The sequence below is a fragment of the Ulvibacterium sp. genome, assembly GCF_028285715.1.
Classification (GTDB): Bacteria; Bacteroidota; Bacteroidia; order Flavobacteriales; family Flavobacteriaceae; genus Ulvibacterium.
Genome location: NZ_JANQOO010000004.1, coordinates 1 through 57671 on the forward strand (window position 1 = coordinate 1; position 57671 = coordinate 57671).

50 protein-coding genes and 2 tRNA genes (1 of these 52 running past the window's edge) are annotated in these 57671 nt (G+C 41.6%); 36 read left to right on the top strand and 16 right to left on the bottom strand.

The annotated features are described in order from the left end of the window. Window positions 1–329: 329 nt before the first annotated feature. The 8 genes from Q0993_RS00935 to Q0993_RS00970 are packed head-to-tail and all read left to right on the top strand — an operon-like array spanning window position 330 to window position 7013. On the top strand, window positions 330–1019 hold the full coding sequence (locus Q0993_RS00935) for an RraA family protein (protein ID WP_299528909.1): 690 nt from the start codon (window positions 330–332) through the stop codon (window positions 1017–1019). Between the two features lie 20 nt (window positions 1020–1039). Further along, entirely contained in the window at window positions 1040–1780 is a 741-nt protein-coding gene (locus Q0993_RS00940) for an SDR family NAD(P)-dependent oxidoreductase (RefSeq protein ID WP_299528912.1), read from the top strand. Between the two features lie 47 nt (window positions 1781–1827). Continuing rightward, window positions 1828–2625 carry an SDR family NAD(P)-dependent oxidoreductase gene (locus Q0993_RS00945; protein WP_299528915.1) on the top strand — a complete coding sequence of 266 codons (798 nt, stop codon included), beginning with the start codon at window positions 1828–1830 and terminating at the stop codon, window positions 2623–2625. Between the two features lie 5 nt (window positions 2626–2630). Next, window positions 2631–3764 (top strand): mandelate racemase/muconate lactonizing enzyme family protein, encoded by a 1134-nt coding sequence (locus Q0993_RS00950; RefSeq protein ID WP_299528918.1) that lies wholly within the window; start codon window positions 2631–2633, stop codon window positions 3762–3764. Then, window positions 3761–4639: a RidA family protein gene (locus Q0993_RS00955; protein WP_299528921.1), complete on the top strand. Its 879-nt coding sequence runs from the start codon at window positions 3761–3763 to the stop codon at window positions 4637–4639. The genes Q0993_RS00950 and Q0993_RS00955 overlap by 4 nt, the downstream gene beginning before the upstream one ends. Before the next feature lie 4 nt (window positions 4640–4643). Continuing rightward, complete coding sequence (locus Q0993_RS00960; RefSeq protein WP_299528924.1) at window positions 4644–5402, top strand: creatininase family protein; 759 nt, start codon at window positions 4644–4646, stop codon at window positions 5400–5402. Then, window positions 5399–6874: a sodium:solute symporter gene (locus Q0993_RS00965; RefSeq protein WP_299528926.1), complete on the top strand. Its 1476-nt coding sequence runs from the start codon at window positions 5399–5401 to the stop codon at window positions 6872–6874. Before Q0993_RS00960 ends, Q0993_RS00965 begins: the two co-directional genes overlap by 4 nt. 1 nt (window position 6875) lies before the next feature. After that, on the top strand, window positions 6876–7013 hold the full coding sequence (locus Q0993_RS00970; RefSeq protein ID WP_299528928.1) for a hypothetical protein: 138 nt from the start codon (window positions 6876–6878) through the stop codon (window positions 7011–7013). A gap of 60 nt (window positions 7014–7073) precedes the next feature. Here Q0993_RS00970 and Q0993_RS00975 read toward each other — a convergent pair whose 3' ends face one another. The 3 genes from Q0993_RS00975 to Q0993_RS00985 form a co-directional block, all read right to left on the bottom strand. Beyond that, a complete protein-coding gene (locus tag Q0993_RS00975; RefSeq protein ID WP_299528930.1) occupies window positions 7074–8540 on the bottom strand; it encodes a glutamate synthase subunit beta in 1467 nt (488 codons plus the stop codon). Window positions 8541–8548: 8 nt separating this feature from the next. Beyond that, window positions 8549–13057, bottom strand: coding sequence for a glutamate synthase large subunit (gltB, locus tag Q0993_RS00980; protein ID WP_299528932.1), 4509 nt, complete (start codon window positions 13055–13057; stop codon window positions 8549–8551). 415 nt (window positions 13058–13472) lie between these two features. Beyond that, complete coding sequence (locus Q0993_RS00985; RefSeq protein ID WP_299528934.1) at window positions 13473–14615, bottom strand: acyl-CoA dehydrogenase family protein; 1143 nt, start codon at window positions 14613–14615, stop codon at window positions 13473–13475. A 280-nt stretch (window positions 14616–14895) separates the two neighbouring features. Here Q0993_RS00985 and Q0993_RS00990 point away from each other — a divergent pair, with 280 nt between their 5' ends. The 10 genes from Q0993_RS00990 (at window position 14896) to Q0993_RS01035 (ending at window position 25012) form a co-directional block, all read left to right on the top strand. After that, the gene (locus Q0993_RS00990) at window positions 14896–16128 is read left to right on the top strand and encodes a Glu/Leu/Phe/Val dehydrogenase dimerization domain-containing protein (protein WP_299528936.1); all 1233 of its coding nucleotides are present in this window, start codon (window positions 14896–14898) and stop codon (window positions 16126–16128) included. Between the two features lie 16 nt (window positions 16129–16144). Next, window positions 16145–17482, top strand: coding sequence for a sodium:proton antiporter NhaD (gene nhaD / locus Q0993_RS00995; RefSeq protein WP_299528938.1), 1338 nt, complete (start codon window positions 16145–16147; stop codon window positions 17480–17482). 52 nt (window positions 17483–17534) lie between these two features. After that, on the top strand, window positions 17535–18227 hold the full coding sequence (locus Q0993_RS01000; protein WP_120713660.1) for a MotA/TolQ/ExbB proton channel family protein: 693 nt from the start codon (window positions 17535–17537) through the stop codon (window positions 18225–18227). 9 nt (window positions 18228–18236) lie between these two features. Further along, complete coding sequence (locus Q0993_RS01005) at window positions 18237–18623, top strand: biopolymer transporter ExbD (RefSeq protein WP_120713659.1); 387 nt, start codon at window positions 18237–18239, stop codon at window positions 18621–18623. After that, the gene (locus Q0993_RS01010) at window positions 18623–19525 is read left to right on the top strand and encodes an energy transducer TonB (protein WP_299528940.1); all 903 of its coding nucleotides are present in this window, start codon (window positions 18623–18625) and stop codon (window positions 19523–19525) included. The genes Q0993_RS01005 and Q0993_RS01010 overlap by 1 nt, the downstream gene beginning before the upstream one ends. Continuing rightward, window positions 19526–20737: a folylpolyglutamate synthase/dihydrofolate synthase family protein gene (locus Q0993_RS01015; RefSeq protein ID WP_299528941.1), complete on the top strand. Its 1212-nt coding sequence runs from the start codon at window positions 19526–19528 to the stop codon at window positions 20735–20737. Between the two features lie 200 nt (window positions 20738–20937). Further along, window positions 20938–22485 (top strand): hypothetical protein, encoded by a 1548-nt coding sequence (locus Q0993_RS01020; protein WP_299528942.1) that lies wholly within the window; start codon window positions 20938–20940, stop codon window positions 22483–22485. 2 nt (window positions 22486–22487) lie between these two features. Then, window positions 22488–23966 (top strand): alpha/beta hydrolase, encoded by a 1479-nt coding sequence (locus tag Q0993_RS01025; protein ID WP_299528943.1) that lies wholly within the window; start codon window positions 22488–22490, stop codon window positions 23964–23966. A 19-nt stretch (window positions 23967–23985) separates the two neighbouring features. Next, on the top strand, window positions 23986–24756 hold the full coding sequence (locus Q0993_RS01030) for a CPBP family intramembrane glutamic endopeptidase (RefSeq protein ID WP_299528944.1): 771 nt from the start codon (window positions 23986–23988) through the stop codon (window positions 24754–24756). Between the two features lie 181 nt (window positions 24757–24937). Beyond that, a tRNA-Val gene (locus Q0993_RS01035) sits at window positions 24938–25012 on the top strand. A 345-nt stretch (window positions 25013–25357) separates the two neighbouring features. Here the strand turns inward: Q0993_RS01035 and Q0993_RS01040 are convergent. Both Q0993_RS01040 and Q0993_RS01045 read right to left on the bottom strand, forming a co-directional pair. Beyond that, complete coding sequence (locus tag Q0993_RS01040; protein ID WP_299528945.1) at window positions 25358–25480, bottom strand: hypothetical protein; 123 nt, start codon at window positions 25478–25480, stop codon at window positions 25358–25360. A gap of 15 nt (window positions 25481–25495) precedes the next feature. Beyond that, on the bottom strand, window positions 25496–25735 hold the full coding sequence (locus tag Q0993_RS01045; protein ID WP_299528946.1) for a hypothetical protein: 240 nt from the start codon (window positions 25733–25735) through the stop codon (window positions 25496–25498). A 206-nt stretch (window positions 25736–25941) separates the two neighbouring features. On the opposite strand from Q0993_RS01045, the gene Q0993_RS01050 reads away from it, so the two are divergent. The 3 genes from Q0993_RS01050 (at window position 25942) to Q0993_RS01060 (ending at window position 28550) form a co-directional block, all read left to right on the top strand. Next, window positions 25942–26223 (top strand): helix-turn-helix domain-containing protein, encoded by a 282-nt coding sequence (locus tag Q0993_RS01050; protein WP_299528948.1) that lies wholly within the window; start codon window positions 25942–25944, stop codon window positions 26221–26223. Between the two features lie 370 nt (window positions 26224–26593). Further along, on the top strand, window positions 26594–27595 hold the full coding sequence (locus Q0993_RS01055; protein WP_299528950.1) for a hypothetical protein: 1002 nt from the start codon (window positions 26594–26596) through the stop codon (window positions 27593–27595). 139 nt (window positions 27596–27734) lie between these two features. Then, on the top strand, window positions 27735–28550 hold the full coding sequence (locus Q0993_RS01060) for a hypothetical protein (protein ID WP_299528952.1): 816 nt from the start codon (window positions 27735–27737) through the stop codon (window positions 28548–28550). 194 nt (window positions 28551–28744) lie between these two features. Here the strand turns inward: Q0993_RS01060 and Q0993_RS01065 are convergent, their stop codons facing one another. After that, window positions 28745–29056 carry a hypothetical protein gene (locus Q0993_RS01065; protein ID WP_299528954.1) on the bottom strand — a complete coding sequence of 104 codons (312 nt, stop codon included), beginning with the start codon at window positions 29054–29056 and terminating at the stop codon, window positions 28745–28747. Window positions 29057–29312: 256 nt separating this feature from the next. On the opposite strand from Q0993_RS01065, the gene Q0993_RS01070 reads away from it, so the two are divergent. Together Q0993_RS01070 and Q0993_RS01075 are read left to right on the top strand one after the other, a co-directional pair. Continuing rightward, window positions 29313–30797 carry a hypothetical protein gene (locus Q0993_RS01070; RefSeq protein ID WP_299528956.1) on the top strand — a complete coding sequence of 495 codons (1485 nt, stop codon included), beginning with the start codon at window positions 29313–29315 and terminating at the stop codon, window positions 30795–30797. 2 nt (window positions 30798–30799) lie between these two features. Next, window positions 30800–35659, top strand: a complete 4860-nt coding sequence (locus Q0993_RS01075) for an LPD38 domain-containing protein (RefSeq protein WP_299528958.1) — start codon at window positions 30800–30802, stop codon at window positions 35657–35659. Between the two features lie 51 nt (window positions 35660–35710). Here the strand turns inward: Q0993_RS01075 and Q0993_RS01080 are convergent, their stop codons facing one another. From Q0993_RS01080 to Q0993_RS01095, 4 genes are all read right to left on the bottom strand, one after another. Beyond that, window positions 35711–36616 carry a hypothetical protein gene (locus Q0993_RS01080; RefSeq protein ID WP_299528960.1) on the bottom strand — a complete coding sequence of 302 codons (906 nt, stop codon included), beginning with the start codon at window positions 36614–36616 and terminating at the stop codon, window positions 35711–35713. Between the two features lie 234 nt (window positions 36617–36850). Then, window positions 36851–38293, bottom strand: a complete 1443-nt coding sequence (locus Q0993_RS01085; protein WP_299528962.1) for a hypothetical protein — start codon at window positions 38291–38293, stop codon at window positions 36851–36853. A 393-nt stretch (window positions 38294–38686) separates the two neighbouring features. After that, on the bottom strand, window positions 38687–38917 hold the full coding sequence (locus Q0993_RS01090; RefSeq protein WP_299528964.1) for a helix-turn-helix transcriptional regulator: 231 nt from the start codon (window positions 38915–38917) through the stop codon (window positions 38687–38689). A 56-nt stretch (window positions 38918–38973) separates the two neighbouring features. Beyond that, on the bottom strand, window positions 38974–39207 hold the full coding sequence (locus tag Q0993_RS01095; protein ID WP_299528966.1) for a hypothetical protein: 234 nt from the start codon (window positions 39205–39207) through the stop codon (window positions 38974–38976). Window positions 39208–39261: 54 nt separating this feature from the next. On the opposite strand from Q0993_RS01095, the gene Q0993_RS01100 reads away from it, so the two are divergent. The 9 genes from Q0993_RS01100 (at window position 39262) to Q0993_RS01140 (ending at window position 47421) form a co-directional block, all read left to right on the top strand. Further along, a complete protein-coding gene (locus Q0993_RS01100) occupies window positions 39262–39900 on the top strand; it encodes a hypothetical protein (protein ID WP_299528968.1) in 639 nt (212 codons plus the stop codon). A gap of 269 nt (window positions 39901–40169) precedes the next feature. Further along, window positions 40170–40436, top strand: a complete 267-nt coding sequence (locus tag Q0993_RS01105) for a hypothetical protein (RefSeq protein ID WP_299528970.1) — start codon at window positions 40170–40172, stop codon at window positions 40434–40436. Window positions 40437–40638: 202 nt separating this feature from the next. Continuing rightward, the gene (locus Q0993_RS01110; RefSeq protein WP_299528972.1) at window positions 40639–41811 is read left to right on the top strand and encodes a hypothetical protein; all 1173 of its coding nucleotides are present in this window, start codon (window positions 40639–40641) and stop codon (window positions 41809–41811) included. Between the two features lie 99 nt (window positions 41812–41910). Next, complete coding sequence (locus tag Q0993_RS01115) at window positions 41911–42822, top strand: hypothetical protein (protein ID WP_299528974.1); 912 nt, start codon at window positions 41911–41913, stop codon at window positions 42820–42822. Next, window positions 42819–43349, top strand: a complete 531-nt coding sequence (locus tag Q0993_RS01120; protein WP_299528976.1) for an SLATT domain-containing protein — start codon at window positions 42819–42821, stop codon at window positions 43347–43349. Before Q0993_RS01115 ends, Q0993_RS01120 begins: the two co-directional genes overlap by 4 nt. A gap of 242 nt (window positions 43350–43591) precedes the next feature. Further along, complete coding sequence (locus tag Q0993_RS01125) at window positions 43592–44518, top strand: hypothetical protein (protein ID WP_299528978.1); 927 nt, start codon at window positions 43592–43594, stop codon at window positions 44516–44518. Window positions 44519–44744: 226 nt separating this feature from the next. Further along, on the top strand, window positions 44745–45662 hold the full coding sequence (locus Q0993_RS01130; protein ID WP_299528980.1) for a hypothetical protein: 918 nt from the start codon (window positions 44745–44747) through the stop codon (window positions 45660–45662). Between the two features lie 133 nt (window positions 45663–45795). Further along, complete coding sequence (locus Q0993_RS01135) at window positions 45796–46029, top strand: Imm27 family immunity protein (RefSeq protein ID WP_299528982.1); 234 nt, start codon at window positions 45796–45798, stop codon at window positions 46027–46029. 348 nt (window positions 46030–46377) lie between these two features. Further along, complete coding sequence (locus Q0993_RS01140) at window positions 46378–47421, top strand: hypothetical protein (RefSeq protein WP_299528984.1); 1044 nt, start codon at window positions 46378–46380, stop codon at window positions 47419–47421. 255 nt (window positions 47422–47676) lie between these two features. Here the strand turns inward: Q0993_RS01140 and Q0993_RS01145 are convergent, their stop codons facing one another. The 6 genes from Q0993_RS01145 to Q0993_RS01170 form a co-directional block, all read right to left on the bottom strand. Continuing rightward, window positions 47677–49149, bottom strand: coding sequence for a hypothetical protein (locus tag Q0993_RS01145; protein WP_299528986.1), 1473 nt, complete (start codon window positions 49147–49149; stop codon window positions 47677–47679). Continuing rightward, window positions 49137–50084, bottom strand: a complete 948-nt coding sequence (locus tag Q0993_RS01150) for a BT4734/BF3469 family protein (protein WP_299528988.1) — start codon at window positions 50082–50084, stop codon at window positions 49137–49139. The genes Q0993_RS01145 and Q0993_RS01150 overlap by 13 nt, the downstream gene beginning before the upstream one ends. 67 nt (window positions 50085–50151) lie before the next feature. Then, window positions 50152–50580, bottom strand: a complete 429-nt coding sequence (locus Q0993_RS01155; RefSeq protein ID WP_299528990.1) for a hypothetical protein — start codon at window positions 50578–50580, stop codon at window positions 50152–50154. Further along, entirely contained in the window at window positions 50577–50918 is a 342-nt protein-coding gene (locus Q0993_RS01160) for a helix-turn-helix domain-containing protein (protein ID WP_299528992.1), read from the bottom strand. Before Q0993_RS01160 ends, Q0993_RS01155 begins: the two co-directional genes overlap by 4 nt. A gap of 45 nt (window positions 50919–50963) precedes the next feature. Continuing rightward, a complete protein-coding gene (locus Q0993_RS01165; RefSeq protein WP_299528994.1) occupies window positions 50964–52007 on the bottom strand; it encodes a hypothetical protein in 1044 nt (347 codons plus the stop codon). A 16-nt stretch (window positions 52008–52023) separates the two neighbouring features. Further along, window positions 52024–53283, bottom strand: a complete 1260-nt coding sequence (locus Q0993_RS01170) for a site-specific integrase (RefSeq protein WP_299528996.1) — start codon at window positions 53281–53283, stop codon at window positions 52024–52026. A 131-nt stretch (window positions 53284–53414) separates the two neighbouring features. Here Q0993_RS01170 and Q0993_RS01175 point away from each other — a divergent pair. The 4 genes from Q0993_RS01175 to Q0993_RS01190 form a co-directional block, all read left to right on the top strand. Beyond that, a tRNA-Val gene (locus tag Q0993_RS01175) sits at window positions 53415–53484 on the top strand. A 473-nt stretch (window positions 53485–53957) separates the two neighbouring features. Beyond that, entirely contained in the window at window positions 53958–55331 is a 1374-nt protein-coding gene (locus tag Q0993_RS01180) for a DUF1080 domain-containing protein (RefSeq protein WP_299528998.1), read from the top strand. A gap of 19 nt (window positions 55332–55350) precedes the next feature. Then, entirely contained in the window at window positions 55351–56709 is a 1359-nt protein-coding gene (locus tag Q0993_RS01185; protein WP_299529000.1) for a Gfo/Idh/MocA family oxidoreductase, read from the top strand. Continuing rightward, window positions 56709–57671 carry the 5' portion of a PmoA family protein gene (locus Q0993_RS01190; protein ID WP_299529002.1) on the top strand. 129 nt of this gene lie beyond the right edge of the window, so the window shows 963 of its 1092 coding nt (coding positions 1–963); it begins with the start codon at window positions 56709–56711; its stop codon lies off the right edge, out of view. Before Q0993_RS01185 ends, Q0993_RS01190 begins: the two co-directional genes overlap by 1 nt.

Consider the following 57671-nt stretch of genomic DNA (forward strand, 5'->3'; position numbering starts at 1 on the left):
TCCATTCCGAACAGGGAAGTTAAGCCCGCCAGCGCCGATGGTACTGCCCCAAAAGGGCGGGAGAGTAGGGAGCCGCCTTCCTCGGGCGCCCCCTCCGCAACATGCGGAGGGGACGCCCTTTTTTATTTTAAAGACTTTACAGAACACTTTCGTTAATCGTATAACGTAGGCCGCTTATATAAATTCCAAACAACACGGATTATCCCAAATCTATTTTTTGGTCGATTCCTATCGACTTTGATAGTATTTTCATTAGAAAGCTCATATCTTATCCCATACTTTTGTTCATAGTCACTATATATTGAAGTGTCGGAGATAAAAAATGACTTATGATATGGCAAGATGATGATGAATTATTCCAACTGATAAAGTCAGAATTGTTTTCTGCCGTGGTTGGAGATGTCATGGATAAATTGGGGTATTTTCATCAATTTCTTTCCCCCAAAATAGTACCATTACAAGATAACATGGTCGTTGTAGGTAGGGCCATGCCCGTTCTCGAAGCGGATAGTTTTGGAGAAATCTCCCCAAGCCAAAAGAATCCAATAATGTCCAAACCTTTCGGTTTAATGCTTGAGGCTCTGGACGACTTGCAAAAAAATGAAGTCTATATCTGCACGGGATCTTCGCCCGAGTATGCCCTTTGGGGGGAATTAATGAGTGCAAGAGCCCTGCAATGTGGCGCGGTCGGTGCTGTGGTTGATGGCTATTCCAGGGATACCTCCGGAATTCTGGAATTAGGTTTCCCTACCTTTTCCTATGGACGATACGCACAAGATCAAGGACCCAGGGGCAAGGTCATAGATTATAGGGTGCCCATTGAAATGAACGGAGTATGGATAAATCCGGGTGATATCATATTTGGTGATAGGGATGGTGTATGTGTAATTCCCCGAAAAATAGAAAAAGATGTTATGGAAGCTGCTTTGGAAAAAGCTCGCGGGGAAAAAGTGGTGCTTAAGGCAATACAAAATGGGATGTCCGCAACAGAGGCCTTTGCCAAATATGGAATTATGTAGGTTTAAAAATGGATATTCGGATGAATAGGTTTAAAGGTCAAGTAGCGATCATTGTAGGTGGAGCAAGAGGTATCGGGAAAGCTATTGCCCAACGACTATTTAAGGAAGGTGCCGAAGTTGACGTCCTTGATGTTTTGAATGCTGACTTTTCGGAATTGGAAAATAACCATAGGACCATTAAAACTACTCTAGTCGATATAACGGACGAAGTCACATTGAATGAAGCGGTCAAAAGTGTAATAGATACTCATGGCAGACTGGATATCTTGGTGAACACTGCCGGTATTGTGGGCCCTACTTCAACAAAGATCTCGGAGTATTCGTTAGCGGATTTTCAAAAAGTGATTGATATTAATCTTACCGGGGCCTTTATTGTCACCAAAGCCGTACTTCCCCAAATGAATAATCAAAAATATGGCAGAATCCTCCATCTTGCTTCCATAGGAGGTAAAGAAGGGAACCCGGGTATGGTGGGTTATGCATCCAGCAAATCGGGCCTTATGGGCCTTGTTAAGGGAGTAGGAAAGGAATATGCAGATAGCGGGATTACAGTTAATGGCATAGCACCGGCAGTAATTGCCACACCCATGAATGAAGATACAGCACCTGAGATGCTCAGCTATATGGCATCAAAAATTCCGATGGGAAGATTGGGAACTACTGATGAAGTAGCTTCATTGGCATGTTGGATTGTTTCGAAGGAAGCAAGTTTTAATACGGGATACGTCTTTGATTTATCCGGAGGTAGGGCAACCTACTAAGAGTTTAAGCGGAGTTATCCTATACCTATTAAGGTTTTGATTATATAATGAAAATAGACTTTACCGATAAAAATTACTTGGTGACCGGAGGAGCTGGCACGGGTGTTGGCGCTGGTATTTGTGAAGCTATTTCAGATTGTGGGGGAACCTTATTGCTCAATGACCTTGATTTGGCCAAGACAGAGGTCGCCACCAGAAAATATCCAAAGTCCCATGCAATAGTCGGGGATATTAGCGACACAAAGGATGTGAAACGGATTTTTAGGGAAATAAAGGAAAAATATGGACTGGTACACGGACTGGTCAACAATGCTGGTATCGGTTTACACAAGGACGCCCATTTGGTAGAAGAATCCGAATTCGACAATCTTTACAAGATAGATGTAAAGGGAGTTTGGTTAATGGCCCGGGCCTTTGTAAAACAATTGATGGAGGCCAATGAAGTGGGTCATATCGTTAACATATCCTCGGTTCATGCACGTGAAACCACCGCTAGGTATGCTATTTATGCTAGTGCAAAGGCCGCAGTAGAGGGGTTGACCAGGGGCATGTCCATTGAGTTAGGGGAGTTTGGAGTCCGCTGCAATGCCGTGGCACCGGGTTATGTAGATTCCGAACAAAGTAGGGATGCCGTTGCTTCTTGGACCGATGCACCCAAGGCGTGGATTGATGACCAAAAAAACGACTATCAAAGCCTCAGACATATGATAACCGCACGTGACTGTGGAAATGCGGTGGTCTTCTTATTATCCCATATGGCCAATTCGATTACTGGGCAAACGCTTACCGTAGATGCCGGTTTTACCAATTTATTGTATGCTAATAGTTTTATTCCCAAAACCTAATTCCTATGCGAATAACCCATATCAATCTATACGAAGTAAAAGTACCTGCGCATCCTGGAACCATTGCGAGCAAAGGTATTGATAAGCCTTTGCATAAACTTCCTGTAGGTGCTAAAGCCGGATGGAGCGTGCAGTTCGATGCAATATCCAAATTACTGGTACAGGTGGAGTTAAGCAATGGCGTAATAGGATGGGGTGAATTATATAGAGGTCATGATTGGAACATGGTCCATAATATCTGTGATATTCTCATTGGGACAAATATTACCGATCTGGTACTTCAGAAATTACCTTTTGTTTTCTGCAGGGAGTATGACGGATTTGAATGTGCCCTTTGGGATGCCTATGCGAGATTGAAGGATGTTAGGGTAGTAGACCTCTTGGGAGGTGCGATGAAGGATAGAGTAAAAATAGGGGCATGGTCTAGCCACCGGCATTTAGATGATATTGGCGAGTTAGCTTCCAATTTTGAAAAACAAGGTTATGATTGTCTAAAATTTAAAACAGACCTGGAGGATGATGTGGTAGGTTGGTGTAGAAAAATTAAAGAGGCGGCTCCAGGGATGAAGGTCATTCTTGACCCTAATGAACGTTGGGAACATGGGTATGAGGTCAGGAAACGTTTGGATGGTCTAAAGGAAGTTGGCAATGTACTTTGTATTGAAGATCCTATTCCAAGGTGGCAATTATCGGAGTTCTCAAAACTACGGGCATATAGTTCCATTCCAATTGTCTTACATGTGTCTTTGCCCTATATTTTACATGGACAAAGAATAAAGGACAGTATTCAGGCTATTCAACAACAAGCCGTGGATGGCTTTAATTTTAATTGCGGATTAGCCAACTTTCAACGGTTGGATCATATAGCCTCTGCAGCCGAACTTCCTTGTTGGCATGGGTCGGAAGTAGATTTGGGAATTATGGAGGCTATGTATGTGCATTCCGCCGCAGCGGCCCAATCCTGCATTTGGCCCAGCGATATATTCGGCCGATTGATTAGAGAACACGATTTGCTTAAGGTACCCTTAAAGATGGAACCTCCATTCGTGTATCTTCCTGAGGGTATAGGATTGGGGATAGAACCGGATATGGATGCCATTGCGGATTACCAAGTAAGTACAAAAGAATACAAGGCATGAAAACAAATCCTTTTCCCGCTAATGATTTGGATAGAAGATATTTATGGGAGATGTTGGTGAATCGGGATATCAAAGCTTTCGTATCCCAGGATTGGTCCATGGTACAGGACGATTTTATTGCAGAAGGGTTTATGGGCATTGATGCTGGAAAACAACACGATGTAGATAAATGGGGATTAAAATATCCTAGCTTGGAGGCTTATAAAACAGAATGGTTGTCCCAAGCAAAGGAATTTGCCAAAGTAGATTTGGTAGAAGACAAGGAGGATGCCTTCCATCGGGTGACTATCTTACAGGATATTGAAATACAAGGGACTTTTGCGCTTTTGCATAAAAAGTTCTTTGGGCCGATACAGAAGAAGGATGGTGGTCAAATAGAAACGGATTGGCAAACCCTATATCGCTGCAGGAAAGTTGGGGATGTATGGAAAATAGTAGGTTTTACAGGTTATATGCCTCTGATGCCAAAAGCTGTGGATACAACCGGGAATATTGGCAAATCCTTACCAAGGAACGCAGGTCAGCATAAAACTGCCGGACCCTATGCACCGGTATTGGAAGTGAATCCTGGAAAATTGGTCGTCATTTCGGGTCAAGCTGCTATTGATAAGGAAGGCAATGTAATTGGGGAGACCATTGAGGAACAGACCGCTTATACCTTGGACAACTGTGCTTTACAATTGGCTTCTGCCGGATGTGCTCTCCAAGATGTCTTCAAAGTCAATGTTTACATTAAGGATTTAAAGGAATGGTCTCGTTTTAACGCCGTGTACAAGAACTACTTTACCGAACCAAAACCGGTCCGTACCGCGGTGGAGTCAGGTTTGTTGATGACCTTGCGGGTGGAGGTAGAAATGTGGGCCGTAAAAAAATAATGTCATGATCTGGGACGAATTGACCACTTTGGATTTTAAAAAAATCGATAGGAACATTCCGGTTCTTCTTATTACTTCTGCAACCGAACAACATGGTCCGCATTTGCCGTTGGCCACGGACCGATTAATAGGGGAACATTTTGCCCTTTCGTTGCATGAAAAAATACCTGATGACATACTAATTTTACCTGTTATGTCCATTGGTTGTTCTGACCACCATATGGATTTTTTGGGATCTTTGACCTTAAGTCATGGAACCTTTATGAATCAGGTGGAGGATATGGTGAGATCTGTGATACACCATGGATTTACCAATATCGTACTTCTAAATAGTCATGGTGGCAACCAGGCAGTAAATCAGGTTTTGGTAGAAAAGTTGGGTAATGCCCATCCGTGTGTAAAAATTGTCATGGCCACCTGGTGGAAATTAGGAGGTTCGGAATTGGGATTGCTAAACGAAGGTGGAACCATGAGTACGGGTCACGCCGGTGAGTTCGAGACTTCACTGATGTTACTGATAGCTCCCCATTTAGTGCGGAAGGACGCCTATGAAAGGGGAAAACATTCCAAAACCTATCAATGGGCCGAAGGTGATATGCTACATTCTCCAAAAGTAGCCCTATATCGCTCTATTAAGGAAATGACTTCCAATGGGGTATATGGTGATCCTACCCACGCCTCCACCACCAAAGGGTCAAAAATCACGGAATTGATATTGGAAAACCTTCAAAGGATTGTCCTTGATTTAAAGGACGCGAAATGACCAACTTCGACTTTGGCATTGATGGGGGAATCGTTGTGTTGTACCTTGTAGGTACCATTACCGCGGGGCTTTGGGTACGTCGTTATGTAAGGAATGTAAATGATTTTTTGGTTGCAGGGAGAAGTGTGGACCTATATTTGGGAATTGCTTCACTGGCGGCAACAGAGTTTGGTATTGCTACCTGTATGGCCAATGCGGAGCTGGGCTTTAAATATGGCTTTGCAGGTTTTACCCCGGGAATTGCCTTGGCCTTGGCCATGTTCATTGTAGGTTATACCGGATTTTGCGTTAAGCCGTTGCGTGATAGACAAGTAATTACCCTACCCGAACTTTTTGAGGATAAATTCGGATCAAAAGTACGCTGGGCCAGTGGCGTTGTCATTGTTTTGGGAGGACTGCTCAATATGGGCGTCTTTTTGCGGCAGGCCGGGAACTTTTTAACGGTAGTATGCGGTTTTGATATGGCCTATCTGGAAATCGTAATGACCCTTATTCTTTTGGGGGTTGCCGCCTATACGATTCTGGGAGGTATGATTTCGGTTTTTATTACGGATTACATACAATTTGTGGTAATGAGCATTGGTCTTATCGCCGTGGTATTTTTGGTGGTCTACCAGTTCGGCTGGATGGATATGTTGTTCAGCTTGGACCGGATCAGGGGCCCAGTGGCCTACAATCCATTTGAGGACGACACTTATGGACTGGATCGTATCCTTCTTGATATCCTTTTGGCTTTCGCTTCGATCTTGACTTGGCAGACCATTATTTCCAGGGTACTATCGGCAAAGGACACCAAAACGGCCAAACATATCTTTATTGGTACATCACCCTTTATGTTGGTTCGTTTTGCTATTCCTGCCATATTGGGTATTGCGGCCCTTCATTATTTTGGTCCAGATAAATTTTCCGATAGTGAGGCGATTTTGGCCATGCCCACTATGTTCGCCCAACTTTTACCGGTAGGATTAATTGGAATTGTGGTAGCGGCCATGTTGGCTGCGGATATGTCCACAAATTCTTCCTATATGATCGCTTGGAGCTCGGTGATTTACAATGATATCATGAAACCGATTCACAAGGGATTGTGGTCAAATGCAAAAGGACTTCGTTGGAACCGTATTCTAATTGCCCTGATCGGGGTTTTTTTGCTGCTTTATGGATTGTGGTACCCCCTAAAAGGAGATCTCTGGGTATATCTTCAGGTCACCGGGACTATTTATCTTTCCAGCATGAGTGTCCTTTTGATCGCCGCTTGTTATTGGAAACCTGCCAACAATTGGGGGGCCATAGCCGCAATAACGATTGGTTGTGTTATTCCAATAAGCTATTTGATATTTCAGGAAATAGCCCTAACACAGCAATGGATATTGAAGGTAGGACCTTATAAATTTGGAGCCGTCACTTATTTTGCAGCCGCTCTTGCCATGGTCGTAGGTTCTATGATTAAACCATCAACCCAAAAAACAAATTGACATGGAACATTGGTTTTGGACGATACTCTGTTTTTTGGTACTGGCTTGGTACCTTGTGGTCACTATTGTCGTAGCCTTTCGCGGAGGAATCGACATCAAAAGGATGTTGGGCAAATGGAAACGGGAAATGGAAAAATAAAGCTACGCTATGGTCCTATGAAATTATAGGGCCAAGCTGTATTTAAATTAGTCTAAAATGTTATACCCTAGGCAAGTCCCCGTCACCTTTTAATGGCAATTCCGAACTTCCCATTAGATAGGCATCCACGTGATGTGCCGCCTGCCTGCCTTCGGAAATCGCCCAAACGATTAGGGATTGTCCCCTTCTTTGGTCACCTGCCACAAAGACTCCCGGAACATTGGTTTGGTAGTTCGTTTCCGATGCCTTGATATTGGTTCTTTGGTCGGCTTCCAATCCTAACTGTTCGGCAATGGTCATTTCAGATCCGGTAAACCCTAATGCCAAGAGTACCAATTCACATTCCCAATTTTTTTCCGTTCCCTCTACCTCCTTTAAAATGGGACGTTTTCCGGGTTGTTTTATCCATTCAACCTCCGAAGTGATTAAACCTTTTAGATTACCCTCCCCATCGCCAATAAATTCCTTGGTAGAAATGCTGAAAAACCGCTCAGCGCCTTCTTTATGAGAAGAGCTGGTACGTAATCGCATCGGCCAGAATGGCCAAGGCTGGCCCTCTGGCCTATCCGTTGTAGCCATGGGCATGATCTCGAAATTTGACACTGATTTTGCCCCCTGACGGAACGAAGTCCCTATACAATCCGATCCCGTATCGCCACCACCAATAACAATAACGTTCTTATCGGTAGCCAAAATTTCCTTATCAAATTGGTTGACCCCGTCCACCCTTCGGTTGTTCTGAGGCAAAAAATCCATGGCCTGCACCACACCTTTTAAATCGGCTCCTTTTATGGGTAGATTTCTACGGACCGTGGCACCACCACAAAGGACAATGGCATCAAAATCCTGCTTTAATTGAGTAGCTTCTATATCTTTTCCCACATGGACATTACATTGGAATTCTATGCCTTCCTCTTCCAATATTTTCAGTCTTCGATCTATGATATGCTTTTCCATTTTAAAATCAGGGATACCATACCGTAATAAACCCCCTGGTTTTTCATCGCGTTCAAATACCGTTACCCAATGTCCGGCCCGGTTCAATTGCTGTGCCGCGGCCAATCCCGCCGGTCCCGACCCTACAACTGCAATCTTTTTTTCGGTCCTGTTTTTTGGTGGTTTGGCTTCCACCCATCCTTTCTTAAAAGCGGTTTCAGCAATGTTCTTCTCTATATTTTCAATGGAAACGGGATCTTCATTGATGCCTAGAACACAGGCTTCCTCACAGGGTGCGGGGCATAGCCGACCTGTAAATTCGGGAAAGTTGTTGGTGGCATGTAAAATCCCGGCTGCCTTTTCCCATTTGCCTCTATAAACCGCATCATTAAAGTCAGGAATCAGATTGCCCAGTGGACATCCACTGTGACAAAAAGGAATACCACAGTCCATACAACGGGCCCCTTGGTCCTTAAGCTCCTTTTCCTTCATGGGAAGGGTAAATTCCTTAAAGTTTTTAACGCGCTCCTCTACAGGGGCATATTTCTCTACTTTTCTATCGAATTCCAAAAATCCTGTTATCTTTCCCATTTCTCCACTTATATGGTTTCCAACTTTTCTTTTTCCAATCGAATCAATGCTTGTCTATATTCCTCGGGGAATACCTTTATGAATTTGGGAAGGTTTTCCTCCCAATCCTCCAAAATACGCTGGGCCAATGGACTAAGGGTTGCATTATAATGATTCTCGATAAGTTCCCTAAGTTGTTTTATATCATTGTCCTCATCAACCTCCAATAGGTTTAGGGTTTCCGTATTGCATTTTTGCCTAAATGTCTTTTTCTCATCAAAAACATAGGCGATGCCACCACTCATTCCGGCGCCAAAATTCCTTCCCACCTCTCCCAGGATTACTGCTATGCCCCCGGTCATATATTCACAACCATGGTCTCCGATTCCCTCTACGACAGCTTTGGCACCGGAGTTTCTGACACAGAAACGCTCTCCAGCCTTTCCGTTTATATAAGCCTCGCCAGATGTGGCTCCATAGAGTGTCACATTACCGGTAATGACATTTTCTTCAGGTTGTAAGGTAGATTTGTACGGTACTTTAATGACCAATTTGGCACCGGATAATCCTTTGCCTAGATAATCATTGGTATTTCCGTTGACCACCATGGTCAATCCCTTTGTGGCAAAGGCCCCGAAACTCTGTCCCGCAGAGCCTGAAAAATTTAGCTTTAATGTATTTTCAGGGAGTCCTTCCGCACCGTATATTTTTGATATTTCATTGCTTATGATAGCCCCTACCGCCCGGTCCGTGTTATGTATGGGAAAATCCAAGGTCAACTTTTCCTTTCGGAACAAGGCCGGATGTGCCTGTGCGATGATGTCAAATTCAATGGATTTATCGACATCGTGCTGTTGTTTCTGGGTGTTGTAGAATTTAGTACCAGTGGGGACATCTACTTGATACAAAATTGGAGTTAGGTCAATCCCCGCCGCTTTGTAGTGTTCAATGGCTTTTTTTCGATCCAATTTTTGAACTTGGCCTACCATTTCATTTACGGTCCTAAAGCCCAACTGGGCCATGATTTCCCTAAGCTCCTGGGCAACAAAGTACATGTAATTGACTACATGCTCGGGTTTCCCCTCAAACTTTTTACGCAATTCCGGATTTTGGGTGGCTATACCCACAGGACAGGTATTTAAATGGCAAACACGCATCATAATACACCCCGAAGCCACCAGAGGTGCCGTTGCAAAACCGAATTCCTCGGCACCCAAAAGACAGGCTACCGCCACATCCCTACCGGTTTTTAATTGTCCGTCGCACTCAAGCACTACCCGGTTCCTAAGATCATTAAGGACCAAGGTTTGTTGCGCCTCGGCAATTCCCAGTTCCCATGGAAGCCCGGCATGTTTTAACGAAGTTAAAGGGGAGGCCCCTGTACCACCGTCGAACCCGGAAATAAGGATTACATCTGCTTTTGCCTTTGAGACGCCCGCTGCAACTGTTCCCACTCCGACTTCGGAGACCAATTTTACATTCACCCGTGCTTTTCGGTTGGCGGATTTTAAATCGAAAATCAATTGGGATAAATCCTCAATAGAATAGATATCGTGATGCGGGGGAGGTGAAATCAAGCCCACATATGGGGTAGAGTTCCTTGTCTTGGCTATAGCCGGATTTACTTTTGGGCCCGGAAGTTGCCCACCTTCCCCGGGCTTTGCCCCTTGGGCCATTTTGATCTGTATTTCCTGAGCGTTTGTAAGGTAATTGGAAGTTACCCCGAACCTCCCGGAGGCTACTTGTTTTATCGCACTATTACGCCAATCGCCCGTAGCATTTTTATAAAATCGTTCAGCGTCTTCCCCACCTTCGCCAGAATTGCTTTTCCCGCCAATACGGTTCATGGCTATGGCCAAATTTTCGTGGGCTTCTTTGCTTATGGAGCCGTAGGACATGGCCCCGGTCTTAAACCGCTTCACGATTTCGGTCCATGGTTCTACTTCCTCCAGTGGAATAGGGTCAAAATTTGAAAACTCAAATAAACCCCGGATTGTCATTAGATTTTTTGACTGTTCATTCACCATTTCGGAGAATTCCTTATAGGTATTCGACTCGTTGTTACGGACAGCCTTTTGAAGTTTGGCAATGGACAGGGGATTGAACATATGCTTTTCACCGTCCCTTCTCCAACGATATTCCCCTCCAATCTCCAAATCCAGGGTCGCCGCCAATTCCTTTTTTCCAAATGCCTTTTTATGCCGTTTTGCGATTTCCTTTTCAATCTCGTACAAACCAATGCCCTGAATTCGTGTAGGTGTATTGGGGAAGTATTTATCAACTACTTTGGTATTTATACCGATACATTCGAACAATTGTGAACCTCGGTACGAATTCAAGGTAGAGATACCTATTTTGTTCATTACTTTTAAGATTCCCTTACCAATCGCCTTGTTGTAATTCTCAATGGCCTCTTCGAAGGTGAATTCGGTAATATCGTTTTCTTCGATCTGTTCCCCAATAATTTCATTCACCAGATACGGGTTAATTGCACTTGCCCCAAATCCGAACAGGAGGCAGAAGTGATGTACTTCCCTTGGTTCGGCAGATTCAATGATGATACTGAGTTTTGAGCGTTTGCCCAACCTTTGGAGTCCACTATTTACATAAGAACACGCTATAAGGGCGGGAATCGGCGCATTTTCCGCACTAACGTATCTGTCGGAAAGAATTATAATGTTAGCCCCTTCATCGATGGCCCTTGAGGCTTGCTCCAAAATGGATTGCAGCGCATCCTCAAGACCGTTATGGCCTTTTTGGACTTCGTATAAAATAGGAATGGAAACCACCTTATAATCCGGACTGGAATCGTAATTCTTTATTTTGTCCAGGTCTTCCTTGGAAATAACCGGATTCTGGATTTTTAGTTTTCTACAGTGGTACTCCGTAATGTCGAAGATATTATGGTCCATGCCTAGCGTAAGGCTTATGTCCGTAATCAATTCTTCACGAATACCGTCCAGGGGAGGATTTGTCACCTGTGCAAACAGCTGCTTAAAATAATTGTAGAGCAATTGGGGGCGTTCCGAAAGCACTGCTATGGGGGTGTCCGAGCCCATGGAGCCTATAGGTTCCTTGGCGTTCTTCCCCATAGGCAGGATTATGGTATTGATGTCCTCCAACGTATATCCAAAGGCGGACTTTCGCTTCTCCAATGTCGCTTCCCCCAAGAATAGCGGGCAATCATTATAGGGGATATCCCTAAGGTGTACCAAATTGTTGTCCAACCATTTTTTATAGGGATGTCTTTGGGCAATTTCTTCCTTTATTTCCTCATCGTTCACTATTCTTCCCTCCTCCATGTTCACAAGGAACATTTTACCGGGCTCCAATCTTCCATGATATTCTATATTTTCCGGTTCCAATTCTACCACCCCGGTTTCCGAGGACATTACTACATATCCATCCTTGGTCACTGAATATCGCGATGGGCGTAATCCATTTCTATCCAAAACCGCTCCTATATAGTTCCCATCGGTAAAGGGTATGGAAGCAGGTCCGTCCCAAGGTTCCATAACACAGGAATTGTATTCATAAAAGGCACGTTTGGCTTCGGACATTTCCGGGTTTTTTTCCCAAGCTTCGGGAACCAACATCATCATAACCTCTGGTAACGATCTTCCGGTCATCAACAAGAGCTCAACCACCATATCCATTGTTGCCGAGTCCGATTTTCCTGGGAGGATTATGGGCAATATTTCTTTTATTTGTGGGCCGAACAAATCACTTTGGAGCAAGCCCTCCCTGGAACGCATCCTTGAGACATTGCCCCGTAACGTATTGATCTCACCATTATGACACATATATCGGAAAGGCTGTGCCAAATCCCAAGTGGGGAACGTATTGGTGGAAAACCTTTGATGGACCAAGGCCAATCGTGTGACCACTTTAGGGTTCATCAAATCTTTATAATATAGACTGATGTCCTTGGGCATCAACAGTCCCTTGAAAATGATGATTTTGGTAGAGAGACTGGGAATATAGAAGAATTTGCTTTCGGAGAGTTTAGATTCAATAATCGTATGTTCCGTGACCTTACGGGCTATGAAAAGTTTTATATTAAAATCGAAATAGGTCTGTTCGGAGTTTTCCTTTCCGACAAAAATCTGTTTTACAAAAGGTTCTGTTTCCGTGGCAATTCGCCCTGGTACCGACTTATTGACCGGAACATCGCGCCAACCCAACAAATTGAGTCCTTGTTTTTTAATATTTTCCTCAAGCACCGAAATACAGAAGTTCCGCTGGTTTTCCTTTTGTGGCAAAAAAACATTGCTCACAGCATACTCCCCCGGTTCGGGAAGATTAAAACTACAGATATCCTTAAAGAAATTATGGGGAATGTCGATTAGGATACCTGCGCCGTCACCTGTTTTTCCATCCGCGCTCACCGCACCTCTATGCTCTAATTTGTCCAATATCTCCAATGCCTTGTGAATAATATCATTGGATTTCTTCCCTTTAAGACTGCAGATGAAACCTGCACCACAGTTATCATGTTCAAATTCCGGTAGGTATAACCCTTGCTTCTTCAATTCCATTAGGTACAATTTAGTTTATTTGTGAAAGGCCTTCAATAATTTGGTGTGCCTTTCAGTAGATGTACTAGTGCAAAACAACGTGTTTCAAACATTATGGTATTTCTTCAAAAATAGCATTATTGATGAATTATTTATATTGAATCAAAAAAAAGACAATATAAAATTCAACAATTGGAATAAAATGCTTAAAAATATTCAAAAACGAATTTTTGGTCGGTTTAATTTATTAGAATGATAAATTTAAGAAATCAAAAAAGGCTTTGAAAAGATTTTATGGGGTAAGTCGCCCCATTTTTAAAATAAATAACAAATACCCCCTGTGTTTTTATAGGGGCAACACTTTTAATTGTTCAAAAAACAAAGTTCACCCCTTAAATCTTGAGGTACTGGATTTAGGTGCAGAGCAATAGGTATGTTAATCCCTTAAAATATCCCTTGAGATAACGATTTTTTGAATTTCGGAAGTGCCTTCATAAATCTGTGTAATCTTGGCATCGCGCATTAACCGTTCTACATGGTAGTCTTTTACAAAACCATTGCCTCCATGGATTTGAACGGCTTCAATGGTGGTTTCCATGGCCACTTGGGAGGCATAAAGTTTGGCCATTGCTCCGGAGAGAGCGTAATTATTTCCTTGATCTTTATCCCAAGCAGCCTTATATACCAAATGGCGGGCCGCTTCTATTTGTGTATGCATGTCCGCCAATTTAAAGGCTATGGCCTGATGATTGGATATCTCCGTGCCAAACGCTTTGCGTTCCTTCGAATACTTCAAGGCCAATTCATAGGCCCCGGCAGCAATACCTAGTGCCTGTGCCGCGATGCCGATTCTGCCTCCTGCCAGGGTTTTCATGGCAAATTTGAATCCAAAACCATCATCGCCGATCCGGTTTTCCTTAGGGACAATTACGTCATTAAAAATAAGGGAATGGGTGTCACTACCGCGAATACCCAACTTATTTTCCTTGGGGCCTATTTCAAAACCTTCCATCCCCTTTTCCACGATCAGCGCATTGATACCTTTATGCCCCTTTTCCTTGTTGGTCTGCGCGATTACCAGATAAACTTCTGCCGTATTGCCATTGGTAATCCAGTTTTTGGTACCGTTCAATACATAATAATCACCTTTGTCCAGGGCCGTGGTTCTTTGTGAGGTGGCATCACTGCCAGCTTCGGGTTCGGAAAGACAGAATGCCCCTATAATTTCACCTGTTGCCAAACGCTTTAGATATTTTTCCTTTTGAGCCTCGCTCCCAAAGGTTTCCAATCCCCAACAGACCAAAGAATTGTTTACAGAGACAACGACGGATGCCGACGAATCCACTTTTGAGAATTCTTCCATGGCAATGACATAGGATAGGGTATCCAGTCCACTACCACCATATTTGGGATCTACCATCATACCCATAAACCCCAGTTCCCCCATTTTTTTTATCTGTACAGCTGGGAATTTTTGCTCCTCGTCACGGTCTATTACGCCGGGAAGCAGCTCGTTTTGGGCAAAATCCCGGGAAGCCTGCCGTATCATTAATTGCTCTTCGGATAAGGTAAAATCCATAAAAAGTATCTTATTTTTCCAAAACAAAGATAAGGCTACATAACTAAATCCAGGGTAGCTTTACAAGCTATTTTCAGTATCGTTAAATTTGGTTGTAGGGAATGGCGAAACCTATTAAAAGCCATAGCAAATTTCTATATTTGTTACTGTCATCTTTCAAACTGATTTAAGCCTAATAGTATGAGACAACATTAGCTCCAGCCAAGGACAATTACGGAATAATGAAAAGTATTACATGTTAAATGTATTCTAAGTCACATACAATTTTAAATCGTTAACAATGAAAGAATTACTCCAGGAATATGAGAACAAAAGACCTGAAATTGTTTTCAATTGGAAAGACCCTGAGACTGAGGCAGAGGGTTGGACGGTAATAAATTCCCTTAGGGGAGGTGCTGCTGGTGGAGGGACCCGAATGCGAGAAGGCCTTGATATGAACGAAGTCCTTTCCTTGGCCAAGACCATGGAAGTGAAGTTTACCATTTCTGGTCCGCCGATAGGCGGCGCAAAGTCCGGCATAAATTTCAACCCGAACGATCCACGGAAAAAAGGAGTTTTGGAAAGATGGTACCACGCTGTATCGCCCTTGCTCAAAAGTTATTACGGTACGGGCGGGGACCTCAATGTAGATGAAACCCATGAAGTAGTCCCAATAACGGAGGATGTAGGTGTCTGGCACCCACAAGAAGGGGTTTTCAATGGACATTTTAGGCCTACTGAGGCGGATAAGATCAATAGGATCGGACAATTGCGGCTTGGGGTCATAAAACCTCTTGAAAGTGATAGATATTCTCCTGATATCTCTCGGAAATATACGGTTGCGGATATGATTACCGGTTTTGGGGTGGCTGAGGCCGTTCGTCACTATTATGATATTTTTGGCGGTAATGTGATGGGGAAAAGAGCCGTAGTACAAGGCTTTGGCAATGTGGGGGCGGCGGCGGCCTTTTACCTTTCCCAAATGGGTGCAAAAATTGTGGGCATACTGGATAGGACCGGCGGAATCATCAATGAAAAGGGGTTTACTTTTGATGAGATTAAACACTTTTTCTTGAATAAAAAGGGTAATAATCTTATGGCCCCGGCCAACCAGATGGTTCCTTTTGATGAGGTGAAGGAAAGTATATGGCAATTGCCTACCGAAATATTCGCCCCTTGTGCGGCGTCACGGTTAATTACCCAAAAACAGATAACAAAAATGATGGATACCGGTCTGGAGGTTATTTCCTGTGGTGCCAACGTGCCTTTTGCAGATAAAGAAATCTTTTTTGGCCCTATAATGGAATACACTGATGGAAGGGTAAGCCTTATTCCGGATTTTGTATCCAACTGCGGTATGGCCCGTGTTTTCGCCTACTTTATGGAGAAAAGAGTTGGAATGGATGATGAATTGATATTTAATGATACCTCCAATACCATTAGAAAGGCAATTTTGAATATCTTTAAGCAGAATCCTTCGAAAACCAATTTGAGTAAAACGGGATTTGAAATTGCATTGAAACAGCTAGTATAACTAAAACCGACCGAATATGGAGACCATAATTATTATTGTATTTCTTGTAGGCTATCTGGCCATAACCTTAGAACACAACCTTAAAATTGACAAGTTAATACCGGCTTTGGCTATGATGGCCATATTATGGGCCATTATTGCCTTGGCCCATATGCCCGTATTTGAGGTGAATGCCGAACTCAAGGAATTGGAACCCAGTCATCTGGATGAGATGTTGCTCCATCATCTTGGGAAAACGGCCGAAATACTAGTCTTCCTACTAGGGGCCATGACCATTGTTGAGATCATTGATTATTTTGATGGCTTTGCTACCATAAAGGGTTATATTAAGACCACCAGTAAACGAAAGCTTTTGTGGCTCTTTTCCATTTTAGCCTTTATCCTTTCCGCTATAATCGATAACCTTACTGCCACGATCGTCTTGGTTACTATTCTACAAAAAGTAATCAAAGATCGGGAGACACGACTTTGGTTCGCAGGTTTAATAATCATTAACGCCAATGCAGGTGGGGCATGGTCACCTATTGGCGACGTAACTACTACCATGTTGTGGATTGCCAACAAGGTCTCCGCTGCTCAATTGGTCATTCACGTGCTTTTACCTTCAATTATCTGTATGCTTATGCCAACTTTAATTGCGGGAAGATTCAAGGCTTTTCAGGGGAATATCGAAACGGATATCAATCAAATGGAAACATCAAAATCAAAATATGGTCCCACCATGTTGTATTTAGGGTTGGGTTCCATTGTTTTTGTTCCTTTTTTTAAGACGATTACCCATTTGCCCCCATACGTAGGTATGATGCTTTCCTTGGCCGTGGTCGCAACCTTTGCCGAGATTTATAGTAATGCCAAATTCAGCATCAGTTCGGCCACGGATGAAGGGCACCATGAGGCCGCCCATCACAGCCCTGTCCATAAGGCACTTTCCAAAATTGAACTACCCAGTATCCTATTCTTTTTGGGTATTTTATTGGCAGTGGCCGCCTTGGAATCCCTGGGTATGTTATTTCATTACGCCGAAAGTTTAAATGAAGCCATACCTAACACGGACATCGTTGTAATGTTATTGGGAGTGGGATCGGCAGTAATCGATAATGTACCTTTGGTCGCGGCCAGTATGGGTATGTTCTCCGAAGGGTTGGACAATCCACTTTGGCATTTCATCGCCTATTCCGCAGGAACAGGGGGCAGTATGCTGATCATAGGCTCCGCGGCAGGTGTAGTTGCCATGGGCATGGAGAAAATAGATTTCTTTTGGTATTTACGGAAAATAGCATGGTTGGCATTGGCTGGATTTTTAGCTGGGGCCGTCGCATTTATTTTATTGCGTGATTTTGTACTTCACGGATAATTTTATCGATAAAATGCCGTTATTATGGCAAATCTAAACACTTAAGGAATTTATGTTATTGTTTCTGAAACTTGCTCAGGATCCAGAAATGGGTGAAGTAGTGTCGGAGGAAAAGACACTTTCGGTCATGGACCTGATATTAAATGGGGGCACGGGGAGTGTCGTCATCATCTCCGTACTTTTTGTACTTCTCTTTGTGGCATGCTATATTTATTTTGAACGGCTGTTTGCTATAAAGGCGGCATCCAAAATCGACAAAAATTTCATGAACCAGATTCGGGACCACGTTACCAGCGGTAAATTGGAAGCGGCCAAAATTTTGTGTGCCCAAACCGATTCGCCGGTTGCCCGTCTTACCGAGAAAGGAGTTTCCCGAATTGGAAAACCTTTGGACGATATAAATACGGCCATTGAGAATGCAGGAACCTTGGAGGTATATAAGCTTGAGAAAAATGTAAGCATTTTGGCCACAGTGGCCGGTGCGGCTCCAATGATTGGTTTCTTGGGAACGGTCATTGGTATGATTTTGGCATTCCATGAAATGGCTAGCAGTGGTGGCCAGGCCGAGATGGGTTCCCTGGCCTCTGGAATCTACACGGCAATGACGACCACGGTGGCAGGACTTATTGTGGGTATTATCGCCTACATAGGATATAATCATTTGGTGAACAGAACGGATAAAGTGGTACATAAAATGGAGGCCAATGCTGTAGAATTTTTGGATCTGTTGAACGAACCGCTCTAATCAGGAATTATGAAATTGAAAGGAAGAAATAAGGTAAGCCCGGATTTTAGTATGTCCTCCATGACGGATATCGTTTTCCTCCTACTTATCTTTTTTATGCTTACTGCCAATTCGCCCAATGCCCTGGATTTACTTTTACCCAAGGCCAAGGGAAAATCAACGAATACCCAAAATGTTTCGGTAAGTATCGATAAAAACCTACAGTATTTCGTCAATAACGAAAGAATCAACGGAGAATATATTGAAATTGAATTAAAAAAGGCACTTGAAGGACAGGAGAAACCGACTATCATCCTTAGGGCGGAAGAAAGTGTAGCCATTCGGGAAGCGGTAAATGTTATGGACATTGCAAACCGAAATAACTATAAGGTAATCCTGGCCGTGCGACCCAATTAATGTCATTTCTAGATACGAGACACAAAAAGAAATCATTTACGCTTACTACGCTACTATTAAGCGTATTACTGCTTATATTGTTCTATATAGGCCTCACCTATATGGACCCTCCCATTGAAAATGGTATTTCCGTAAATTTTGGAACCATGGATTTTGGGATGGGCAATGAACAACCCAAGGAAAAAATCAGGTCGGAACCTGTAGATATTCCAGAACCACCCAATGAGCCGGAAGAAGTGCAGGAAACCACAGTACCCGAAGAGATTGAGGAAGAGGAAATAGTAGAAAAAGAACCGGTTGCCGAAAAAGTCCTTACCCAGGAGAATGAGGAATCCATCAAAATAAAAAAGGCACAAGAAGCAAAACGGAAGGCAGATGAAGCTGCCAAAAAGGCCAAGGCTGAAGCGGAACGGATAGCCCGCGAAAAACGCGAGGCAGAAGAAAGGGCCCAGAAAGAAAGAGAGGCCAAAAAGAAAAAATTGGATGAGCTTATCGGCGGCATCAACAAATCCGACGGTAATGCTTCTGGCTCTGAAGGAGATGACAATAGAGCCGGTGACAAAGGTTCGCCTGACGGGGACCCCTATGCTACAAGTTATTATGGTAGCCCGGGTTCGGGCAGTGGTACCGGAGGTTACGGGCTTAATGGAAGATCTCTGGTGAGCAAGGGTAAGGAAAAACAGAATTGCAACCAAGAGGGGAGGGTAGTCGTGAAGATCGTGGTGGATAGAAATGGTAATGTTGTGAGCGCCACTCCCGGTGTAAAAGGGACCACCAACAATGATCCCTGCCTTTTGGATCCCGCTAGAAAAACCGCTTTTAAACATAAATGGAACTTGGATTCGAAGGCTCCAAGCCAACAAATTGGCTTTGTGGTAGTCAACTTTAAATTGGGGGAATAGGTGACTTATGCGGAAACCCTCAATTGGATGTTCGCCCAACTTCCCATGTACCAGCAAAAAGGAAAGGTAGCTTTTAATGGAAAATTAGATAACATTAAGGCCCTTTCTGCACATCTAGACCATCCCGAAGAGAAGTTCAAAAGCATTCATGTTGCTGGAACCAATGGAAAGGGAAGTAGTAGCCACATGTTGGCATCTATTCTACAGGAAGCCGGATATACGGTTGGATTATACACATCTCCCCATCTCAAGGACTTTGGGGAAAGAATCAGAATTAATGGACAAACCATTGGTAAAAAATTTGTCATTGATTTTATAAGCGAAAACAGGTCTTTTTTGGAGGATGGCCACCTCTCGTTTTTTGAAATGTCCGTGGGCATGGCCTTCCAGTATTTTGCCCAGAATCAGGTAGACATTGCCGTAGTTGAGGTTGGCTTGGGAGGTCGGTTGGACTCTACAAACATTATAGTTCCCGAGATTTCCTTAATAACCAATATTGGCATGGACCATTCCGATATATTAGGAGATACCTTGCCAAAAATTGCCTTGGAAAAAGCCGGTATCATTAAGAATAAGGTTCCGGTCGTAATCAGTGAATACCAGCATGAAATTGCTGATTTGTTTAAAGCAGTAGCATTGGAGCGTAATGCAAAGATCGTATTCGCGGATCAAGAAATACACGAAGTATATGAAGTATCCCTCTTAGGGAACTATCAATCCAAAAATGCCAAAGGAGTCGTCGTCGTTTTAAAGGAACTTCAGGGTTTTGAGGTTGCCAAGGAGCATATTCAAAAAGGACTTGCGAATGTAGTGGAGAACACCGGATTAATGGGAAGATGGCAAGTACTACAACAAAATCCGATGGTGGTATGTGATACGGCCCATAATCGTGAGGGACTTTCTGTGGTGCTTGATCAGATGGCCGAACAGGAATATGATATGCTACATATAGTACTTGGCTTTGTAATAGAAAAGGATTTGGATGCCTTGCTTCCACTTTTCCCTGAAAATGCTAGGTATTATTTTGCTAGACCCAAAATTCCACGGGGACTGGATGCTTCCACCTTAAAGATTCGAGCTTCCCTATTTGGGCTACAAGGCGATACCCATGATTCCATCCAACAAGCATTTCAAAATGCCTTGTACCACGCGTCGAATACCGATTTTATCTTCATTGGGGGAAGTACCTTTACCGTGGCCGAGGTGGTCTAATGCTTAATTCCCCATCCCAAGAACCTCAAGCTAGAAATGACGGCTATCCCAGACTTGTCCCTGTGGTTATGTGTCGTCTAATTCTCCTGTCCTAAAATGTTCTGATTTGCAAATACGAACAATTCGGGGGTTTTGTCCAAGGTATTAAAACCTATAATTGTAACACGTTTTAAACTTTCATCAATCAAAAATCATGTTCTATGAAAACTTTTTTTCAATTGTGCTTAGGCGCACTTATTCTAATGCATTGCCTGGAGATCAAGGCCGAAAACAATAATTTAAAGATAACCAACCGAAATTCAAATAATCCAAAGGTTATGGTGGGCGACAAGCAAACCCAGTATAACATTCGAATGGACAAAGAAAATCCCGAGATAGCCCAAGTAAGTATTTCCCAATATCTGGAAGACGATATACTTTATATGGCTCCGGGTGCAAATCAGCTTCCCAGGAGATGGGCCACCTTTGTCCATAACCTTGAGGTAAGAGATGAAAATGGCCATGAAATTCCTGTACAAGAATTGGAAGATGCCCAATGGAAGGTGAACCATGAAATTGGTAAACAAGTAACCGTCACGTATGAAGTTGTTTTGGACCATGATGAACATCAATGGTCAGGCGGTCTGGACGGAGTGGCTTATAGAACGGATTGGGGGGTTTTCTATACAGGACGGGCCTTATTTCTTTTCAACGGGGCCAATGCCGAAGCAATAAATGTGACATTCGATATTCCGGATGATTGGAAGGTGACTACACCCTGGCAGGGAGTTCCCCATATAAAAAATTCGTTTTTGGCCATAAATCATTCAGATTTATCCCAATCCATGATTTTTGCTGGAACCCACGAGGAAATGTCGTTCAAAAGAGAAGGTTTTGAGCTCATTTTTGCTCTTGGCGGAAGTCAGGTGCTCTTAAAAAAGGACGAGTACGCCAGCCTTGCCCAAGGCGTATTGGACTACTACATCAGTTTGATGGGGGGGTTACCAAAACCACCCCCAAACAACCCATTCCAAAAAGCCATGGTTATTATCAATAACTCCAATATAACGGACGGGGAGGTAATCGGGAATAATATAAGTATTTTGATTGAAGAGGATGGGGGCCCAATGTCTCAAATGCTTTCGACCTTTATTTTTGCCCATGAGTTTTTCCATCTTTGGAACGGAAAATCTTTTGTGCCCGCAGCGGATGATACGGAGTGGTTCAAGGAAGGTTTTACCAACTATTATACGTTAAAGGCATTACATCATGTAGGCTTTTTGGATGACAATGCCTTTTTCGGGACGTTGAACAATTTGTTCTATCAACGTTATAATAACGATGACGGGCTCGGCAAGTTGTCCATGACCCAAGGAGAAGAAAAACACGCACATTGGGGATTGATATACGGAGGAGGGCTCTTCATAGGGATTTCCCAGGATATGTTGATTAGGAAGCACAGTGGCAATCAGAAAAGTGTGGATGACCTTTTGCGAGCACTTTACACCGAATTTGGAGGTACATCCCAGATGTATACTATTAAAGACATCCAAAGGATTCTCAACGATTTAAACGGTACCGACCAAACCAACTTCTTTAGGGACTACATTTTTGGAACGGAACGTATACCCATAGATGCATACTTAAAAATGGCTGGTCTAGATGCGAAAATTCAGGACGGAAATCTGACCATAGTTCAGAAAGGAGGACTAAGCTCCTTTGAGAAATCGATGGTTACAGGGATGTTGGGTTCAATAAAAGGCAAGTAATCTTGAAACCGCTTCTGGAAGTTAAAAAAAAGTATTTTTTTGGGGTCATAGTCTTGTTGAGCGCGATTTATGGTTTTGGACAATCTCCTTCCAGTTCCGTAGTAAAGATAAGTCCTCATACCATCAGGATTGATAATGGTACCCGGTATTCAGGTGAAATGGGTTATGTAAAAGTACCGGAATTCTATGCGGATGAACAAGCCCAATACATTGAAATTCCATTCTATAGAATTAAAACTACACATAAAAATCCACTACCGCCCCTATTTGTGCTACCGGGCGGACCTGGGGACAATCCATCCGTTTTGCAACAATTGGAAGATATCTTACCTATTTTAATTCCCTATAGTTTCCGTAGTGATGTGATTGTTGTGGAACAACGGGGCAACGGACTGTCTAAACCCAATTTGGTTTGTCCGGGGGCTTTTGAAATGCCGTTGAATAGACCTTTGGATATATCAAAATTTTCCAAAACGTATGTGGCTTACATAAAAAAGTGTAGTTCATACTGGCAAGAACAAAACCGAAATTTAAGAGGATATAACGTCCTGGAAATGGTACAGGACATCGAAATGGTACGCAAGGCGTTGTCCTATGAAAAAATAATGATTTTGGGGGGCAGTTTTGGAAGTCACCATGGATTGGCCTATTTGAAAGCACACCCAAATCGGGTGGATAGGGCCATATTTGATAGCCCGGAAGGGCTAAAGCACACTATAAAATTACCAAGTGAAGTAGACCGAATTTTAGAGCAACTCTCACAATTGGTGGCAAAAGATCCTGTTTTGTCCAAAAAGATACCTTCCTTCTTAAGCTTGGTAAAGGAAGTGCTACATGAGTTGGACAGAAATCCGGTTACGGAAACGGTAATTCATCCCATGACACAAGAAAAAGTGTCCATTGTTTTAGGGAAATATGATTTGCAGCTCATTACTGCGTTGGAATTGGGGAGAATGGGATATCGCGAACTACCCTTTCGTTATTTACAGATGAAAGAGAAAAACTTTTCCTGGGCGGCTAATTATGCGATCCATATCCGCGTGAACCAAAGGAAAAATTTAATGGCAGTACTAACAGATTGCGCGTCGGGAGCAACACTGGGTAGATGGAGGCAAGTAATTCGGGAAGGTAATGAGGCCATTTTAGGGGATGCACTTAATAACATAAATTTTATGGCCTGCCGTGAATTACCCCTTAGGGATATCATGGGAGAACCACAGTTTAACTGTGTTTCCGATGTTCCCATATTACTGATATCCGGGAGTCAGGATGCGAGAACTCCCCCTAAAAATGCACAAGAAATCATGTTAAACCATAGGAACATACGACTGTTGAACGTAGAATATGGTACACATGATCTATTCAGGGAAGTGTATGACCAACTCCGCCCGATAATGACCGGGTACTTTGCGGCGGAGCACCCTTTACAATATAAGGTCCCTAAGGAAATCTATGCGGACCTGGATTTTAGAATGGAATAGGGAGTAAAATGTTTGTGCCATGCTGAAAACTACGAGTTCAAAAGAAAAGAGGGAAATCATTGTATTCTCGGTTACCGTGATTATTATGAGTTCATTAGTATGCTATGTCTCTTATAAATCGAACAACCCAAACATCTCATTTTTATCGGTATTTGTACCATCAGCACTGGCGCTGGCGCTTACAGCAATTGCAAGCGGTGGAAAGGGCGTTTTTGAGTTGTTCGTTCAGCAGACCATTCGAAAGACCGCCCTGAAATGGTTTCTGGTTTCATTGATCGGAATTCCTATAGTTGCTTCATTGGCAATGCTTACTTCCCTGCAGTTTGACATTTCCAGGTTCCATTTAAGGACTACGCAATTACTGCCAGAGGTCATTGTGATAGTATTGATTGCAATTGGGGAGGAATACGGTTGGAGGGGGTACCTACTTCCCCGATTGATGAAAAATTTAAATGTTTTTCATTCAAGTTTACTACTAGGTTTCATTTGGGGGCTCTGGCATTTTCCTGCATATCTAATTGGAACGGGCGTTCCCCAAGAAATGGAGTTCCTTGTATTTTTGGTTTGGGTTATTTTGGGAACGCTCTTTATAAGCTGGATTTACTATTATACAAGAAATGTGCTGACCGCTATATTTGTCCATATTAGCGCGAATGCCGCTTTTAACTATTTGCCCATTTTACCCGAGTTTAGTGGAAGCATGGACGCGTTTTGGGGGTTAGTTCTTTATTTGACGATCCTAATACTTGTCGTCTACTATTTTGGCCGAAAGGATTTAATGAAGGCATAATATGTAACTAGTGAGATTAAGATGGATTTTGGTTTAGGTCGATGCAAATTCTAGGCTTTGGATTAGGGAATTTGTTCGGCCTTCTTTTTTCGTATTTTTTCTTTTGGCCGACAAAAAAACTATAGTATATTTGCACCCGCCTGAAAGCCATTGCATATAGTAGTCAACAGGCGATATTTTAGGGCTCTTAGCTCAGTTGGTTCAGAGCACCTGCCTTACAAGCAGGGGGTCACTGGTTCGAATCCAGTAGGGCCCACTTGATTTTCAAAGAGTTACATATTTTTAAGAATGTAACTCTTTTTTGTTTGCATAATATTTGCATAAAATCCCTTAATTAAACAGGTTTCCCTAGTTCGTTTAAAATCAAAGACCCGATACCTTATGTACCGGGCCTATGAGCCATTCCCTTGGCATGTTCACCTATCCCTTGGATAGCTTTACCGCATGCTGCTGATACTTGTCATAAAGGACCATCGACCTTTGCTTGAAGCTCCAATCCTTTTTAGCAATCTTTCTGAAAACCTTGAACAGTTTTTTGCTTCTTGATTGCTTTTCGTCTATCCCGAACATCTGGCCCAACGGTGCCGTGTCGCTAACGTATTCATCGCAAGGCCAACCAGCCCTGAACAGATGTTCGGTCAGCTGGAACTGTATTTATGGCCATTTCCAGTATTTTCTCTTTGTAAGTATCCCTTGTCTGATTTATCTTTTCGGTTCCGGTCATGATGATATATTTGAGTTAATAATTTGTCCTATTGAAATGTGATACCATTATCAAGGTTTCCAATAGACCGTCAAGGGCATCATAGTGGCGCATGACCCGCTCCCTTGACATTTGATCGTTCGAGCTTTCGCTCTTCAGATAGGTATTGAACATTTCCTTTAAAGATTCCTTTAGGCTTTCGGCGTTCGTCCTGTTAAGGAGCATGTCCAGTGTTTCCTGTGCGGTCGGCATCGGGTGTACGGTCGTTTTCTTCATAGTTCTCGATTTTAAATGTTTATGATTAATATTACGTTACTTACTAGGCAGTTATGATAAATATATCTGTCAGGTATTTAAATATATTACAAATATACTTGAAAAGTATTTTATTGAATCATTCAATCATGTTAAAATAAAGTTAAAATATATCTAATAGGTATAATATCTTAATATTTACTATCTTTGAAGTATATTCATGATGTATGTATAGGATTAAGGAATTGGCCAAGGAACGGCACATGACATTGAAGGACTTGGGGCATCATATTGATGTTGCCCCCAATACTTTGAGCCGGATTATCAGTGGGGAGAATACTACGATCGAGATGCTGCAAAAGATAGCAGGATTTTTGAACGTAGAGCTACGGGAACTCTTCGTCAGCAACGAGACAACAGGATTTATAGAGCATTTAGGAACAGTTCATAGGATTAAATCGCTTGCAGACCTGGAGCGATTGGTCGAGTCCATCAAGAATAATGGATAGCGATTTTCCTTTTAAGGGGCGGCAACTACAAAAAATGACTATCCGATTTTTGGTTCAGGCGCAAATAGTTAGACCGAATCGGTGTCGTTAAGCTGCGGGGAAAAAGTCAAAAATCTAAAACGATGAGGGCGTGAATCGTACCCCGTGGGTCTGGGGAATCCGTTTTCCTTTTGGGGCGTATCGTCCTAAATACTGTATAGGGTCCCGGACACCTGATTATATATCATGCCACAAAAATTACCCTAGACCCTTATTTGTCTGGGGTGGTAGAAACTTCCGTCGATAACCTCAAAGATCCCTTATCTTAGTTCTCTACACATAAAATATATATGTCATATAATCCATATTCTTAAGTTAGCGAATATCATAAATGGACGGGAAGAAGTCAACAAATAAATGGAAAACTGGACTGCTTAAGACAGGACTGCCCTTGGAATATGTGACTTCAAATATCCTAAATAATATAGGGCATGAAATCTTCGGCGAATATCCCTATATCAGACCCAATGAAAGTAGAGAGTTAAAAGAGTTTTCAGTTGATTTAAGGACTTGGAAATGTTTAGATGACAATGACAAATTAATAATACTTTCTATGCTAGTCGAGTGTAAATATCGACAACCAGGAACTTCTTGGATTTTCTCACCATATCCCAGTGATAGTTATCCAATAGGAATTCTAAACTCGACTGAGGACTTAGTTCCTGTAAGAATTGAGTCTAAATCTGTTTGGAAATTTGAAAGGTCAATTGGTTACTGCATAGGTGGAGTTGAATTGACGAATGATGGCGGTGGCAATACTAATGGAGCGAAACACGGTATCTTTCAACTCAGATTTGCTATGCCAGTATTTGTTCAAAATGACTATGAAAATGCACTTGAATCTAATTGGTCAGAAGGTAGATTTATTGACTTATCTTGTGGAGTTTTAGTTACTACGGCTGATATACGTGTTATCAAACCAAATTTGGATTTAAAGGATTTTAATCTTGCTTCTGACTTAGATGATGTTTCAGAATTAAAAGAAGCGATTATATTAAACGAAAAAGCCGGACCTCAATTACAGGAGTTTGCCGACTCACTAGCAGATGAATTAATTGAAAAACATCCTGAACTTGAACAAAGATTATCGGATATTGACAATGTTTTGATTGGCAAAGAATGGAAAAACAGAACTGCACCGGATATAGACACAATCAAAAGAAGTATAGGTTATAGCACGGAAAGAATATTAATTATTAATGAAAAACACTTAGGGAAAACGATTAAAAATTTGGAAAAGGCTATTATTAAAGATATCAAGAAAGAAAAGGTATATGGAAAGGTGATTGAAACGAATGATGGTTTTAAAATCACTAAGCTTTCCAATAAATAATTTATGTTCCCATTGGGTATAATTCACCTCTGTTCAGCCAACTTACTTAAAAAATACTACATTAGGATTATAGAAGAACAAACAGCTCGATTTCACCCCTGATGGGGTGAAATCATATCCGAGAGCTTTAGGCTTAAACATGAAAAAAGGAAAACCGAAATACAACCCCATTGATTTACTTGTTGAAAGGTTGGCGGAAAACTTTTCCAAAGTAAAGGACTTTGACAAACTACTGGAATCGGAAGAAGGGAATAGACTTTTCCACTGGATAATTACATCAATATCGGAAATGGAAAACTTTCAGACCTTGTTTCTCAATTACTATATTCCATCCGCCAACAAATCAATAGCTGACAGTTGGGCTCAAATCTCAAAATCCAGATACAAACATTTATTGAACATTTCAAAGGAAGACTTAAAAGAAAACCTTTACGAAACCATTCGGCTCGGATATGTTGGGCTTTTTCATAAATACGAGTCATATTTAAAAGCGTTGGTAAATGCTACAAACTCTATTCTACAAGAACTATATGAGGAAAACGATCTTTTAAGTATTGAGGATTATTGCAAAAAGAAATACAACTTAAATATTCTCAAGTCTCACGATAGATTTGCAATAACAAGTAGAGTCAACTACATATCAAATTGTGTTAAACATTGGGATGGATTTCCGGTAAAGGAACCTATTCATCCTGAATTTCTAAATTGTAATCGTAATGAAAAAATCAAAATCGAAAAGGAGATTTTCAAAGATGACATAGATAGTTTAAAGGCGCATTGTGAATTATTGATGTCCCAAATAATAACCGTCGGATTTAGACAATACCTTGATCTTGATTACGAAACAATCAAAAAAAGTTTGAAACCTGAATTAAAAGAAAGCGTCGAAACAAAACAAAAGTTGGAAGAACTGATTAAAAATTTTGATCTCATTCTATCAGACTTTGTAAAATGAATATTTTGCTTAACAAGTGCAACTGCGTATAGCTTAATGGAATCCAAAAAGAATGCGAACATATCGTATTTGTACAATATCATTTTTCCTTTCTATGGTAACTTACAACATATGAGTAGTTCGATTCCCGGTGTTTTTTTGGGTCAACCGCATTTAGAATTTTGATTCCTGGCTAATGATATGTATGGGCCGAATCACTTCCTTTTGATATTATAGCGAATCATGTATTGGTCAAGGTCCTCCTTCAGGAGGATATAATCACGCGAGCCCTTAGGCTTATTGGCCTTGAGTTTTTTTCCGGGCGTGTTGTTCTTATGGTTCCGGATGTGGATTCTTAGGGTGTTCTCGGATCTGCCGACATACCTTGATGCCGAACTGACATTGAATACCTCCTGTTTATCCAGCTTTTTTTTATTGGCGTATTCATCCATTTTTCGAACGATTAATTCAAGGAATTCATCATCGATCTCTATTATATCGCTGGCCTTTAATTTGATTATGCTCATTTTGGTATTATTTTAAGTCCACCAGGCAGGTCTTAAACATTGAAATGAGGGTAAGGTACCACGCTAATGTAATGATTTTTCTTCCCCATGTAATTACCGTTCTCTATATTGATTATCAATTTAATTGATTAATTTTACATATGTAATCAATTTTTCTTATCATGAATAATTTATCGCTTCCCCTCGCTCAACCAAAACACAACGTCAACCCTGACCTTTTTGGTCAATATGCATTTAACCTCAACGTAGTTTCGTGATGGCAAGGCAAGGAAAATATGCGGCCTATCAGCAACTTAGAGCGCCAGAGGATAACATTTCAAGGGACATCCAGTATTGGAACCAGGATAACCTGATACGCCAGGAGGAACAACGGCAACAGGAACAATTTCAGTTCCGACAGGATCAAGCGGCCCAGGACAGGAAACAAAAGCTTTACGATAAGTATGTAAAGCCTCTCAACAATTTCCAGACCGCTTCACAATCTTTGAACGAGGTAAAGGGCCGCTTGCTGCAAAGCGCAGTTGAGGAATATGTGCCGTTGATGGAAATCATAGAGAACCCAAAATCCAGTAGGGAAGATGTCCTTAAGGCCCAACTTCGATTGCAGAACATCAACAACCTTCCGGAGAACCTGAAGACGTTCACCGATTTTTATACAAATCAGCACAACTCTTACCTAAAAGGTGTTACGGAAGGGACCATATATAAGAACGAGGAATATGAAAAAGCCTTTGCAAAGGGATTCGAGAATATCCAGTTGGGTTTGGACGAACAGGGCCTTCCCGTCGTGGCCTTTGTAGATAGGGACGGTGACGGTTTGGCAGACGACCCCCAGGGAGCCCTATTGGACTTTCAGACGTTCGATCAGACCCAGAGGGCGATCCCTTCTTTTGATTTTCAAAGAAAGTTCGACTTCGAGGGTTACATCAGGGATGTTGCCGAAAATTTGGCCATGAAGGAGGAAAAAATTGAAAACGGGGTTGTAACGACCCATACCAAGGGAGCAAATCTGGAGGCGCTTGACCTGGTAACAGACCGACTCTTCAATCTCCCTGGGAGAACAGAGGCCGCATTAAGGGACTATAATCTGGAGGGCACGGATGAAAACATGTCGAAGATCAAGGATGATTTCAAGAAATCCGTCCTAGCACTTATCGATACCAAGATCACCAAGGAAATCGACCATACCGCCATAAACCAGGCCCGTGACGATGCCAGGGCGGCCAAAAAGGATGGGCTAAAAAGGCCACGGCTTTCAGAACCGGTGACGCCGACAAACGACATCTGGGACTTTGCGGCCACCAATATCGATCCCGATAAGGTCAACGCCATAGGAGTACAGGGGGTGACCCTGCCAACGGTAAGGGCACGCGACGGAAAGACATACAGTAATGCCAAGGTCAGGAGCTATACCTATAACGAAAATGGGGAAATGGTCCTTGATGTGGTCGTTGCCAAGACAAAGACGATCACTAAGACCGATTATGGCGAATTGGAGGAAAGGGCCGATTCAGGGGATGAGGAGGCCAAGAAAGAATTGTTACAGGCCCAGCTTCTCGGAACAGGAGGCGCAAAGGTCACGATACCCGGTACGAACGAACGTGTCTCGGTAATCGTATCACGGGAGGACGAGGCGTTCATCCATAGGGAATTGGGCCAGACAATCGAAGAGGGTCGAAGTAGGGCTTACAAAAATGAAGCGCCAAGGGAGACGAAAAAAAGAACGATAGAAGGATTCTAATCATGCAGCAACCTAAACCCCGGGGCAAATCAAGGCTTCTATACGATGCTGTGTCGGACAGCTATGATGTCGGTACCTTCGAGGAATTCAATTCCAAATTGCTTGATCCTAAAAAACGAAGGGCATTCTATAACGGTGTAAGCCAAGAATTTGAATTGGGTACGTATGAAGAGTTCGAGACCAAGCTTTTACCTTCATTAAAAAAAAAAAGCTCCGATTCTTCTCAACGTATCTTGGCAAATCAAGAATCGGTATCTCCCTCGCCTACGGAAAATATTTCTTCGGATACTTCAGAACCTGAGAGGACGGCACTGGAAAAAGGCCTGGACTTCGCAAAAGACCTTTTCAGTTTAAGGATGGCCCAGGGCAAGGACGCCCTTGAACATCTCAAAGCAGCGTCCATGGAAACATTGGCAAGCTTTTCCGGAATACCCAATTTCATCAACAAGATAAAGTTCAATACGACCCTTGGAACGGCAAAACTTTTGGGGATCGAAGGTGCCGAGGATTTTGAACAAAGGGTGAACGATTTGCCCGAGGTGGAGAGGGAAAAGCTCATCGGCCAATTGGAATCCGCAAACAATACGATATCGGGTGCCTTAGGACAGGTGTCGGCGGCCGAGCAGAACTATCTGACCGATGTATCGGAGGAAATCCGCGAAAAGACAATACAATACGAAGGGAACATCCTTGACGATATAAGGGAGGGCCGTGTGGAACAGGCAGCTGCCAGGGTAGCGAACGGGGCGGCAGGGAGTATCCCCTCCATTATAATGGCGGCGATGCCCGGGGGGATATTGGCAATAGGGGCCGGGGCCGCATCACAAAAGCAGGAACAATTAGATCGCGAAGGCGAGGATCTGGATACCAATAGCATACTGAACTCATTGGTAACGGGAACCGCGGAAGGTGTGTTCGAAAGTGTTACCGCAGGGCTTTTGAAACCATTGAAAGGGGTATTGAAGGGCAACAGGGAACTGGCCAATCAGTTTTCCGAAAGCTTCACGGGCAATATGCTCAAATCGGTGGGCCTGGAAGCCTCTAGTGAGGCAATGACCGAAATAACCCAGCAGTTATCGGACGACCTATTCTATGGAAGGGAAGATAGAGAAGAGGAAATAGATGCCCTGGCCAAGTTCAAAGGAGTGGAAAAAGGAAGCCCGGAGTATGATAAGATTGCTGAGAGCGTCCGCTCTACTGCTGCTAACCGCTTTTGGAAGAACGTTGCCGATGCCGCCTTGGTCGGGGGCATTACCGGTGGGGGCATTTCGACCGTTACCCTCGGGGCCGCACGGGTAATGGACAACGACTCCAAAAAACAGGTCAAGGAAATTGATAAGACCATTTTAGATATCGATGCAGACCTTCAGCAGGACATCCCTGAGAACATCAAGGAATCTCTAAGGGCCACAAAGGACAAGCTGGTCTCAAAGAAGGGCGATATGGAACTTTCGGCATACGAAAGGTTCAAGTCGTTACCCAAGGAGGAAAGATTGAAGCTGGGAGATCTGGAATCCAAATTGGAGGCAATCCGAAAGGAACATGACCAGATAAAGGAGAACCCCGACATATCGGAAGATTCAAGAAAGATGTTGTTGGCCGAAAGGGTAGAGGAGGCCAAAAAGCTTTTGGATAAGAAACTATCGATTGCGGAGAACCGGTCTGAAGTCCAACAGAAAATTTCAAGACCCGAGGTTGAAAATCCTCAGGCCGTAAAAGCAAATGAAAACAACGTTCAGCCCGAAAGCGAGGGAGCGGTCAAGGATGATGTCCCGGCAAAACAAAAAGGGCATCTTGCACAGCTGAGGTCAAAGGAATTGGAGGATGAACGGATAGCCTTTGCAAAACGGCCATCGAAATCCGGCCCGAAGAAGCTCAATGAGATAATCGCCAATGTGGGAAAGGACCTTAAGGCCACCCTGATATATGGCAAGACCCCGGGAAGAAGGGCCGCTGGATCATTTGATCCCTCCAATAGCCTTGTAAAGATCGGAAGGGCCGGTGACCTTGACACGGTCGCACACGAAATCGGCCACTTGATAGACGACCGATATGATATCGTAGGGAACTCAAAGGGAAAGGATATCCAGGCCCAATTGACCTCGCAATTGAAATGGTTCTCGGACAGGGGGGGCTCCAATCCGCCCTCGGACTTTAGCGCCGAAAGAAAGAAGGCCTATCTCCAAAGGGAGGGAATGGGCGAGTTCATACGGGCGTATATAGCCAATCCTGAAGTGGCCAACAAGGTCGCTCCCGAGCTCTTTTCACATTTCGAGAGGACAGTTGACCAAAGGACATTGGACATTCTGAAGCAATTTTCGGAGGACTACCTCGATTTTGCAAATGCCAGCTATGGCGACCAAATTCTTTCCAATGTGGACAATAGTCTGTTGTCCGAAAAAAAGGGGTTCAAGGAATGGCTGGACGGGTTTCGTAACGAGGACGGGAACCTGAGCATCAATTTCTTCGACCGGTTCCAGGCAAATTGGACCAATTCCATGGCCATTCCCAATAAAGTCTTCCGTTACGTAAACGATCTTAAGGGCAAAAGTGAAATCCGGCCCGAAGAGAATTTTGAGATGATGTCAAGGCTCTTCGCCGGAATAAACGGGAAGATCAACAGCATCCTTGCAAATGGCCTGGTAGATGGGAAAGGCAATATCATCAAGGATGATAAGGGCCTGACCATGAACGTTGAGTACCTGTTGGAAGCCTTGGACCATACGGATCAGAGTACGCTAAAAAAGGAGATGGACGAGGTAATTAAGTTCCTTATAGCCGAAAGAACAGTGGAATATGCCAAGAGGTTCGAAAGGTCCGACAATCTAACGGGCATCGGGGCGGGCATATTATCAGATCTTGAGATTTCCGAGGGCCATCTGAGGGATTTTGAGGAACTATCCGTTAAAGACCAAGAAAAATATACCCGAATCAAGGAATCCGCCAGGCGTTACAGGGCCTTTGCGGATGCCGGGCTGAGATACTCCCTGGACAAGGGGCGTATCTCGCAAAAGGACTATGAGCTCATAAAGTCCTCAAACCAATACTATGTTTCCCTGGCACGGATCGAAGAGATATCCCCGGGCGAAGAGCTTTTGCCGTTCCTTTCCGAAACCGGAAAGATAACCTCGGTCAGGGATGTCGTAAAAAAGGCGAAGGGCGGTTCCAGGGCCATCCAAAACCCATATCAGTCCCTTATACAGAACACGGTAAAGATCATCAAGGAGTCCGACCGGAACGAGGTAATGGCATCCTTCGTGGAGCCCCTGTCCAATAATAGGGACATTGGCGAAGGCCAACAGTTAGATTTTTCCAAGGTAGCCAGAATCGTTGCATCCGGTGAAAAGAACAGTATCAAGGTCTTCGTCAAGGGCGAACCTCAACGGTGGCAGTTCAGCCAGGAGATTTATGAGGCCCTTAAGGGGCTGGAGGGAATAGCGCACAACAGACTTTTTGATCTACTTGCCAAGCCCGCGGACCTTATAAGGTTCACGGTCACGAACTTTCCTGTGTTCGCGGCAAGGAATGCATTTAGGGATACCTTTTCAAGGCTTATAGTGTCGAGGTCCAATGGAACAATAAGGGACCTGCTGCACAATGAGCGGGACAAAAGGATGTTCGAACTGTTCGGGGGCAGCCAGGCCGGTTTTTATCTGACCAACAAGGAGGCCTACAAGGAAGTCATGAACCAGGCGGTGAAGAATCTCGCCGGCAAGGGCGGTGCGATCTTGGACCCAAGAAAATTATCCTATAACCGGTATCGGAACTTTCTACAGAAAAGCGAAAATCTCAATAGGGTAGCGGAGTACAGGTCCGCATATAGAAAGGCAAAAAGGGAGGGAATGGACGATTACAACGCGGGGCTTTACGCCGCTTATCAGGCAAGGGACCTGATGGACTTTGCCGTTGCCGGCAACTACATGCAGGTCATAAACAAGCTGGTGCCGTTCAGCAACGCCGGTGTCCAGTCCATCAAGCGGTCCGTAAAGGGATTAAAGGAGGATCCCGGAGGTTTTGCCCTGAAAATCGTCCTGTACACCGTTCTGCCCCAAATCGCATCCAGGGCCCTTGTTTCGGCCATGGGGGACGATGAGGAATATGAGGAACTGCCCGATTGGCAGCGCGACCTTTTCTGGAACTTTAAGACCCCCTTGACCGGCGACCTCTGGATCTCCCTCCCCAAACCCTTTGAACTTGGGCTTCCCTCATCCTTGTTGGACAGGGCCTATAGCAAGGTAAAGGGGAACGACGATGCATTTGACGGAGCATGGGTATCCGCATTCAAGGCCATGATGCCCTTTGACGAGGCGGCGATGCTGGGCTCCCTGAAGCCATTGGTCGAGGTCTCCACCAACTATGATATGTTCAGGGACCGTGAAATAGTTCCTTACTATGAGAAGAACAAGGACATTGCGTTTCGGAGCGGCACGAAATATGCCTCCCGAATCGGCCAAGGGTTGACCAAAGCCTTTGGCCTGTTAGGGCTACAGGTGGATCCCCGTGGCATAGACCACGTAATCAACGGGTATACCACATATTTCGGTAAATTCCTCCTGGCCATCGGGGATATCGGCCGTGAGGACTCCAGGAACCAGTTGGATTTCACCAAGACCGGATTTGCTAGGGGAATGCCCGTTGGCTCGGCAAAATCGGTAAGGAAGGCATTAAACCTGGCAAGGAGCATGGGCGTCGAAAACAGGAAGAACATAAAGGTATTGAAGGGAATGGTAAAAGCCTGGTACGAGCTCGAGGATCCCGAGAAGAAAAAAATCCTGTCCGAACAGATTTATGGATACTCAAGGCGCTTGATACCAGCCCTCAAACAGCTGAAAAAGAAAAAATTGGAAACTGCAAAAGATTAGATTTTGAAAATTTAAATTAGTCTTCTTTTTTAACCATCAACAATCTTAAAATCATTCGAAAGGTTGTTTTAATTCTATTGTCAAGTTGTTTATCCTTGGATTATTTTTATCCAATTCTTCCATTAGTTTCTCGGTAAATACGAAGATTAGGTTTTTACCATCGATTTTGAATCTTTCTTTTACAGTTTTTCTAAGGATTATAATGTTGTAAATCATGCATGTGCAAAGCCTCGTGATTACTAAATCCCGTTCAGGATTTAATGTGGAGGTTTGTATTTTTCTGGTTCTTTGCTTTTTATCGATAGTTTGGTAAGAAATAGATCCTTTTAGATCGACATGAACGGCATTATCAACATTACCAGGAGCCACCGCATTAAATTCCTTAAGAAATGGGAACAGTTTCAGACCGTGTTTGAAGGAATTAAGTTGTTCTCGATTTTGCGTTATTTCGCTCCCCAGATATTTAAGAGCGGTTTGAATCATTTTAACGCTAATTTGGATTTCTTTCTCTTCCGGCAGTTCAAAAAGATCTTTGTAAAAAAGGTGCCTTAATACAGAACAATGATATTCCTTATCTTCATTTTTCTTACTGTATTTAACACTCCATTTAAATGCATCAAACCTGCCTTTACTTCCATTGACAAATTTGTTTAAATCCCTATAGTATGGTTTCTTCTTGGAAAGGTTATTCAGTATATTATCATCTTGCAATCGCTGCTTATGGTCCGGCAAAAGACAAAACATCAACTCGAAAAGCGTATCTATTGTCCATAAACAGGTCATTCTTATTTCCATCATTATGGAATTCCTGAAATCCTCGATATTATAGTGATAAATCCCTTTCACAATTTTTGCAATTGCTTCCTCGTCTAGATTGAGAAGGTGCTCATTAGCATTTTGCTTATAGTCGAAATAATTCAGTTGGAACTGATTATAAAAGTCTTGTGAAGTAAACATTTTTTCAATTTAAATGATGGACTGACAACGCTAGACCGTGATAATAGATACTTAAAATAGTTGCTAAGGAATTGGCTTAAAAGGTAACTTCAAAACATTGGAAACTTAAAAATCTGTCGTTCCTGTTGAAACCCCCTGAGCTCGTGAGTATGTTTTTTCTTTTTTATATAGCGAAACCTTATATAAGCGAATCCGAATACCTGTATATATGTCAAGTTTTAAAAATAAACACCTTCATCTTCCCAAATTGTATTTGTACCTAAAGGCATCTATGAACTGAAAGATAAGATATCCGATCAAGATTCGGAACAGATTATCGACGACCAAAACCAGATTATAATACCCGGCACTGTCGCTGCGGCATTCCTCCAGTAGGTCGGTAAAAATGCTCGTTCTGTGCGTGGGGTTTATCAACTGAACGAAAACGCCCCATTTTTCAAGATATAGATCTCGGCATTCAGTTGGTGCAAATGCATAGAATAAAAGGAATTGGACGACAAGGGCCGTCAAAATCCAGAGCAATGGCCTTCCGACAGATAACCCGAATAAATTGGAATAGTAAGAAAGACCCAACGGCAGGTTTCTTTTTCTGTTCTTAAAATACCATATCTTCTCGTAGGACTTGAACAACTTTTCATTTGGCACATCCTGTTTGGTACTATAGTGCTGTTTTATTTTTATGATAATGTTCTTTTTTTCTTCTGGTCTATCGGCATGAGCTTCTATACCATAATAAGACCAATTGATCTGGTTCAAATGTATTTGTTCCAAATCGTTATCTTCAAATTGAATGGTCGAATGTGCCTTTCGAGGAGTATGGCCAAAAAACAAAAATCTACGATTGCTAGGCTTGGCCTCAAGATTAAGATAGTCCAGCGACAATCTTTCGATAGTGTTATCGATTATTTTCAATTTACCACTGGTTTCCAAGTTAAGTCTAGAAAGTCCAAAATTGACACTGCGATTGCCGTTGTAACTCAATTGCCCAATAGAAGATCTTGAAACTGAGGTATTATCAACAATAGTGTCCTCAACAGATAGATATTGGAATTCGGAGTTTTTAATAATCAATTTTTTGATCGAATTAATATTGACAAGACTGCATTTTTGGCATTTGCAACGTGAAATTTCGAAGGTTCCATAATTTGAACGATGGATACTGCTCAAGGGGCGTAATCTTGTCAATTCGATTTCCCCGAAATTCCCGGAAAGGAAAAATGCATCACAGCGCAGATCATCGATTCTAAGATATTTATACTCGCCATTTATCCCTATTGTACTAATACCATTGGATTTGGTTATTGATAAGCCAAAGACATCATTAAATTCAGATTTTACGTTTAATTTATTTTTAAATGTCTCCCTGCCGATTCCCTTGATATTGAACTGAATGTCACCTACCGAATCGGGCTTTATTAGAAGACTTGCGAGTAATGAGTTAGAAAAATGCAAGTTCAAAGACCCGGGGATATTACGGTCTACGATACTTTCCAAATCCAAAATCAATGTAATGGACGGACGGTTTTCGACCTTGGCAACTACGTAGGTGAACGTTAACCTAAGCCCTTTTTCCTCAATACTATGGGTGAACGAGGCCCTATCGATGTGCCTCAACGCCAATTTCTTTTTGTTGAGGTCACTACAAACGTCGGGTGTCAGTAAGTCCGTTAACTCCAAAACATTATTTTGGTCAGTGAAACATTAATTACATATCGAATATAGCGGTAAAAACCGAGATCTTGGAGATGCCTAGTTCAAAGAATAGGGTTTAAGATGTGGAATTGTCGTCAATCAGGTAATGCCAGTGCTCTTGTAAATTGTCAATCCCAAATCGTTTGGAAGACCTATTGCATCCCAAAGGGCTATTGCAAATGTGGAATTCTGAACCTACCTACCCAAAACATAATAATTTAGGGGTGGTCACATCATTGGTCATTGCCTTTGATTTATCCAAAGTTGTATCGGAAAACTGGAACATGGCGAGATTATAGAAGCCCGTTATCGCATAGTTTTATGAAAGTGACGAAATTGGGCAGGTGATGGAAACAAACGCTCTCTTACATGCGCCAATCAAGGTTTTGGGGAGTGTTTCAGGAATATCCCGAGGTTCAATACGTTCGATAGCTTGATCGCGGTGCTTAATAGGACATCCCCGGCCTTATGGTTCTCTATCTTGGAGATATTGGCACGTGTCACCCCGCTTTCCCTGCTCAAAAAACGTTGGCTGATACCATATTTGACCCTCGTATGTTTAAGGTAGGAGCCGAAATCCTCGAACTCCTCCAATTCCTGGTCGATCATTGGTAATTGAACTTTGTTTACAAAGATACCGATCAATTAAGGGCCCTCCAAAAATATCAGATTTCCAACCTGCCAACATATTTTTCCATACAATGCCCGTGGGCGAAAACGTTCTTGCTCTCTATCTTGCTGGTTTTGGGATTCAAGATTACCTCAACAAAGAATTTGTCAATGGCATATAATTGGTAATCGGCCTCCTTGGTCTTTTGGTTCGCAACGAAATGGCCTACCCTCCAAAGGGTATTCCATTGCACTTCTTCAGGTAATATGTTGTATTCGTAGATTCCCATTGAGTCGACTAAGTTTTCTAAATTTAGCAAAATCAACTTAACATATTAACAACGATGACTGAGGAAAAAATGGATATTGAACCCGATGAGGTCAAGTATCGCGAAATAAAACAGCTAGAAAAGTTTGGAGAAAGTCGGACCCGATGGTCTCAGGAAGCACTCAAGCAGATGACATATATAAACAGCCTCGTAATCACTTTAGCTGTCGGCTTCATTGCCTTTGCCTTTGAATATTTGAAAGAAAGGGATATCCAGGCAACAATGGAAATATTCAGTATAGACCTTAAATTGACTCTTTATTGTAGCTCTGTCCTCCTAATGTTATGGTCCGTTTTCTTAGGAATTCTTGGAGCACATAACAGAGCAATTTACTTTAGAAAAACTAGGGATATAAATATTATAAGACATAGGGTATATAGGTTTTGGAAAGCATTTCTCAAAGAAGGAAGTTTTGATGAAAAAAAATGGTACGAAAGATTAGGACTGCAGTTTAGGAGCACCCCGAAGATTAATTTCGATGATTGTTTAAATTATGGCAGAAATCAACAGTACAAGGATGACCTTGAAAGGGATTTCGATAAACTAAGGGAATATCGTTCGGATTTGGCGGACATGTCTTGGAGAAGATTGAATTGGCAGATATCTATTTTCTGTTTAGGGCTAACGGTATACTTTTTTGCTTTACTGATGTAAATTTCGAAAAAACATTGCTGGTCAAGTTAGGGATGATTGACCTCATTATCTATGCCAAGATTGTTTTCCTTTTAACTCTTTCCTTTTGTATTTTAAGTACGCTTTAGGTATGTTTCCAGTTGAATTTGCATATAGTAGCACATGAGGATTGGTTTGATGTAATTAATATAATGAACCATCAAATCAGAAAACTCTCTATCCAAATGAACGATTGTTTCCCTGGACATGTTAAAATCCAAATCCGTTCCACTTTTATTTGGATTATATCCATGAAATATACTCTCTACCTATCCAAACTCATAAAGATGCGAGGTATTCCCAATCTTACATTGGAGCAGTACCAGAGAACAATGAACGTGGTCTCTTTGGAGAACAGGATCATGGGGATTATAAAGGCAAGAAAAAAGATTGAAGGTGCCAAACATTCCGGTCAACTTGATTATCTGATATATCTGGAAGGGAGGAAGTTGGCCGATTTAACGGATAATATGCCGGAAAAGGATTTTTGGGAACGCCTTCTCAACTCCGAAGCATAATTGGGAGAGATTGTTCCATTTCAATCTAATCCTTTAAATAAAAATAGGAAAATACACCTGTATACCAAAGAACTATCTTTCGGTTTTGATATATTTTATATTTGAATAATCTGATCTTTTGTAAAAATAAATACTACAAAAAATATAATTTTAACAGGGATCGATTATTTTTAGTAAGTCAATAACCATCTAATCAATCAAAATGAAAGAAAGAAAATGGTCTATTTTATTTGGTATTGTACTCATGCTTTTTAGTTGTCAATCAAGTAAGACAACTGTTCAAAAGGTAGTAACAAAGGTTTCAGACCCATTTAAAGATTATACTGTCTTATCAATACCTAGGGAGAATCTTCCTTTAGGAGCAAATTGGATTCAAGGAATTGGACCATCGGAATCCGGAAAAGGAAACATTGATTTAACTAATAAAAAATCACTATCTACTTTTAACTTAAGTCAGGAGTTTAAAAACAAATTAGGTCTTGCGTTATTCAGTTTTATTGGCATTGATGAACAATACCAACGAAAGGTTAATCTTGAAATTCAAAAAATGAGTATTGTTAGGCCAAGTAGCATTACAGATTTAGGATTAATACCCGGGAAATCATTCCTATTCGAAGGAATAATAATAGAAGACTTTTCAATGAAATATGACAAGGGTTTGGGCATTGATTTAGAAGCAAAAATAGAAACGAAATTAGACAATATTGACGTAGAAGGGAATTTTGGGAATACTAAGAATATTTCGGTAAAAGGCGAAAACGTGTTTTTGGCCTATAGAGTATTAAAGGTATTGGATGTTAAAAATGAAAAAAAAGAAACGGTCAAATCTTCAACAAAAGATAACTCTTTTTACACGTGGAATTTCTCTAATTATAAACTAACATATAATAAAACTAATTTGAATAATTGTTTTCTCACTAAAATGAGAGATCGTAACCATACGTATTTGGTTTCCGAATCCGGGAGATATGGTTATGAAGGTGATGTTGCGGCAAATGATTATTTTGATTGCTTTGATACTTTCGGTTTCTATTTTGACATATCATCTGAAAATATTTACGCCAACAATGGTAATTTATTTGAATCTAAACTTTATTTAAACCTAGAAGATTTTAATGGTAGTATTAAAAGTAGAACAGGCGACACTTTAGAATTTGTTATAATAGATAAAAGGATTTTTTTGTATGAGAATCTACTCAATGATGAATTTATTCAGGACTTCATTATTATAGACAAGTTTAGCTTGGAACCTTATTTAAAAGACACTAGTAGAGGTAAGAATTTAATCGCAATTGGAAATGACAATCAAATAAGCATTTTTCGTAATAGAATAAGGCTTATAACCCTAGAATCGCCAAATGCTCCTGGTTATTGAAAACTAGAACCCAACAATGGCCATAAACCCTGGCTCTTTGCCAAAAAAGTAATTTAACCTATTCAAATAAGTTAGTTGTAACATAAGATTACTTCAAGAATGATGCATAATCAAATCAAATATAGTTTTGATAATTATTTAAATAGCCTAAATAAATGTTATTCTGAAGAAGTACAACATTTACTGCCAAATATAAATGATTTCCCTAATGCCATTATTAATGCATTTGAAAAGAAAGAATTTAGTACAATATTAGAATTTGGACGGAATCAATCCGATCAATTCATGACTTCTGTTTGCAATAGAATAGTGGGCATACATAATATCCAAATATCGAGAAGAAATAAAACTGAATTAGACGTAAACAAGACTTTTAAACTTATTTCAGCGTCAATTACTGGGATACCTTCGAATTCAACGATTTCCTCGGTTGGCTCGCAAGGGTTTCTTTCTATCCCTCTTTTTAAATTTGAAGAGGAAATAAGAAATCTCGAATTTATTAGATTTCATATATGGTCACCTAAACTTGAAAAATATATTGACCCTAGAACTAGAGATTTGTTCTCTATCCATTCTCATAGATTTCACGCACAAAGTTGGATTATTACTGGTGAATTAGTTAATCAAGATTACAAGGTTAACAGAAAATCAGAGAACGCTAATAGCGCATTATTCGAAATTATATATAATGAAACCTTAAACAATGTCAACCAACATCAATCAACAGCAAGAAATTCAGGGAAATATATTGAAGTTAAAGAGCTGAGAAAATCGATTTTCACAAAAAATGATACTTACGAAATACAACAAGGCGAATTTCACAAATCATCGCAAAAAAACGACCTTATGACGAGTGCAACATTTTTCTCATTTTATTTGAATAACGAACAATTGGGTCAGTCCGAAGTAACAGGGCCAATTGACATAACGGAATCAAAAATCAACAGAAAAATGTATATTGAACCTCGCGAGTTCTTGAGGGAAATAGAAGAATCAATTGATGCCGAATGACTGAACAACAAAAAAATATGCTTCTTGACTGGATGAGAAAAGTCCACCAACTAGAGTATGCACATAGATATGAAAGTCTTTTCTGGGGAAAAGTTCATTTCTGGGTTGGTCTTGGAGCGTTTGCTCTTTCATTGTTTATTGCGTTCTCCTTCAGATTTCCTTCAGTAGAATCAGAAGAGTATGACGAATTGTTTTGGATTCTTAAGCATTCAAATTTTGTTGCTGTAGCATCGACAGTGGTGGCCTTGTTAGCAGGCTATCAGACATTTACAAAGCCAAGCGAAAAATCAGAACTACATAAAATTACCGGAAGTAATTATGAAAAATTGAGGCACAATATAGAGATGGTTTTAACATCAGAATTCAATGAAATAGAGTTTAAAAAGGACCTCGAATCAATAAAACTTGAATGGGACAGTTTAGATGCAATTAATGTTGATCCGAAATTTTTTAAGCAAGGAAAAGACATGGCTAAATCTTTCAATAAATATCCAGAAGAATTAGGCTTTTTACCAGCTCAACAATAGTGAATACTACGTCGAACTATTTCTATAATCAACTATACCTTGACAATAATAGGCCCAGTAAGTTCCTTACATTAGTAAGAAGCCTATTTGCATTCTTTCTTCCTGTATGAAATCCCAATCCCGCTCTTTAGCACAAACAGATTATAAGTAAATTCTGATCTTTTACAATTTCTTCACTTACGATATATTAATAAATTAACAAGAATTTAATATTTTTAGTAGGTAACCAAAAACCAACTAGGATGAAAAATTTAATTATAACAAACTTCGGACTAATCTTCTTTATTAATCTCATATATGGACAAACCGAAAAAAGTACATATGTGCCTATAGATCCAATGCCTGTGAGGATAATTGTCGATAATTCTTATGATTATACCAATAAGGATATCCTTGAATTACTCCCTGATGAAACGACAAAGTTTGCTTCAAGGGAATTAAACACTGATATTGACGGAGGTTACATGAGTTTTGTTTCCGCATCAAGTAAAGACGATAAATACGAGGTCATTTTTGATTGGATAAAGTATAGTTCCGTAAATGCATTGGCAATTCACAATGGAAAGGCAGAGCTTATCTTACAACCCGAGGATCTTATGAAGACAACTACGGTCAAAAACATAAAAGGTGAAATCTTCCTTCAAAAAAGCGATTCCCTAATTAACTCGATTTCAGATAAGATTCCAACCAACAGCGATATAGTAAAAATTGTAATGGGCGTTGGAGTCAGAATGATCGCTAAATTTGTAACCAAGAAAAGAAATGTTAGCATTCCAGATATTTTAGGATTGGCAGTAGCAGCTTCTAATAACAAAATTGAAGGTAGCCTTGAAATAAACACTTTAGGGATAACTGGCGAATCAGTAACTTCATTAATCCCATTGCCCACAGAAATAAATAAGGGCTCCATTCAAAACCTGTTATCAAATGTCGCGGCAATTAGAGAAAAAATATATACAATGGAGAAAAACAAAGAGGATTTTCTCAAAGTGATGGTGACTCCCAGGATTATTGGCTTTCAAAACCTTTCTTCAACACCGTATACTCCAAATCAGATATCTTCTTATCTATATAAAAAAATCCCCTATATGTTAATAAAAGGGGAATCTACCGACGCATTAGGCAGTACTTTAATGGAGCTTCAAAAAAGGTTGGGTATACTTCAATAGCTAAACTGAAATCGACAAGCATCAGAATAAACTACGCCCAAAACTTTCATAGAAGCACATTCAGGCTGGCTCCTTTTAATATTATAGTTCAAACTTGCAAGAAAATAAACCTATTGGCCAAAGAAGGTGTTGTCATTTTGAACTAGGATCTCCTATATTGGTTAATCACATAAAGGTTGAGTAAAACATTATAATGCAACATTGTATATAATTAAAATTCACAAAAATGCAAGACGAAAAGAAAGACTCCCTTCTGGTAAGGATAAAGATTTTAGAAAAAAGTTTTGCTAAGGTCAAAAAGCTAACATATGTAGGAACAATTATTTCCATCATAGTAGGAGGAGGAGGATTGTTTGGAATACTTAGATACATGATTGAATATTCAGATCATACTACAAAAAATGCAATAGACATTCATTCAAAAGAAACATCTGAGCTTAGAACAACCTTTGAATTGCTAGAAAGAAATGGAAAAAAACAAGAAGCGGAAAAATACTTGATTATGCTTGAAAAAAAGCAAAATGATTATTTTAATATTAAGACGATTAATAAACCAATCAATTTAAAGCCAACAGAAAACACCAAACTTGATATCAACGAAACGGATAGGGATAAAATTCTTGAAAAGCTTCCTAATTATCAAGTAAAGATCTTCTTAGCTAAATTAGAAGAAAATGTAGATGAGAGCTATTCTGAAGAATTGTTAAATCTAAAAAAAAGCAAAACTTATGAAATGACAATTGACTATTCATTATATCGTATTGATGTTATTGATTCATTGGTACAAAATACAAGTAAGAAGGCTTATGTCAAGGTTGGTGTTGGTGTTAGAATTAGAAGTAGATTTATAGTTTTATCCGAAGAACTATCATCTACATCAATTAAAAGTTTACCTTCATTGGGGCTGCTGGCAGATGAGAAAAAATTAGCAGGAACAATACAATGCGATGTTATTGGAATAACAAATCCTAGAATATTCGAGTCACTGCCATTACCATCCGATATTAGTTCAAATTCCGTTATCCAATCAAGGTCATTTGCTGAGAATGTTATTCAATTAATGAACGATTCAAACACTATTCTTACTCCACATATAATTTCTTTGGAAGGCCCAAAGGATATGTTAAAATCATTGGAGTATTAACATAATACATTCGTATCATCCTACCTAGATTTATGCGTGCGGAGTGACACCTATTAAGGATAGTCCTGTAGGTTTCCAATGGGGCCGGCAAAGGTGCAAGGAATAATGTATCTTAGTTCCATATAATCATTAAATGAGCGGAAGAGAGATAATAGGTAGATGGAAGTTCGTAAATGGAAAGATAATAGCAGATTCGAATTGTAAAATCATTGAAAGCATGATTGAAAATGACCTGGTTAAAATCGGGACAAGTGAAGACGGTTGGACAATTAAGTACAAAGGAAGTGACGGAACTACTTGGGAACTGAGCTACCCTGAGAGTCATCTTCATGGTGGAGGCCCTCCAAAGCTCATTGAAATTGGCTAAATCCCTAAATCTGGAATTAGGTTTAGAAATTCAAAAACCATCGTACCAATCAAATCTTTAACAATTATTTATTCCCGCTGGTCGTCCTAAATATATTGAAATGTCGATTCCATACCAACAATAAAAACCCCAAAAAACCTATGGTTTTTATAGCCGATTCAATCACCAATTCCCCGGGTTAGTAATGGTTTTCGTTTACCGAATACAGTTAATCCAAAATCAACCCGGTTTAGTCGATTACACTTTCAGTATCCACGATTTTCAGTATCTTTTAGTAGTACTGAAAACTCCTCTTTTTTGATCGTGGCCCCCCTTCAACGAGGAACATTTAATCTTAAACGCTGCATCATGTCATTAAAAGTAACCACTTGGAACATCAAGAACAGTAATCGATTGATCGATAACAACCCGACCGCCCATGAACTCGACCGGAGAAGGAGGGTGGAGGAGACCATAAACGATATCGATCCTGATATCCTGGGTATCGTGGAGGGCCCGAAAGGGGAACAGGGCATAACGGATTTCTGTAGCACAGTCCTGAACGACCAATGGGTTCCGGTATTGCTCAAAGGCCCCAACGACAATATCGGGGATAGGGACGATGATTACGATATAAAAGGTACTCAATGGATGTGGTTCGTGGTAAAACCGGCGATCCTATCTAAATGCAGGATACAGGAGGCCCAGGTATGGTATGATTTCGTAGGCAAGAAAAATTGGAACGTCAACTATTGGGGGCAGATAAAACCAACTAGCCACAGCCATTATAGGCTGCCACAGGTAATGATCTACGACCTGGAAAACGGGGAGGAAATAGAGTTTATCGGGATACACCTTAAATCCAAGATAAACAACTCAACCATCACCAGGGACCAGGATGGCAACCTAACGGGAAAGTTCCTTGAAACGGCATTAAAGGCCCGTGTAAAGCTCGCCACCGAGGCCCGGAACATAAGACAGTACATAAACGCCAAGTTCGACCAATTGACCAATCCCGGCATAATGGTACTAGGGGACGGCAACGACGGGCCGGGGCAGCGTTATTTCGAATATCAATACCTGTTCTTCGACCTCATACAGAACCTACAAGGGGAAGTATTGGAGGCCGAAAGATATATGAACCATGCCCTTTTCGACTTCAAGAAGGATCTGCGATGGACCGCGAAGTTCCGGGACAAGATCCTGGACATTCCTGCAAGCCAGAACCCTTTATTGCTGGACCATATCTTCATCAGCCAACCCTTGGTGAACGGGAGCCTCTCATTACAGGTCAATGGTGGCAATGGCGAAGTGGAACATCAGGCTTTCCAAAGGGCCAATGCCGGATCTATCATCAAGACAAGGACGAGCGACCATATACCGGTTTCCTGTACCTTGGACGATAATCCTTGATAGATTTCTACCGGCCCGAATAAGAATTAAAATCCGACGGCCAACAAAATGTTTAGTGGTGAACGCTAGGTGAAGGATCAAATGCCCATTTCTATTGGCCTGTGAACAAAGTGAACGTTTTTTCCAAAATACTTTTTATTATAATGTTCTATACTATTTTTTCTCTCGCGCGTAATAACTTAAGAAAAAGGTTCACAACCTTCACAACCCAGTGTTTATCGAGATTTTATACTTCACAAACCTTTCACTTTGCCTTCACGAATCCTTCACTTTTGGCCTAAATTCATAAAATGACCGCGTATTCTCCTTGGAATGGACAACTTTTAGGCCATGAAACTGACTATATAGGTTTATCCACTCCTTAAGTTTTCTAAAGGATAGTGTTTTGAAGAATGGTTTGGGATTTCTATCCTTGATTCGTTGCAACAGTTCAGTTTTATAATGTCTTTCTCCAATTCTACCGAATCCATCCTCTTCCATAATATCCCAAAATTCCTCGGAAGTCTCATTTTTTAGCACTTTCAATTCGATATCACTGCTGCGGTACTCGATCAAACCTTGGTCCAAGTAGGTTTTCACACATATCATCATGAAATTATCGAAACGCTCCCATTCTCGTCCGTCCCATCCATGGAAGAATTCGTTTCCAAATTCGTCGATAGGTCTATGTTTTGGGCCATAATGGTTGTTCAGGAACATATCAAATCGTCTTCTGGCATAGCTCCCGCTTCTTCCTTTAATAGTGTAGTTGGTGGTCAAAACGAACTTGGGGCTTTCCTTATATGGAATCTCTTCGATGCCCTGATGCTTCCGTTCTACAATCAACGAATCGGTAAGTACACTGAACAAGGATTCGAACGGAAAGTTCCTTCCTACATCATCAATGGATATGACCTTGGTAGCACGGTTTACATTTTGATAGGCGAACCTGTTCTTCGCAAACTCCGAGTTTTTTCCATTATACGGTGCCACAGGGACCATTGCCTTGATGGCCTTGACACAAATGCCCTTCCCGGTTCCGCCTTCCGGATTTCCGGTATCGGCCAGGTTTTCGTCATTGATTATAAGAGCCTTTGGTTCACTAGGATCTTTATAACTGTGTATGGCATAACCTAGGGCGGTTACATTGGCCTTGAAATGTTCGCGCGTATTGGAGGTCCTGTCCATAAATAAATAGAACATTCCTTTGTTTACCTCTTTTTCATCGATAAAGGAAAACTCCCTTTCTTTTATGTCTACCTTCCAAATGAAGCCTTCTATCTCAGTATATTCCAAAAGTTCCATTACCTCACCCTGGGTAACCCTGACAACGCCGTTCCTATAGAAATAATTGGCTGCTTTCCTGGTATGTTTTACCGGTTCAAGTGCGCACTCCCTCAGTCCCAAAAGAATACCCTTATTCTTAATTAGGAGCGATTCCCCTACTCTCACAAACAACGATTCGAATCCATCGTGCACAAACGATCCAACATGGCCAATACAGTGCCGGTAAATTGAGTTTGGACAAGCAAAATCCGCGATGTTGTCCACAATTCTAATTACTTTGCCTTTATACCTGCAATAGCCCTCGGATTCTAGATACTGTCTTAGCTTAGCTGGGTCCACAACATCCTTTTTCTTTTCACCGTAACCCACCTCGACAATAAACTTTGGTCTGGCTATGGACTTAAGAACATCTATATGTTCTTCGGCTTTCTCTAAGGGGTCCATTTTCTTTACTGCTTCCATGACACAATGGATTTGATGTTGAATTGGGTTCTCATATAGGCAGATTTCACAAGAGAATTGATTTCTGCGGGACCAAAACCATCCCCTTGAAATTTTAAGGCCAGCGCCAAGGTGCTTGCCTCCGAGACCCCATGCTCACACAGCCTTCTTGCTAGAATGAATAGGTTGTTGTTCCGGCTGCCTTCATGGAAAGGATATCTCTTTTTCCAATAGGCATAGACCCGAGTCAAGGTGGTAGCTTCATCTATGGTGAGATTAACGAGATGATTTTGGTCTTCCTTGGGAGGACTAATAGCAATTTTGATTCGTTCAGAAAATACGTGGGACCTATAGTTTACATGAATGTCAGGGTCGTATGAATCAAAACATAGTCGACTGATGTCCTTGGTACTTTGGTCAGGGTTGAAATAGGCGAAATACTCAAGAAGGGCCCCGTAGTGCTCCTGGTACCTTTTATCGTTAATACAGGATGGAATCTTTATCAGGACCTTTAATCCAGTTCCGGAAGGAGAAAGAAAAACACAAAACACAAATGGGTCCGTTGTAAGAGTCGCTTTTGTCTGTTGAACATCTTTCACCCCATCAAAATCCAAGCAGGCGAGGAATGATGACTCGATGAGGTTGTCTTTTGACCTTTGCGAGAACAAGCCTGCCCAGGTATAGGCGCGAAGTTTCTTTTTTAGTCTATTGCGAACATCTTTGTCAGGGCTTCTCCTTACTTGTTGAATGATACCCTTTGACGGGTTACCGGTCTTTATTCCGGAAAGCGCTTTATGGATTGTGGTAATATCGCCCTTGGCGTCCATTGCGTTTGCATAAACGCAAATTTCCGTTTCCTTGATTTCTTTTTCTTGCTGTCTTTTCCTTTCCTGGAGATGCGGGAAAGATAAGTGGTGGGAATGGCCATTATCTGGCATTTTTTTACTAATTTTCATGTGTCAAAGAATCATAAAACCCGGTGTGCCATTCCCTAATTTTTCGCCGGGTTTTAGGTTTATTTAGTTATGTATTTTCGTTTGTTCTTTTTTGGTAAATCATTTTACAGCTGTTGGTTTTGCCATTTGATTTCTGTTGGCATATAGCCTTGAACAACTTCCAGGCTTCCTTGGTCCGGAACTCGGGCCAGTGGTACAGTGTTAATCTTCCCCCTAGCTTTACTAGAATAGTTCCATTTGCTCCTACCTCACCGTAGTACAAGTTTTCTTTGTTTGTTTGGTGAAGGATTGAAAGCTTCACAAAACCTCCTTTGTAAAACACTTCAAGGTCGAATTCAATGCTATTGGTAAAAATCAACCTTAGTTTTTCAGGCAGTTTGCAGCCCTCCCCTGATTGGATATAGTCAATTGTTCGGTTCCGTTCTAATTGTACATTGTAGGTTCCGACAAGTGGTTGAGGTATCATAGGTCTTTTTACTAGGACTTCGGGGCTCATTTCTTGGAAGTGTTGGAGGTAAGAATTGAATCCACCCTGTTACTAATTCTCTCATTGGAGTTTTTCTGACCTAATTTCAGCCAAGCTTCGAATTCTGATCGCAATACTATGATATGCTTGCCCCTTTTTCTATAGGGGAACTGACTGTCGGGATCCTGGCAGTAACGATAAAAAGTAGATTTTGCCCTACCCAATGGATCAAGTTCTACCACACGATCAAGGCCCATAGGCTCATCTTCCTCGCGATTTGACTTACCATCGAGTATTGTTTTGATTGCCTTGGCAATTCCAAAGAGCTCTTCAACTGCTTGAGGCAGTTCGTTGTGAGTTATGTTCATTGCGTAGATATTTAATTAATCTGCCACAATGATAGAGAGGGGATTTTAGGGGGTACCCCCTTTTTTTATTGTTTCGTAGTCTTTTCTGACTATTTCTACTTGAAGATAAGCGTCCGATTTGTCGTTGTAATCTTTTTTTGTTATTGAATTTAAATGGCGGCGAACTTCCCTGCCACTTTTTGCCAAAGGATTTCTCCATTTGGCAATTCTAATGTTTGCTTCGTTTTTTGTCCGACAGTAATTATCTAAAAGATGGTCTAACACACCAAGGTGATTTAGCATGGCAACAAAATACTTTGCATCATTATTTACTAGTAAACGAAGCAGTTTATCCTGGCCGCTCTTGTCCAATACTTTTACATGTGGCAAGTCGCCCAATGAAAATTCATCGAAATGACCTTTTAAAATTTCGGTTTTTTTAAGTTCAATATCGGTTGTCAGGTCCGTAGGCAAACGGTCAAGTTTCCTTTGAATTATTGATATTTTCTTGTCGATTTTCTTAACAATCCTATCTGATTCAATCATTTCTCTGAGTTCATCAAGTATATCGATTGTTTTATCTAAGTGTTCCTTTTTATCGTTTACATCTGAAATCTCTCTTAAAATCTCTTGGTTTATTTTAGTTTCTTCTTTAATGAAGACATCATGGATTTCAGAGAAGTTTGTTATTACCTTTCTATCCCCAATTACAAAATCGAACGGGCCATGTAATTGTAGGGTCCTGTGCCTATACCTGTATTTTAGCATTTCAATCTGTAAATATTGGGAGCAGACTATGGACTTCATCCTAACCTTATCGGATTGAGAAAACCCATCGGTTTGCCCAATAACCTTCTCTACATTTGAAATAAAATCCTCCAATCCGGAGAACACAGGGTTGCATTTAAAAAGTTCTATAAATTCGTCGAATAATGATAATCCGGTCACTGAATGGAGCTCTTGACAAATAGACACTAACTGGCTATAGGAATCGTGGGCATTGGGATTTTCTCCATTAATGGTTGACTGTACGTTTTGTCTAATAATGTCATCGGTAATCCCCAACTGAACTTCATCGATTGAAAAAATATTTTTGTTTATGAATACCATAGCGTTCTAAACTATTTCAAACCTCCATTATGTTCCTTGAGAATTCCCTTTTGACCTCATCGTCAAAACTTGCCAGGTATGCCTCCGTGGTCTTAATATTGCTATGGTCAAGGGCATCCTTTATGAACTCGGTGCTAGCGCCTTTGTTCCTGGCGTTCGTGGCGAACGTATGCCTGGCGGTATATGTGCTGATCCTGGTTCCTATACCAAGGCTCTGGGCCAGTTTCGTGATATGCTGGTTGATAAACCTTGTGAAAGCTTTTATTTTTCGTTGTTGCCCTCCTGGATCCTCCGACCCGTCGAGTATCGGGAAAACGAAATCTTTGGGGTTTCCGTCCAGGTTTCCGTAGTTTTTGATCACACGCCTTGTGAAATCGGTCAGGAATACCTTTATGGTGTTGAGGTCTTCCGCTCTTGTATTGATGGTCTTTGCCCTGTAATAACTGAACGAGTCGGACGATACATCCCCGATGCGCAAAAGGGCAATATCCTTGATGTTCATCCCGCTACATGCATAGGAGAAGAACCAAAATGCCTTGGCCTTCTCCTGCTCGGGGGTCAATGGCCTTCCGTCCCTTAGCAAAATGAAGTCCTTTGCACTAAGTGCCAGTTTCCTGCCCCTTGGGTTGGGGATGGTATATTTTTTCCTATCGGATTTGCCGAAAGGGTAAATCTCCCTTTTTATGTTGTCGGAGGCAATGGCATCATTATAAACACTCCTGAGCGCCCTTAGGTAAATGGAAACCGTCGTCCTGCTCCTGTCCAGTTCCTTGACCATATAGTTTTCATAACCTTTCAGGAATTCAGGGGTAATGTCATAAAAGGAAAGCTTGGATGAGTTGATGTTCTTCTTTTCCATTGCGTAGTTCCCCAAGGACTTAAGGCTTAACCGGTAGTTTTCCGCTGTTGCCACCTGACCCCCAGATTCCAGCCTATCGATTTTCTTGCTATAATGGTAGCCAACCGAGACCGAGGCGCCCTTTGGCCTGAACATCTTTGTCTCGAAAGCGTCGAAGGTAAAGGTGCCGAGCCCCTTGGCGATATGGTCCGCCCTATTTTCGATTTCCTGTAATATCAAATGTAGTTCCCTTAACCTTCCCCTGTTCTTGACATCGTGATCGGTTATTTTCCCGAAATCTTTCTTTGTGGCCGATAGGTTCAGGTTATAGAATTTCTGTTTCTTTATCAAGGTAGAATAGACCCTCAGGCGTATTGCATGCTCACCGTTCAATTTCTTCGTTCTTTGATCCAGGTAAAAGGAAATATTATAGTCCATGGATTATGTAATTAACTTCATTTGCATAATATTTGCATAATTTTATTCGAAATAAAATAATACAATCGATTAACAAATTTATTGTAAATACCTTAAAAACAATGGATATGGTTAATAAATATTTACAATGATTAATAAGAAGGCAAAAAAATATTATGCCTTACAAGCAGGGGGTCACTGGTTCGAATCCAGTAGGGCCCACATCTAGCAGAAAACCCGTGCGAACTCGCACGGGTTTTCTGTTTCCCGAAGAAATGCAGATTTATTTGTCTTTCGGAGGGAAGCAAAAAAGTAAGGCCTTCAAGCCCCGTGTTTTCTATTTGCGACAGGGGTCTCCCAAAAGGGTATGTAATCCAGTAGGGCCCACATCAAGTACAATTCCGATGAAATTGTACATCGGGATTTTTGTTTTTCAAAATGTCTTCTCCGTTCGGATTAACCTTTCAAAGTCCTAGGCGAAAAAGGTAGTAAAAGAGTGCCCTCCGTATTGCAATGAACGGATGACCTCGTGAGAAGAAAGGCATAAAATACTTTTGGAATCGGGTCTGATCAAAGAATACGGATTAATCTTGCTAAACGCTAAAATATTTTTTACATTCGTTAACGTTAACGGCCGTTAACTTAAACTGAGTGCCAGCACAACTACTAATCAGAAGCTTATAAAAGAAACACGTATGAAAAAAATAAATTATGTAGTGGTATCCATTCTACTATTTACGGGAATTTCCCTTACCGCCCAGGAGAACTGGGAAACGTTATTCAATGGGAAAGACCTGAAAAATTTTGAACAGCTCAATGGAAATGCCAAATATGAAATTAGGGACGGGCAGCTTATCGGAACTTCCAAACTAGGTACTCCAAACAGTTTCATGGCGACAAAAAAAACCTATGGAGATTTTATCTTGGAGTTTGATGTATTCGTTGAAAACGGATTGAACTCCGGGGTCCAATTTCGAAGTCTAAGTTTGCCGGATTATAATAACGGCAGGGTTCACGGCTATCAGTGCGAAATTGAAACTAGTTCAAGAAAATGGGCAGGAGGAGTTTATGATGAAGCCCGGAATGGATGGCTTTATCCCCTCTCCAGAAATCCAAAAGGGCGGAATGCATTTGTTCCCGGCCAATGGAATCATTATAGGATAGAGGCTATCGGCAATACCATTCGCACCTGGGTCAATGATATCCAATGTGCTAATTTGGTGGATGATACCACCGCTGAAGGTTTTATTGCTTTTCAAGTTCATAGTATCCGTGATGAAAGTTTGGAAGGTAAAATCGTGAAATGGAAAAACATAAGGATTAAAACGACTGATTTGGCCAATTCAAGAAAAGAAATCGATTCGAACGTACCGGAGATCAGTTATTTGGCCAATCAACTTACGGAAAGCGAGAAGCGTAGAGGCTGGCGCTTGTTGTGGGACGGACAGACAACCGACGGATGGAGGGGCGCTAAATTGAATAAATTCCCTGATAAGGGATGGGAAATAAAGGAGGGTACCCTTACCGTACTTGCCTCGGGTGGTGCGGAATCCAGAAATGGCGGCGATATTGTAACCCTGGACTCCTTTAAGGATTTTGAACTGAGCGTTGATTTTAAGATTTCGGAGGGTGCTAATAGTGGGATCAAATATTTTGTGGACTCCGAGCTCAACAAAGGGGAAGGCTCGGCCATCGGGATGGAATTTCAAGTACTGGACGACAAGGCGCATCCGGACGCCAAACAAGGGAAGAATGGAAATAGGACCGTGGGCTCGTTATATGATTTGATACGTGCCGAAAATTCGGACAGTTCGCGGGGCAAAAATTTCAAGGGTGTGGGTAAATGGAACAATGCCCGAATTGTGGTCAAGGGAGGTCATGTTCAACATTGGCTGAACCAAATTAAGGTGGTGGAGTTCGATCGCTTTAGCCAAATTTTCAAAGCTTTGGTGGAGAAAAGTAAATATGAAAAATGGGATAATTTCGGTCGTATCCCCGAGGGGCTTATTTTATTACAGGACCATGGGGATGAGGTTTCCTTTAGGAGCATTAAGGTAAGAGAATTTTAACCAACAAAATCAACGGATCATGAATAGGACAAGACGAAATTTTATACAGAAGACAACATTGGCCTCAAGCGGAATTATTTTGGGCGCCAGTGCTATGAGTGCCAGGAGCTATAATAGAATAATAGGGGCGAATGACCGCGTTAGTGTGGGTATTGTTGGATTTTCAAATCGAGCAAAGGGAGCCTTGATACCTGCTTTTAACGGTCATAGCAAGGCGCAGAATTTTGAAATCGTAGGAGTATCCGATATCTGGAATAGAAGACGGGATGAAGGGGCCGCCTTTATAAAGGAAAAAACAGGCAATAAAATAACACAATGGAGGAATAATGAGGAAATGTATGATAAGAACAAGATTGACGCCGTAATTATTTCTACCGCAGATTTCCAGCATGCACTCCACACGGTTGAGGCGGCAAAGGCCAAAAAAGATGTATACTGTGAAAAACCTTTTGCAGAAACCATGGAGGATGCCCGTATAGGTAAGAAAGCGGTAAAGGAATCAGGGATTATTTTTCAGATCGGTTCACAAAGACGTAGTGGCGCCAATTATCATGCGGCCGACGATTTTATTAAATCTGGTAAGTTCGGGGACATTGTCATGGTCGAAATGACCTGGAACGTAAACCAACCTGGGAGGTGGCGTTTGCCGAAATTAACCAGTGAGATCAAGGAATCCGATACGGATTGGAAACGCTATCAAATGAATAGGCCCCCAGCAGAATGGGATCCGAGAAAATATCTGGAGTATCGCCTTTTCTGGCCGTATTCCTCTGGGATTCCCGGACAATGGATGTCCCATCAAATCGATACGGTACATTGGTTCTCCGGTTTGGACCATCCTCGAAGTGTAGCCGCCAATGGAGGTATTTATCTATGGAAGGATGGCCGAAAGAACTTTGATACCATGTCGGCCGTCTTTGATTATGGCCCAGCAGACGATCCGAGTTCAGGCTTTCAGGTTACGTATTCCTCTCGCTTTACAAATTCGGCAGGCGGTACCAAGGAAATCTATTATTCCAATGCAGGAGAATTGAATTTGGATACGAACAAAGTGAGTGATAATGGTGGTTTATCCCAGAGACATGCAAGTGCTATGGGGATGAAGCCAAATAAATTAAAAGGCTTCAATCTTTCCGAGAATGCCCCAAAAGTGGTTACATCAGCCAATACCGGAGCGGATAATATGACCTCATTGCATATGCTCAACTGGATGGAATGTGTTCGAAGCCGTAAGACTACCAATGGTCCGGTTGAAGCTGGTTATAATCATTCCATTGCCAATATTATGACCACCGCGGCTTTACGGACCGGTTTAAAGGCCACCTTCGATGCAAAGAATCAAGATGTTTTGGCGGGTGGAAAAGTGTTCAAATATTGATGATGGACATGTTGCGCTTGTTGAAACGGACTTTTGGCTGTTATATACTTTTCACATTTTTATTGATTTCATGTAAGGACGTAAAAAGTACAGCTACTACAATATCCGAAGGTGGCGGAGAATCATTATCCAAAGTAAAATTTTCTAAGGATAATGCTAACAAAAAGGTAGACATTACCATAAATGACATATTGTTCACCAGTTATATTTATGACGGGCAGACCCCCAAACCGATTTTATATCCGCTCATTACCAAAAGCGGTAAAACGGTTACCAGGGGCTTTCCCTATGACCCAAGACCCAATGAGCGTGTTGATCATCCCCATCATGCTGGGCATTGGTTTAACTATGGGGATGTAAATGGACTGGATTTTTGGAACAATTCCTACGCCATCCCAGAGGAGAAAAAACGGGAATATGGTACAATTTACCATCAAGAGATCCTGAAGAGTGATGATGACCATGGCATCTTGATAATACGAGCGATTTGGCGTTCGCCCGATGATGTTGATTTGATGGAGGAAATAACGGAATTTACATTTTCCGAAACAGGGAATACTAGAGTAATAGATCGCACAACGACTCTTAATGCTCTGGATGACATTTCCTTTAAGGATAACAAAGAAGGGATGATCGCTATTCGGGTAGCCCGAGAACTTGAATTGGTTTCGGATAAACCGGCAATCTATACGGATGCCTCAGGAAACGTTACAGAAGTGGAGGCCCTGAACAATGATGGTGTACACGGCAATTATTTTGGTAGCGAAGGTCTTACGGGAAACGATGTGTGGGGTACGCGCAATAAATGGGTAAAATTGGAAAGCGACATTAAGGGTGAAACCGTATCCATCACCATATTGGACCATAAGGACAATATTGGATACCCTACCTACTGGCATGCCAGGGGTTATGGGCTTTTTGCCGCCAATCCTTTAGGACGGGCCATTTTTTCGGAAGGCAAG

What these genes read in the sequence shown, in the direction of transcription:
- Q0993_RS00935 (WP_299528909.1), top strand. Translation starts at nt 330, where the DNA reads ATGATATGGCAAGATGATGATGAATTATTCCAACTGATAAAGTCAGAA.
- Q0993_RS00940 (WP_299528912.1), top strand. Translation starts at nt 1,040, where the DNA reads ATGAATAGGTTTAAAGGTCAAGTAGCGATCATTGTAGGTGGAGCAAGA.
- Q0993_RS00945 (WP_299528915.1), top strand. Translation starts at nt 1,828, where the DNA reads ATGAAAATAGACTTTACCGATAAAAATTACTTGGTGACCGGAGGAGCT.
- Q0993_RS00950 (WP_299528918.1), top strand. Translation starts at nt 2,631, where the DNA reads ATGCGAATAACCCATATCAATCTATACGAAGTAAAAGTACCTGCGCAT.
- Q0993_RS00955 (WP_299528921.1), top strand. Translation starts at nt 3,761, where the DNA reads ATGAAAACAAATCCTTTTCCCGCTAATGATTTGGATAGAAGATATTTA.
- Q0993_RS00960 (WP_299528924.1), top strand. Translation starts at nt 4,644, where the DNA reads ATGATCTGGGACGAATTGACCACTTTGGATTTTAAAAAAATCGATAGG.
- Q0993_RS00965 (WP_299528926.1), top strand. Translation starts at nt 5,399, where the DNA reads ATGACCAACTTCGACTTTGGCATTGATGGGGGAATCGTTGTGTTGTAC.
- Q0993_RS00970 (WP_299528928.1), top strand. Translation starts at nt 6,876, where the DNA reads ATGGAACATTGGTTTTGGACGATACTCTGTTTTTTGGTACTGGCTTGG.
- Q0993_RS00975 (WP_299528930.1), bottom strand. Translation starts at nt 8,540, where the DNA reads ATGGGAAAGATAACAGGATTTTTGGAATTCGATAGAAAAGTAGAGAAA.
- gltB (WP_299528932.1), bottom strand. Translation starts at nt 13,057, where the DNA reads ATGGAATTGAAGAAGCAAGGGTTATACCTACCGGAATTTGAACATGAT.
- Q0993_RS00985 (WP_299528934.1), bottom strand. Translation starts at nt 14,615, where the DNA reads ATGGATTTTACCTTATCCGAAGAGCAATTAATGATACGGCAGGCTTCC.
- Q0993_RS00990 (WP_299528936.1), top strand. Translation starts at nt 14,896, where the DNA reads ATGAAAGAATTACTCCAGGAATATGAGAACAAAAGACCTGAAATTGTT.
- nhaD (WP_299528938.1), top strand. Translation starts at nt 16,145, where the DNA reads ATGGAGACCATAATTATTATTGTATTTCTTGTAGGCTATCTGGCCATA.
- Q0993_RS01000 (WP_120713660.1), top strand. Translation starts at nt 17,535, where the DNA reads ATGTTATTGTTTCTGAAACTTGCTCAGGATCCAGAAATGGGTGAAGTA.
- Q0993_RS01005 (WP_120713659.1), top strand. Translation starts at nt 18,237, where the DNA reads ATGAAATTGAAAGGAAGAAATAAGGTAAGCCCGGATTTTAGTATGTCC.
- Q0993_RS01010 (WP_299528940.1), top strand. Translation starts at nt 18,623, where the DNA reads ATGTCATTTCTAGATACGAGACACAAAAAGAAATCATTTACGCTTACT.
- Q0993_RS01020 (WP_299528942.1), top strand. Translation starts at nt 20,938, where the DNA reads ATGAAAACTTTTTTTCAATTGTGCTTAGGCGCACTTATTCTAATGCAT.
- Q0993_RS01030 (WP_299528944.1), top strand. Translation starts at nt 23,986, where the DNA reads ATGCTGAAAACTACGAGTTCAAAAGAAAAGAGGGAAATCATTGTATTC.
- Q0993_RS01040 (WP_299528945.1), bottom strand. Translation starts at nt 25,480, where the DNA reads ATGACCGGAACCGAAAAGATAAATCAGACAAGGGATACTTACAAAGAG.
- Q0993_RS01045 (WP_299528946.1), bottom strand. Translation starts at nt 25,735, where the DNA reads ATGAAGAAAACGACCGTACACCCGATGCCGACCGCACAGGAAACACTG.
- Q0993_RS01050 (WP_299528948.1), top strand. Translation starts at nt 25,942, where the DNA reads ATGTATAGGATTAAGGAATTGGCCAAGGAACGGCACATGACATTGAAG.
- Q0993_RS01055 (WP_299528950.1), top strand. Translation starts at nt 26,594, where the DNA reads ATGGACGGGAAGAAGTCAACAAATAAATGGAAAACTGGACTGCTTAAG.
- Q0993_RS01060 (WP_299528952.1), top strand. Translation starts at nt 27,735, where the DNA reads ATGAAAAAAGGAAAACCGAAATACAACCCCATTGATTTACTTGTTGAA.
- Q0993_RS01065 (WP_299528954.1), bottom strand. Translation starts at nt 29,056, where the DNA reads ATGAGCATAATCAAATTAAAGGCCAGCGATATAATAGAGATCGATGAT.
- Q0993_RS01070 (WP_299528956.1), top strand. Translation starts at nt 29,313, where the DNA reads ATGGCAAGGCAAGGAAAATATGCGGCCTATCAGCAACTTAGAGCGCCA.
- Q0993_RS01075 (WP_299528958.1), top strand. Translation starts at nt 30,800, where the DNA reads ATGCAGCAACCTAAACCCCGGGGCAAATCAAGGCTTCTATACGATGCT.
- Q0993_RS01080 (WP_299528960.1), bottom strand. Translation starts at nt 36,616, where the DNA reads ATGTTTACTTCACAAGACTTTTATAATCAGTTCCAACTGAATTATTTC.
- Q0993_RS01090 (WP_299528964.1), bottom strand. Translation starts at nt 38,917, where the DNA reads ATGATCGACCAGGAATTGGAGGAGTTCGAGGATTTCGGCTCCTACCTT.
- Q0993_RS01095 (WP_299528966.1), bottom strand. Translation starts at nt 39,207, where the DNA reads ATGGGAATCTACGAATACAACATATTACCTGAAGAAGTGCAATGGAAT.
- Q0993_RS01100 (WP_299528968.1), top strand. Translation starts at nt 39,262, where the DNA reads ATGACTGAGGAAAAAATGGATATTGAACCCGATGAGGTCAAGTATCGC.
- Q0993_RS01105 (WP_299528970.1), top strand. Translation starts at nt 40,170, where the DNA reads ATGAAATATACTCTCTACCTATCCAAACTCATAAAGATGCGAGGTATT.
- Q0993_RS01110 (WP_299528972.1), top strand. Translation starts at nt 40,639, where the DNA reads ATGAAAGAAAGAAAATGGTCTATTTTATTTGGTATTGTACTCATGCTT.
- Q0993_RS01115 (WP_299528974.1), top strand. Translation starts at nt 41,911, where the DNA reads ATGATGCATAATCAAATCAAATATAGTTTTGATAATTATTTAAATAGC.
- Q0993_RS01120 (WP_299528976.1), top strand. Translation starts at nt 42,819, where the DNA reads ATGACTGAACAACAAAAAAATATGCTTCTTGACTGGATGAGAAAAGTC.
- Q0993_RS01125 (WP_299528978.1), top strand. Translation starts at nt 43,592, where the DNA reads ATGAAAAATTTAATTATAACAAACTTCGGACTAATCTTCTTTATTAAT.
- Q0993_RS01130 (WP_299528980.1), top strand. Translation starts at nt 44,745, where the DNA reads ATGCAAGACGAAAAGAAAGACTCCCTTCTGGTAAGGATAAAGATTTTA.
- Q0993_RS01135 (WP_299528982.1), top strand. Translation starts at nt 45,796, where the DNA reads ATGAGCGGAAGAGAGATAATAGGTAGATGGAAGTTCGTAAATGGAAAG.
- Q0993_RS01140 (WP_299528984.1), top strand. Translation starts at nt 46,378, where the DNA reads ATGTCATTAAAAGTAACCACTTGGAACATCAAGAACAGTAATCGATTG.
- Q0993_RS01145 (WP_299528986.1), bottom strand. Translation starts at nt 49,149, where the DNA reads ATGGAAGCAGTAAAGAAAATGGACCCCTTAGAGAAAGCCGAAGAACAT.
- Q0993_RS01150 (WP_299528988.1), bottom strand. Translation starts at nt 50,084, where the DNA reads ATGAAAATTAGTAAAAAAATGCCAGATAATGGCCATTCCCACCACTTA.
- Q0993_RS01155 (WP_299528990.1), bottom strand. Translation starts at nt 50,580, where the DNA reads ATGAGCCCCGAAGTCCTAGTAAAAAGACCTATGATACCTCAACCACTT.
- Q0993_RS01160 (WP_299528992.1), bottom strand. Translation starts at nt 50,918, where the DNA reads ATGAACATAACTCACAACGAACTGCCTCAAGCAGTTGAAGAGCTCTTT.
- Q0993_RS01165 (WP_299528994.1), bottom strand. Translation starts at nt 52,007, where the DNA reads ATGGTATTCATAAACAAAAATATTTTTTCAATCGATGAAGTTCAGTTG.
- Q0993_RS01170 (WP_299528996.1), bottom strand. Translation starts at nt 53,283, where the DNA reads ATGGACTATAATATTTCCTTTTACCTGGATCAAAGAACGAAGAAATTG.
- Q0993_RS01180 (WP_299528998.1), top strand. Translation starts at nt 53,958, where the DNA reads ATGAAAAAAATAAATTATGTAGTGGTATCCATTCTACTATTTACGGGA.
- Q0993_RS01185 (WP_299529000.1), top strand. Translation starts at nt 55,351, where the DNA reads ATGAATAGGACAAGACGAAATTTTATACAGAAGACAACATTGGCCTCA.